The sequence below is a fragment of the Rhodovulum viride genome, from assembly GCF_003265965.1.
Taxonomy (GTDB): domain Bacteria; phylum Pseudomonadota; class Alphaproteobacteria; order Rhodobacterales; family Rhodobacteraceae; genus Rhodovulum; species Rhodovulum kholense.
This window is the reverse complement of record NZ_MUAV01000008.1, coordinates 1-54990: the sequence shown is the minus strand read 5'-3', so window position 1 is coordinate 54990 and position 54990 is coordinate 1. Positions and strand designations below refer to the sequence as shown.

59 protein-coding genes (1 of these 59 only partly in view) are annotated in these 54990 nt (G+C 66.6%); 35 read left to right on the top strand and 24 right to left on the bottom strand.

Going from position 1 to position 54990, the window contains the following annotated elements:
• Window positions 1-823, bottom strand: partial view of a LysR family transcriptional regulator gene (locus BYZ73_RS08625; RefSeq protein WP_220086815.1) — the 5' portion only. It extends 65 nt beyond the left edge of the window; 823 of the gene's 888 nt are visible here — the first part of the coding sequence; the start codon lies at window positions 821-823; its stop codon lies beyond the left edge, outside the window.
• A 108-nt stretch (window positions 824-931) separates the two neighbouring features.
• Between BYZ73_RS08625 and BYZ73_RS08620 the strand changes: the two genes are divergently transcribed.
• The 12 genes from BYZ73_RS08620 to BYZ73_RS22730 all read left to right on the top strand — a co-directional run bounded on the left by BYZ73_RS08620 (window position 932) and on the right by BYZ73_RS22730 (window position 11962).
• Window positions 932-1354 (top strand): CidA/LrgA family protein, encoded by a 423-nt coding sequence (locus BYZ73_RS08620; protein ID WP_220086814.1) that lies wholly within the window; start codon window positions 932-934, stop codon window positions 1352-1354.
• Complete coding sequence (locus BYZ73_RS08615) at window positions 1329-2051, top strand: LrgB family protein (RefSeq protein ID WP_108027560.1); 723 nt, start codon at window positions 1329-1331, stop codon at window positions 2049-2051. The genes BYZ73_RS08620 and BYZ73_RS08615 overlap by 26 nt, the downstream gene beginning before the upstream one ends.
• A gap of 478 nt (window positions 2052-2529) precedes the next feature.
• Window positions 2530-3654: an NAD(P)H-dependent glycerol-3-phosphate dehydrogenase gene (locus BYZ73_RS08610; RefSeq protein ID WP_112315653.1), complete on the top strand. Its 1125-nt coding sequence runs from the start codon at window positions 2530-2532 to the stop codon at window positions 3652-3654.
• Entirely contained in the window at window positions 3651-4433 is a 783-nt protein-coding gene (locus BYZ73_RS08605) for an HAD-IIB family hydrolase (protein WP_112315652.1), read from the top strand. The genes BYZ73_RS08610 and BYZ73_RS08605 overlap by 4 nt, the downstream gene beginning before the upstream one ends.
• Before the next feature lie 3 nt (window positions 4434-4436).
• Entirely contained in the window at window positions 4437-5939 is a 1503-nt protein-coding gene (gene ggpS, locus BYZ73_RS08600) for a glucosylglycerol-phosphate synthase (RefSeq protein WP_108027557.1), read from the top strand.
• 97 nt (window positions 5940-6036) lie between these two features.
• Window positions 6037-6642 (top strand): nicotinate (nicotinamide) nucleotide adenylyltransferase, encoded by a 606-nt coding sequence (gene nadD / locus BYZ73_RS08595; RefSeq protein ID WP_112315651.1) that lies wholly within the window; start codon window positions 6037-6039, stop codon window positions 6640-6642.
• Window positions 6635-7435, top strand: a complete 801-nt coding sequence (larE, locus tag BYZ73_RS08590; RefSeq protein ID WP_220086813.1) for an ATP-dependent sacrificial sulfur transferase LarE — start codon at window positions 6635-6637, stop codon at window positions 7433-7435. Before nadD ends, larE begins: the two co-directional genes overlap by 8 nt.
• Entirely contained in the window at window positions 7432-8067 is a 636-nt protein-coding gene (larB, locus tag BYZ73_RS08585) for a nickel pincer cofactor biosynthesis protein LarB (protein WP_112315649.1), read from the top strand. The genes larE and larB overlap by 4 nt, the downstream gene beginning before the upstream one ends.
• A complete protein-coding gene (gene larC, locus BYZ73_RS08580) occupies window positions 8064-8849 on the top strand; it encodes a nickel pincer cofactor biosynthesis protein LarC (protein WP_112315648.1) in 786 nt (261 codons plus the stop codon). Before larB ends, larC begins: the two co-directional genes overlap by 4 nt.
• A gap of 135 nt (window positions 8850-8984) precedes the next feature.
• Window positions 8985-10394 (top strand): radical SAM/SPASM domain-containing protein, encoded by a 1410-nt coding sequence (locus BYZ73_RS08575; RefSeq protein WP_146746276.1) that lies wholly within the window; start codon window positions 8985-8987, stop codon window positions 10392-10394.
• Between the two features lie 4 nt (window positions 10395-10398).
• Entirely contained in the window at window positions 10399-11556 is a 1158-nt protein-coding gene (locus tag BYZ73_RS08570) for an aldo/keto reductase (RefSeq protein ID WP_181498003.1), read from the top strand.
• Window positions 11549-11962 carry a hypothetical protein gene (locus BYZ73_RS22730; protein ID WP_075784544.1) on the top strand — a complete coding sequence of 138 codons (414 nt, stop codon included), beginning with the start codon at window positions 11549-11551 and terminating at the stop codon, window positions 11960-11962. The genes BYZ73_RS08570 and BYZ73_RS22730 overlap by 8 nt, the downstream gene beginning before the upstream one ends.
• A 9-nt stretch (window positions 11963-11971) precedes the next feature.
• Here the strand turns inward: BYZ73_RS22730 and BYZ73_RS08565 are convergent, their stop codons facing one another.
• The 11 genes from BYZ73_RS08565 to mutM form a co-directional block, all read right to left on the bottom strand.
• Window positions 11972-13234, bottom strand: coding sequence for a S41 family peptidase (locus BYZ73_RS08565; protein ID WP_112315645.1), 1263 nt, complete (start codon window positions 13232-13234; stop codon window positions 11972-11974).
• Between the two features lie 863 nt (window positions 13235-14097).
• On the bottom strand, window positions 14098-14313 hold the full coding sequence (locus BYZ73_RS22725; RefSeq protein WP_181498002.1) for a hypothetical protein: 216 nt from the start codon (window positions 14311-14313) through the stop codon (window positions 14098-14100).
• A 108-nt stretch (window positions 14314-14421) separates the two neighbouring features.
• On the bottom strand, window positions 14422-16839 hold the full coding sequence (gene gyrB / locus BYZ73_RS08560) for a DNA topoisomerase (ATP-hydrolyzing) subunit B (protein ID WP_112315644.1): 2418 nt from the start codon (window positions 16837-16839) through the stop codon (window positions 14422-14424).
• A gap of 78 nt (window positions 16840-16917) precedes the next feature.
• Complete coding sequence (locus tag BYZ73_RS08555) at window positions 16918-17538, bottom strand: LysE family translocator (protein ID WP_112315643.1); 621 nt, start codon at window positions 17536-17538, stop codon at window positions 16918-16920.
• Window positions 17535-17975: a VOC family protein gene (locus BYZ73_RS08550; RefSeq protein WP_112315642.1), complete on the bottom strand. Its 441-nt coding sequence runs from the start codon at window positions 17973-17975 to the stop codon at window positions 17535-17537. The genes BYZ73_RS08555 and BYZ73_RS08550 overlap by 4 nt, the downstream gene beginning before the upstream one ends.
• On the bottom strand, window positions 17972-19084 hold the full coding sequence (gene recF, locus BYZ73_RS08545; protein ID WP_112315641.1) for a DNA replication/repair protein RecF: 1113 nt from the start codon (window positions 19082-19084) through the stop codon (window positions 17972-17974). The genes BYZ73_RS08550 and recF overlap by 4 nt, the downstream gene beginning before the upstream one ends.
• Window positions 19085-19164: 80 nt before the next feature.
• Window positions 19165-20283, bottom strand: a complete 1119-nt coding sequence (gene dnaN, locus BYZ73_RS08540; protein WP_112315640.1) for a DNA polymerase III subunit beta — start codon at window positions 20281-20283, stop codon at window positions 19165-19167.
• 123 nt (window positions 20284-20406) lie between these two features.
• Complete coding sequence (gene dnaA / locus BYZ73_RS08535) at window positions 20407-21762, bottom strand: chromosomal replication initiator protein DnaA (RefSeq protein ID WP_112315639.1); 1356 nt, start codon at window positions 21760-21762, stop codon at window positions 20407-20409.
• Between the two features lie 589 nt (window positions 21763-22351).
• Window positions 22352-22618 (bottom strand): 30S ribosomal protein S20, encoded by a 267-nt coding sequence (rpsT, locus tag BYZ73_RS08530; protein ID WP_112315638.1) that lies wholly within the window; start codon window positions 22616-22618, stop codon window positions 22352-22354.
• 182 nt (window positions 22619-22800) lie between these two features.
• Window positions 22801-23577 carry an enoyl-CoA hydratase gene (locus BYZ73_RS08525; RefSeq protein ID WP_108027541.1) on the bottom strand — a complete coding sequence of 259 codons (777 nt, stop codon included), beginning with the start codon at window positions 23575-23577 and terminating at the stop codon, window positions 22801-22803.
• A gap of 62 nt (window positions 23578-23639) precedes the next feature.
• On the bottom strand, window positions 23640-24491 hold the full coding sequence (gene mutM, locus BYZ73_RS08520; RefSeq protein WP_108027540.1) for a bifunctional DNA-formamidopyrimidine glycosylase/DNA-(apurinic or apyrimidinic site) lyase: 852 nt from the start codon (window positions 24489-24491) through the stop codon (window positions 23640-23642).
• Between the two features lie 85 nt (window positions 24492-24576).
• Between mutM and ubiE the strand changes: the two genes are divergently transcribed.
• Window positions 24577-25329 (top strand): bifunctional demethylmenaquinone methyltransferase/2-methoxy-6-polyprenyl-1,4-benzoquinol methylase UbiE, encoded by a 753-nt coding sequence (gene ubiE / locus BYZ73_RS08515; protein ID WP_108027539.1) that lies wholly within the window; start codon window positions 24577-24579, stop codon window positions 25327-25329.
• On the top strand, window positions 25330-26862 hold the full coding sequence (ubiB, locus tag BYZ73_RS08510) for a 2-polyprenylphenol 6-hydroxylase (protein ID WP_112315637.1): 1533 nt from the start codon (window positions 25330-25332) through the stop codon (window positions 26860-26862).
• 39 nt (window positions 26863-26901) lie between these two features.
• Here ubiB and BYZ73_RS08505 read toward each other — a convergent pair whose 3' ends face one another.
• Both BYZ73_RS08505 and BYZ73_RS08500 read right to left on the bottom strand, forming a co-directional pair.
• Window positions 26902-27567 carry a flagellar hook capping FlgD N-terminal domain-containing protein gene (locus BYZ73_RS08505; RefSeq protein ID WP_112315636.1) on the bottom strand — a complete coding sequence of 222 codons (666 nt, stop codon included), beginning with the start codon at window positions 27565-27567 and terminating at the stop codon, window positions 26902-26904.
• Between the two features lie 12 nt (window positions 27568-27579).
• Window positions 27580-29307: a flagellar hook-length control protein FliK gene (locus BYZ73_RS08500; protein ID WP_146746275.1), complete on the bottom strand. Its 1728-nt coding sequence runs from the start codon at window positions 29305-29307 to the stop codon at window positions 27580-27582.
• A gap of 116 nt (window positions 29308-29423) precedes the next feature.
• Between BYZ73_RS08500 and BYZ73_RS08495 the strand changes: the two genes are divergently transcribed.
• The 6 genes from BYZ73_RS08495 to BYZ73_RS08470 all read left to right on the top strand — a co-directional run bounded on the left by BYZ73_RS08495 (window position 29424) and on the right by BYZ73_RS08470 (window position 33698).
• On the top strand, window positions 29424-29732 hold the full coding sequence (locus BYZ73_RS08495) for a rod-binding protein (protein ID WP_108027535.1): 309 nt from the start codon (window positions 29424-29426) through the stop codon (window positions 29730-29732).
• A complete protein-coding gene (locus BYZ73_RS08490; RefSeq protein ID WP_108027534.1) occupies window positions 29719-30057 on the top strand; it encodes a hypothetical protein in 339 nt (112 codons plus the stop codon). The genes BYZ73_RS08495 and BYZ73_RS08490 overlap by 14 nt, the downstream gene beginning before the upstream one ends.
• A gap of 209 nt (window positions 30058-30266) precedes the next feature.
• On the top strand, window positions 30267-31469 hold the full coding sequence (locus BYZ73_RS08485) for a flagellin (RefSeq protein WP_112315634.1): 1203 nt from the start codon (window positions 30267-30269) through the stop codon (window positions 31467-31469).
• 80 nt (window positions 31470-31549) lie between these two features.
• Complete coding sequence (gene flaF, locus BYZ73_RS08480) at window positions 31550-31930, top strand: flagellar biosynthesis regulator FlaF (RefSeq protein WP_075787473.1); 381 nt, start codon at window positions 31550-31552, stop codon at window positions 31928-31930.
• Window positions 31927-32337 carry a flagellar biosynthesis repressor FlbT gene (gene flbT / locus BYZ73_RS08475; protein ID WP_108027531.1) on the top strand — a complete coding sequence of 137 codons (411 nt, stop codon included), beginning with the start codon at window positions 31927-31929 and terminating at the stop codon, window positions 32335-32337. The genes flaF and flbT overlap by 4 nt, the downstream gene beginning before the upstream one ends.
• Window positions 32334-33698 carry a DUF1217 domain-containing protein gene (locus BYZ73_RS08470; protein WP_108027530.1) on the top strand — a complete coding sequence of 455 codons (1365 nt, stop codon included), beginning with the start codon at window positions 32334-32336 and terminating at the stop codon, window positions 33696-33698. Before flbT ends, BYZ73_RS08470 begins: the two co-directional genes overlap by 4 nt.
• Before the next feature lie 56 nt (window positions 33699-33754).
• Here the strand turns inward: BYZ73_RS08470 and BYZ73_RS08465 are convergent, their stop codons facing one another.
• Complete coding sequence (locus BYZ73_RS08465) at window positions 33755-35116, bottom strand: FliI/YscN family ATPase (RefSeq protein WP_112315633.1); 1362 nt, start codon at window positions 35114-35116, stop codon at window positions 33755-33757.
• Between the two features lie 84 nt (window positions 35117-35200).
• On the opposite strand from BYZ73_RS08465, the gene BYZ73_RS08460 reads away from it, so the two are divergent.
• From BYZ73_RS08460 to BYZ73_RS08420, 9 genes are read left to right on the top strand one after another with little or no spacing between them, the layout of a single operon-like run.
• Entirely contained in the window at window positions 35201-35590 is a 390-nt protein-coding gene (locus tag BYZ73_RS08460; protein ID WP_112315632.1) for a FlgB family protein, read from the top strand.
• A gap of 21 nt (window positions 35591-35611) precedes the next feature.
• Window positions 35612-36004: a flagellar basal body rod protein FlgC gene (gene flgC / locus BYZ73_RS08455; protein ID WP_075784565.1), complete on the top strand. Its 393-nt coding sequence runs from the start codon at window positions 35612-35614 to the stop codon at window positions 36002-36004.
• An 11-nt stretch (window positions 36005-36015) separates the two neighbouring features.
• A complete protein-coding gene (fliE, locus tag BYZ73_RS08450; RefSeq protein ID WP_108027527.1) occupies window positions 36016-36306 on the top strand; it encodes a flagellar hook-basal body complex protein FliE in 291 nt (96 codons plus the stop codon).
• A 4-nt stretch (window positions 36307-36310) separates the two neighbouring features.
• Window positions 36311-36577: a flagellar biosynthetic protein FliQ gene (locus tag BYZ73_RS08445; protein ID WP_112315631.1), complete on the top strand. Its 267-nt coding sequence runs from the start codon at window positions 36311-36313 to the stop codon at window positions 36575-36577.
• A gap of 3 nt (window positions 36578-36580) precedes the next feature.
• The gene (locus tag BYZ73_RS08440; protein ID WP_108027526.1) at window positions 36581-37303 is read left to right on the top strand and encodes a flagellar hook-basal body complex protein; all 723 of its coding nucleotides are present in this window, start codon (window positions 36581-36583) and stop codon (window positions 37301-37303) included.
• 19 nt (window positions 37304-37322) lie between these two features.
• Window positions 37323-38108, top strand: coding sequence for a flagellar basal-body rod protein FlgG (gene flgG, locus BYZ73_RS08435; protein WP_108027525.1), 786 nt, complete (start codon window positions 37323-37325; stop codon window positions 38106-38108).
• Window positions 38108-38545, top strand: coding sequence for a flagellar basal body P-ring formation chaperone FlgA (gene flgA, locus BYZ73_RS08430; RefSeq protein WP_112315630.1), 438 nt, complete (start codon window positions 38108-38110; stop codon window positions 38543-38545). Before flgG ends, flgA begins: the two co-directional genes overlap by 1 nt.
• Before the next feature lie 15 nt (window positions 38546-38560).
• Complete coding sequence (gene flgH, locus BYZ73_RS08425) at window positions 38561-39298, top strand: flagellar basal body L-ring protein FlgH (protein ID WP_108027523.1); 738 nt, start codon at window positions 38561-38563, stop codon at window positions 39296-39298.
• An 8-nt stretch (window positions 39299-39306) separates the two neighbouring features.
• Window positions 39307-39852, top strand: coding sequence for a flagellar basal body-associated FliL family protein (locus BYZ73_RS08420; protein WP_112315629.1), 546 nt, complete (start codon window positions 39307-39309; stop codon window positions 39850-39852).
• Window positions 39853-39872: 20 nt separating this feature from the next.
• Here BYZ73_RS08420 and BYZ73_RS08415 read toward each other — a convergent pair whose 3' ends face one another.
• The 9 genes from BYZ73_RS08415 to BYZ73_RS08375 form a co-directional block, all read right to left on the bottom strand.
• Window positions 39873-40220 (bottom strand): hypothetical protein, encoded by a 348-nt coding sequence (locus BYZ73_RS08415; RefSeq protein WP_108027521.1) that lies wholly within the window; start codon window positions 40218-40220, stop codon window positions 39873-39875.
• On the bottom strand, window positions 40220-41299 hold the full coding sequence (locus BYZ73_RS08410; RefSeq protein ID WP_108027520.1) for an EscU/YscU/HrcU family type III secretion system export apparatus switch protein: 1080 nt from the start codon (window positions 41297-41299) through the stop codon (window positions 40220-40222). The genes BYZ73_RS08415 and BYZ73_RS08410 overlap by 1 nt, the downstream gene beginning before the upstream one ends.
• Complete coding sequence (locus tag BYZ73_RS08405; RefSeq protein ID WP_112315628.1) at window positions 41296-42066, bottom strand: flagellar biosynthetic protein FliR; 771 nt, start codon at window positions 42064-42066, stop codon at window positions 41296-41298. The genes BYZ73_RS08410 and BYZ73_RS08405 overlap by 4 nt, the downstream gene beginning before the upstream one ends.
• A complete protein-coding gene (flhA, locus tag BYZ73_RS08400; protein WP_108027518.1) occupies window positions 42063-44150 on the bottom strand; it encodes a flagellar biosynthesis protein FlhA in 2088 nt (695 codons plus the stop codon). Before flhA ends, BYZ73_RS08405 begins: the two co-directional genes overlap by 4 nt.
• Before the next feature lie 491 nt (window positions 44151-44641).
• Window positions 44642-47059, bottom strand: coding sequence for a hypothetical protein (locus tag BYZ73_RS08395; RefSeq protein ID WP_112315627.1), 2418 nt, complete (start codon window positions 47057-47059; stop codon window positions 44642-44644).
• Entirely contained in the window at window positions 47056-47925 is an 870-nt protein-coding gene (gene motA, locus BYZ73_RS08390) for a flagellar motor stator protein MotA (protein WP_108027516.1), read from the bottom strand. The genes BYZ73_RS08395 and motA overlap by 4 nt, the downstream gene beginning before the upstream one ends.
• A 64-nt stretch (window positions 47926-47989) precedes the next feature.
• A complete protein-coding gene (locus BYZ73_RS08385; RefSeq protein WP_112315626.1) occupies window positions 47990-48607 on the bottom strand; it encodes a MotE family protein in 618 nt (205 codons plus the stop codon).
• Entirely contained in the window at window positions 48604-49065 is a 462-nt protein-coding gene (locus BYZ73_RS23770; RefSeq protein ID WP_245943094.1) for a hypothetical protein, read from the bottom strand. The genes BYZ73_RS08385 and BYZ73_RS23770 overlap by 4 nt, the downstream gene beginning before the upstream one ends.
• Before the next feature lie 10 nt (window positions 49066-49075).
• A complete protein-coding gene (locus BYZ73_RS08375) occupies window positions 49076-49585 on the bottom strand; it encodes a flagellar basal body-associated FliL family protein (protein WP_245943093.1) in 510 nt (169 codons plus the stop codon).
• 78 nt (window positions 49586-49663) lie between these two features.
• On the opposite strand from BYZ73_RS08375, the gene fliF reads away from it, so the two are divergent.
• From fliF to BYZ73_RS08345, 6 genes are all read left to right on the top strand, one after another.
• Entirely contained in the window at window positions 49664-51358 is a 1695-nt protein-coding gene (gene fliF, locus BYZ73_RS08370; protein ID WP_342768201.1) for a flagellar basal-body MS-ring/collar protein FliF, read from the top strand.
• Complete coding sequence (locus BYZ73_RS08365) at window positions 51358-51960, top strand: FliH/SctL family protein (protein ID WP_108027513.1); 603 nt, start codon at window positions 51358-51360, stop codon at window positions 51958-51960. The genes fliF and BYZ73_RS08365 overlap by 1 nt, the downstream gene beginning before the upstream one ends.
• A complete protein-coding gene (locus tag BYZ73_RS08360) occupies window positions 51953-52246 on the top strand; it encodes a FliM/FliN family flagellar motor switch protein (RefSeq protein ID WP_108027512.1) in 294 nt (97 codons plus the stop codon). The genes BYZ73_RS08365 and BYZ73_RS08360 overlap by 8 nt, the downstream gene beginning before the upstream one ends.
• Before the next feature lie 5 nt (window positions 52247-52251).
• Window positions 52252-52989, top strand: a complete 738-nt coding sequence (fliP, locus tag BYZ73_RS08355; RefSeq protein WP_108027511.1) for a flagellar type III secretion system pore protein FliP — start codon at window positions 52252-52254, stop codon at window positions 52987-52989.
• A gap of 309 nt (window positions 52990-53298) precedes the next feature.
• Window positions 53299-54039 (top strand): hypothetical protein, encoded by a 741-nt coding sequence (locus BYZ73_RS08350; protein ID WP_245943092.1) that lies wholly within the window; start codon window positions 53299-53301, stop codon window positions 54037-54039.
• 26 nt (window positions 54040-54065) lie between these two features.
• Window positions 54066-54990 (top strand): HAMP domain-containing protein (locus tag BYZ73_RS08345; protein WP_146746274.1); only part of this gene is annotated, 925 nt, incomplete at its 3' end.

Sequence of the window (54990 nt, the reverse complement as noted above, 5' to 3'; positions counted from 1 at the left end):
GCCGCCAGAGCGTGGCCATCACCCAGTCGGTCGAGGGTTCGTCCAGCGGCACCTGCGCCACCGGCACATGCACCCGCGCCCGGGCGATCAGCCGGGGCAGGAAGGCCACGCCCAGCCCGGCGGCCGCGAGCCGGATGATGAAGTCGATCTGGCTCGACCGCGCGGTCACCTCGGGCTCGAACCCATGCCGGGCGCAGGCGGCGCGGATGATCCGGTTCAACGCGAAGCCGCTGTCGAAGAGGATGAAGGGCATGGCGCGCAGATCGGAGAGCGTGATCGGCCCCGGGCTTTGCGCCAGCGGCGCGTCGGGGGCCATCAGCGCGACCAGCGGGTCGCGATGCACCGGGCGCCAGTCGAATTCGTCCGACACCGGCAGAAGCGAGGCGGCCAGGTCGATTTCGCTGGCCCGCAGCAGTTCTTCGAGCCGGTCGCTGCCGTGTTCGACCAGCGTGATGTCGACCCCGGGATAGCGCTGGCGGTAAAGCGTGAAGACCGGCGCGAAAAGTTCGCTCGACCCGATCGGCGGCAGCCCGATACGCAGCAGCCCACGCCTGAGCCCGGCCAGTTCCTGCAGCTCGGTCATCAGCGTGTCGCGGTCGGCCAGCAGGGCCTGGCCGCGCTGGAACACGATCCGGCCCGCGGCGGTGAGGGTGACGCCTGCCGGGCCGCGATTGAGCAGCGGCACCCCGATCTCGTCCTCAAGCTGGCGCACCGCCTTGCTGATCGTCGACTGGGTTGCATGCACGCGCCCGGCCGCGGCCGAGAACCCGCCTGCGCGCACGACCTCGACAAAGACCCTGAGCGTCCTGAACTCCATGCTCATTCCAATAACGACTGAGGGTCAGTCAAACAAGTCATTTGAAGAATGCGGCATCTTGCCCACATGAACCCCTTGCGGGACGTTTCCCGCGCGTCTTCAGGAGTAGAGATCGTGACCGCCCATGCCCATGCCCGACAGCTTCGCATCGCCCTGCGCCGGAGCCGCCTGGTGCAGACCGGCCTTCTGGTCGGCTTCTGGCTGGCCGGCGAGGCGGTGGTGCGGCTGACCGGGCTGCCGCTTCCGGGCGGGTTGGTCGGGATGGCGGCGGCGCTGGCGCTGCTGGGCTCGGGACTGGTGCGGGCGGGCACGCTGCGGCGGGGCGCGAACTGGTTCCTGGCCGAGATGCTGCTTTTCTTCGTGCCGGCCGTTCTGGCGGTGCTGAACCACCGCGAATTCCTGGGACTTCTGGGGCTTCAGATCCTGCTGATCATCGTTCTGGGTACGCTTGCGGTCATGGCGGTCACCGCATTGACGGTTGATCTGTGCTGCCGCTGGGGGATCGGGGGCCATGGACAGCCTTCTGCACTGGACTGAGCAGCTTCTGCCGGTCGCCGGCTGGACGGCGCTGACGGTGGGGTTCTATCTGCTGGCCAAGCGGGTCTACCGGCGCTGGTCGCGCTGGTGGCTGATGCCGCTGGCGGTGGCGCCCGCGCTGTTGATGATCGCGGTGCTGGCGCTGCATGAAAGCTATCGCGACTATATCCGCGGCGCGGGCTGGCTGATGCTGATGCTGGGCCCGGCGACCGTGGCTTTCGCGGTGCCGATCTACGAACAGCGCGCGCTGATCCGGCGCTATTGGCCGGTGCTGCTGGTCGGCATGGTCGCGGGCAGCGCGACGGCGGTGGCGGTCAGCTGGGGGCTGGCAAGCCTGTTCGGGCTGGACGAAAGCTTGCGGCTGAGCCTTCTGCCCCGGTCGATCAGCACGCCCTTCGCAATGGAGGTTTCGGCCGATATCGGCGGATTGCCCGACCTGACGGCCGTCTTCGTGGTGATGACCGGCGTTCTGGGCGCGGCGCTGGGCGATGTGGTGCTGGCCTGGCTGCCGGTGCGCTCGGCCCTGGCGCGGGGCGCGCTTCTGGGGGTTGCTGCCCACGGCGCGGGCACCGCCCGGGCGCATCAGATCGGCCCGGTCGAGGGCTCGGTCGCGGGACTCGTCATGGTGCTGGTCGGTCTGCTGAATGTCTGCCTCGCGCCGCTGCTGGTCTCGGCCGCCCGGTTGGCCGCCGGATGAAAGGGCCTGACGGGTCAAAAATGCTTAGCATTCGGAATGGTTCGTGGGGCGAATGAAGGTCCGCCGATGCTGGCCTTCGGCGGTCGCGCGGCGGGCGGAAGGGCGGCGAGGCCAAGGGACGGGCGGCTCGCCTCCCGCCGGAATCTGCGGATTTTGCCTTCCAGAACTGCAGACCCGACTGGACTGGCCGAAGGGCGCAAAAACCGGTCGCGGTGCATATTTCGTGAGCAGAACGAAGAAGGGCGCCCTCGATTTCGCTTCGCATTGATGCTGCGGTGCGGCGAATGCTTGATTTGACGAAGTAACGGCATAGCTTTGGCTGGCGCGTATCGCCGCGCTTGCGGCCCGTATCCTTCCCGTATCGCAACGGCATCGATAGGGCGGCCGCGCGCAGGCGTACCGCGGGCCGGCCCGGAGGCGGCTTTCAACGCTTTCCCGGACCCGTCCTTCCGACAGATGGCAGGGAGTCCGACCAGACATGAAAGACATCGCATCCGGGGACCGGCAATCCTCTCCCTTCGGGACGGTCGCCGTGCTGGGCGCCGGGTCCTGGGGCACGGCGCTGGCGCGCGTGCTGTCCCGCAACGGTCGTGCAGTGCGGCTTTGGGCGCGGCGCCCGGCGCTGGCGCAGGAGATCGCCGCCACCGGCCGGAATTCGCAATATCTGCCGGGCATCGAGCTGGGCGAGACGTTGCACGCGACCGCCTCGCTGGCCGAGGCGCTGGACGGGGCCGAGGCGGTGCTGATGGTCACGCCGTCGGCGACGCTGCGCGAGATGTGCCGGGCCGCGGCGCCGCATATGCCGCCGGGCATCCCGATTGCGCTTTGCGCCAAGGGGATCGAGCTTGGATCGGGGCTTCTTCTGTCCGAGGTCGCGGCGCAGGAATTGCCGGGCCATCCGATCGGCGCGATTTCGGGGCCGACCTTCGCGCGCGAGACCGCGCTGGGCCACCCGACCGCGGCGACCGTGGCCTTTCCCTTCACCTATGCCGACCGGCTGGCGCCCCAGTCCAGCGCGGCGGCGCGGATGGCGATGTCGGTCGGGGGCCACGGCTTCCGGCCCTATGTCTCGGACGATCTGGTGGGCGTCGAGGTCGGCGGCGCGGTCAAGAACGTGATCGCCATCGCCTGCGGGATGATGTCGGGCGCGGGCTTTGCCGAAAACACTCGTGCGGCCCTGATTGCCCGCGGCGTCGACGAGATGAAGGCACTGGCCGAGGCCCTGGGCGGGCAGCGCGAGACCGTGACCGGGCTGTCGGGGGCGGGCGATCTGACGCTGACCTGTTCCTCGACCACCTCGCGCAACATGGCGCTGGGCACCCAGCTCGGGCAGGGCATCGCGCGCGCCGATTGTTTCGGCGGACGCCCGGTCGTGGTCGAGGGCGAGGTCAATGCCCGCTCGGTCATCGATCTGGCACGGCAGATCGAGGTGCCGATGCCGATCTGCGAGACGGTCAATGCCGTGCTGCACGAGGGGGCCGATCTCGAGCGCAGCTTCTCGGCGCTCTGGACCCGGCCGATCGAGGCCGAGCCGCGCGCCCTGACGCTGTCGCTCGACCATCCCGCCCCGACCGTTCCCCTGCCTTTCGGAGTGTCCTCATGAACCTTGCCACCGCCCCCCATCCGCCGTTGTCGGACCGCCGCTTCGTGCTGGCAACCGATCTGGACGGCACCTTCCTTGGCGGGACCGAGGCCGAGCGGCAACGCCTTTACGACTGGATCGAGGCCAACCGCGCCAGCGTGGGACTGATCTTCGTCACCGGGCGCGACCCGGAATTCATCATGGAGATGTGCGCCGAGAACGGCCTGCCCTGGCCCGAATACGTGGTCGGCGATGTCGGTACCTCGATTGCCGAGGTTCATCCCGGCGAGGCGATCCGGCCGATCCCGGCGCTGGAAGAGGATATCTCGCGGCGCTGGGATGAAAGCGGCGCGCGTGTGCGCGCGGCGCTTGACGGCCATCCGGGGCTGACGCTGCAACCCACCGAGTTCCGCTACCGCGTCAGCTTCGACATGGACCCCGAGACCTACGACCCCTCGGCCGAGGCGAAGGTCGAGGCGATGGGGCTCGACTGGCTGATCTCGGCCGACTGCTATTTCGACGTGCTGCCCAAGGGCGTGTCTAAGGGGCCGTCCCTGCGCCGGCTGGTCGCGCATCTGGCCATCCCCGAGGGCCGGGTGCTGGCCGCGGGCGATACGCTGAACGACCTGTCGATGCTGGAATGCGGTCTCAACGCCGTTGCCGTCGGCAATTCCGAACCCGCCCTGGTCGAGCGGGTCCGCGACCTCGACCATCTGCACATCGCCCGGGCGCATGGCGCCGCAGGCATCATGGAGGCCATCGCCGCTTTCGATCTTCACACTTTGCCCAAAGGAGCCTGACCCATGCCATCGGATCTTGTCATCGTCTATCACCGCCAGCCCTACGAGGAGGTGGAGGAAGACGGAAAGATCGTCCTGCGAGAGAACAAGAGCCCGAACGGCATCGTGCCGACCCTGAAAAGCTTCTTCGGTCGGTTCGAGAAAGGCGCCTGGATCGCCTGGAAACAGGCCGAAGACCCGGCCAATCCCGATTTCGAGCGGGTGATCGAGGTCGACGACGCTTTCGGCAAGTACACGGTCTCGCGGCTGCCGCTGACGGCCGAGCAGGTCAGCAGCTTTTATCACGTCACCTCGAAAGAGGCCTTCTGGCCGATCCTGCATTCCTTCAAGGAGCGCTACAATTACGACCCCGTCGACTGGCCGACCTTTCGCGAGGTGAACTGGGCCTTCGCCGAGGCCGCCGCCGCCGAGGCCGCCGAGGGCGCGGTGGTCTGGGTGCATGACTACAATCTGTGGCTGGTGCCTGGCTATCTGCGGACCCTGCGCCCCGATGTGAAGATCAGCTTCTTCCACCACACGCCGTTTCCGGCGGCCGACACGTTCAACGTGCTGCCCTGGCGCAAGGAGATCCTGCAAAGCCTGCTGGCCTGCGACGTGGTGGGCTTTCACATCCCGCGCTATGTGGCGAATTTCGTCTCGGCCGCGCGCAGCCTTCTCGATGTCGAGGTGACGGCGCGCCAGAAGGTCGAGCCCGAATTCGCCGCCGAAGTGACCGCGCTTTCGGAGCGCAGCGTGCCGACCGAACTGGTCTATGAAGACCGGCGGGTGGCGGTGCAGGCCTCGCCCGTCGGGGTCGATGCCGATTACATCGACGCGGTCGCGCGGCGTGAGGAAACCGCCCGCCGCGCCGAAGAGATCCGCGCGGAAATGGGCGGCGCCAAGCTTCTGCTGTCGGTCGGGCGCACCGATTACACCAAGGGCGGGATCGACCAGCTGCTGAGCTATGAACGCCTGCTGGAGGCCCAGCCCGATCTGCGCGGTAAGATCCGGCTGATGCATGTCTCGGTGCCCGCGAACCGCAACATGACCGTCTACGAGAATATCCAGAACGAGCTGGAACAGATGGCGGGGCGGATCAACGGCCGTTTCGGCAGCCTTGACTGGCAACCCATCGTGCTGATTTCGCGCGCGATCCCGTTCGAGGATCTGGTGGCCTATTACCGCGCCGCCGATGTCGCCTGGATCACGCCGCTTGCCGACGGGATGAACCTGGTCTGCAAGGAATTCTGCGCCGCGCGGGTCGATGGCGACGGGGTGCTGGTCTTGTCGGAATTCGCGGGCGCCGCGGTCGAGATGGGGGCGGCGCTGCTGACCAACCCGTTCTCGCACCGCTCGATGGACAGCGCCATCGCCCAGGCGCTGGACATGCCGACGGCCGAACGCCGCGACCGCATGGCGGCGCTTCGCGATGTGGTGCATCGCCACGACGTCCGGTTCTGGGCCAACCATCAGATGGAGGCGCTGTCCGGTCCGACGCTGGGCGCGGCCGCCTTGCCCGCCGCGTGATCTTTTCCTGACGCAGCGGAACCTTGCGGGGCGACAGGACGCCCCGCCTCTGCTACCATGAGCCAGCGGAAGACGGGCTTTCGGTGGGGAGGGTGCGGTGCGCGTCGCTTTGTTCGGCGGAAGCTTCGATCCGGTTCACGAGGGGCATCTGGCGGCAGCGGTGCTGGCCCGGCAGGCACTTGACCTAGACCGCGTCATCCTGATCCCCGCAGGCTCGACCGCCACGCGGCCCGGCCCCAAGGCGCAGGCCGTCGCCTCGGCGGCGCATCGGCTTGCGATGCTGCGGCTGCTGTGCGAGGGCCGTCCGTGGCTTGAGGTCAGCGATGCCGAATGCCGCCCTGGCGCCTCGCCCTTTGCCGTCGATACCCTGGCGCTGTTTCACAGGACGCTTCCGGCGGGCACTGACATCGTTCTGCTGGTCGGCAGCGACAAGCTGGCGCTGTTGCCGCGCTGGCACGGGATCGACGCGATCCGGGCCTCTGCGCGCATCTTGGCGCTGGACCGGCCCGGTCATCCGCTCGACGCGGCGCCGCCCTGGGTCGAGCGGCTTGGCGGACCCTTGCCCGACCTCTCGTCGACCCAGATCCGTGCGCGTCTGGCGGCGGGCGGGCCGCTTGACGGGCTCTGCCCCTCGGCGGTGATCTCTTATCTGATGACAGAGCAGCCCTATGCCCGGCCCGGCCCCGCAGCCCGCCTTGCCTGAGCGGCTTAGCGCCGTGCTGGCAGGACTGCCATTGCGGGCGGTGGCCTGCAGCGGCGGCATCGACAGCCTGCTTCTGGCCACGCTTGCCCATCGGCAGGCGCCCAAAGCCACGCGTATCGTGCATGCCGTCAGCCCCGCCGTACCCGCCGCCGCCACCGCCCGGGTCCGCGCACAGGCCGGGGCCGAGGGCTGGGCGCTGGATCTGGTCGATGCGGGCGAGTTTTCCGATCCCGACTATCTGGCCAACCCGGTCGACCGCTGTTTCTTCTGCAAGCAGCGGCTTTATTCCACCTTGCGGCAGGTGACGGCCGCCGTCGACGGGCCGGTCGCGATCCTTTCGGGCACCAATGCCGACGATCTGGGCGAGTATCGCCCAGGCCTTCGCGCCGCCGAGGCGCTGGGGGTGCGGCACCCCTATGTCGAGGCGGGGATCGACAAGGCGGGCATCCGCGGCATGGCGCGTGCGCTGGGGCTTTCCTTCGCCGATCTGCCCGCCTCGCCCTGTCTTGCCAGCCGACTGTACACCGGGCTTGCGGTCACGCCCGAACGGCTGCGCGCGGTCGAGCGGGCCGAGGACCGGCTGCGGGCCGAAACGGGGCTTTCGGTGCTGCGCTGCCGCCGCCGGGGGGATCTGATGCTGATCGAGGTCGAGGCGGGCGAGGGCGCGCGGATCGGTCCCGGGCTGATCGCCTGTGTTGCCGCCGAGGCTCGCGCCATCGACCCGGGCATCCGTGAGCTGAGGCTCGATCCGCGGCCCTATGCGCCGGGCCGGGCGTTTCGTGGGGCGCGATGAGGGTGCGGCTCGATCACGACCGGCCGCGCCGGATCGGCCAGCCCGAGGCGATCCTCTGCGAGGGCAAGGCGCTGGCCGATCTCGACGCGATCCTCGGGGCGCTGCCGGGCCGGCCCACGCTTCTGACCCGGCTGGCGCCCGAGCGTCATGCCGCGCTGGCCGCCCCGCCCAAGGATTACGACCCGGCCTCGCGCACCGCCATCGTCAATGGCTGTCTGCCTGCGCGGACGGGCAGGGTGCGGGTGGTGACGGCGGGCACCGGCGATCTGCCGGTGGCGCTGGAGGCGCTGCGCACGCTCCGCTTCGGCGGGCTCTCGCCGGACCTGATCGCCGATATCGGCGTGGCCGGGCTCTGGCGGCTGGAGGAACAGATCGAGAGCATCCGCGACAGCGATGCGGTGATCGTGGTTGCGGGCATGGACGGGGCGCTGGTGTCGGTGATCGGCGGGCTGGTCGGCGTGCCGGTGATCGGGGTGCCCACGTCGGTCGGCTATGGCGCGGCAGAGGGCGGGCGCACGGCGCTGAACGCGATGCTGGCCAGCTGCGCCCAGGGGGTGCTGGTGTGCAATATCGACAACGGCTTCGGCGCGGCCTCGGCGGTGCTTCGGATCCTTGAGGCACGGGCGCGGTGAGCGGGGTTCTGGTGATCCGGACGCCTTCGGGGCTGAGCGGCGACATGCTGCTGGCGGGGCTGGCGGTGATGGCGGGTCAGGCGGCCGATATCGGCTCGGTTCTGGCCGCGACCGGCCTGCCGCTGCCGCAAGGCGCGGTCGAGATCCGGCCGCATGCCTTGCAGGGCATCTCGGGCTGGCAGGCGCGCGTCCGGCTGCCGCATGAACATGCCCATCGCCATCTGGGCGACATCCTGGCGCTGATCGAGGCGAGCCGTCTCGCGACCCCGGCGAAGGCGGTCGCGGCGCGGGCCTTCACGCTTCTGGCCGAGGCCGAGGGGGCGGTTCATGGCTGCCCGCCCGGGAAGATCGCGTTCCACGAGGTCGGCGCGCTCGATTCGATCCTCGACACCTGCCTCGCGGCCGAGCTTCTGGTCCGGATCGCGCCCGACCGGCTGGTCTGCAGCCCGCTGCCGCTGTGCGACGGGACGGTCCGCTGTGCCCATGGCCTGTTGCCGACGCCCGCGCCTGCGGTGCAGGAGCTTCTGCGCGGGGTGCCGGTCTGCGGCCTTGCCTCGACCGGCGAGACCGTGACCCCGACCGCCATCGCCTTCCTGCGCGCAGCCGGTTTCGTCTTCGGCGACTGGCCCGAAATGGTGATTCGACAGACCGCCCGGATCTATGGCGGGCGGGTGCTGCCGGGGGTGCCGAACGGCGCGCTTTTCGCGCTGGGCGATGCGGTCCCGGCCCCCGCGAAACACCGGCCGCACGATCCCGCCGGGCCCGACAGCGAGTCATCTTGACTTAGCGTCAAGTGCCACGCATAATAATGAAATTAAAGGCAATTTGTTTCTGTCCTCTGCGTTTGCCGAGCCTGGCAGTGCGTGCCGAGTGGCGTTTGTTCCCGAAAGTCATTGACCCCGAGGTGTGCGATGCCCGTGACCGTCACGACTGCGCCCGCGTCCGCAGGCGAAAGCCACAAGACCCCCTCTGCCGCGCCGCTTTCCCTGACAGACTACCTGATGCCGATCGAGGTGCATGTCTTTGCCCGCGACGGCCAGCACTATGCTTTCGACTGCCGGTCCTATGCGATCTTCAAGCTCGACCGGGGGGCGGCGCTGGTTCTGGATCGTGCGGCGCGCATGAGCCTTGCCGAAATCGTCGAGGATCTGGCGGGCGAGGTGCCCGAGGCTGAGATCCGCGCCCATTACCTGCGCTTCCTCGAGATGCTGGTGGCGGGCGAGTTGTCCTGCGAGCCGGTGCCGAGGCCCGGCCGGCCGCCCTTCAAGAACCTCGTCCTGATGCTGGCGGGGGGCTGCAACATGGGGTGCAGCTACTGCTTCGAGAAGGACGTGCCGATCTACCAGAAGCCCAATGTCATGACCCGCGAGCGGGCCGACGAGGTTCTGGACTGGTTCTTCCGCCATCAGGAAGGGCCGAAGGCGCATGTGCAGCTTTACGGCGGCGAGCCGCTGCTGAACTGGGAGGTGCTGACCCATGTCGTCGAGCGGATCGACGCCTGGGCCGCGCGCGAGGGCAAGGACCTGAGCAAGTACCTGATCACCAATGGCACGCTCCTGAACGAAGAGAGGGTGGGCTTTCTGGTCGATCATGGGGTGACGGTGCAGGTCAGCGTCGATGGCGACCGCCGCACCCATGACCGGTTCCGGACCTTCAAGAACGGTCGTCCGACCATGCCCGCGATCCTGCCCAATATCAAAAGGCTGGCCGAGAAGGGAGCCGATTTCAACCTGCGCGCGGTGCTGACCCGGGCCAACAAGGACCCCGATGCCGTGACCCGCGGGCTGAGCGCGCTGGGCGGCGAGAGGGTCTCGTTCGAGGTGGTGGCGACCGACGCCCGCGAGGCGCAGTTCGACGAGGCCGACTGGGAAGAATTCCTGGCCCATTACGACCGCTATCTTGGCCGCGCCTTCGAGACCTGGACCGGCCTGCCCGACGAAATGAAGGGCACGATCCTCAAGATCCTGCGCCAGCAGCGCGTGGTCTATGGCTGCGGCGCGGGCGTGTCCGAGGTGACGGTGGCGCCCGATGGCAACATCTACGAATGCCAGCGGATCTATCGCGATCCCTATTCCAACATCGCCGAGAACAGGGGGCCGACCGAGCTTGACAGCCGCTTCCTGACCATGGTCGACGACCGCCCGGTCTGTCGGGATTGCTGGGCGCGGTATCTTTGCGGCGGCGGCTGCCTGCATCAGTCGCAGACCGGGCACGGTTCGGACGACCCGCTGCCGCAATATTGCCGGATGAAACATGCGCTGGTCGAGGCGGCCATCGTGCGGATCGACGAGATCCGCAGCGTCGCGGCCCGGGCCGTCGAGGCCTGAGGCCATGGCGCTGGCTCTCGACAGACGCCCGCTGGGCAAGACCGGGATCGAGGTCTCGGCGATGGGGATCGGGTCGAGCCCGTTCCGCCATGGGGCCGCGGCCGACTGGGTCGGGCTTCTGGAAGAGGCCTATGACTGCGGCATCACCTATTACGACACCGCCCGCAGCTACGTGAACGGCGAGGCGGTGATCGCCCATCTGCCGCCCAGCGTGCGTGACGGGCTGATCATCGCCACCAAGACCGGCGCGCGGGGCGGGCCGCATTGCCTGCGCGATCTGCAGGCCTCGCTTCGGACCATGGGCCGGGACCATATCGACCTGTGGATGACGCACATGGTCGAGACCATGCGCGAGTATGAGCTTTGCACCGAACTGGGCGGGTTCTGCGATGTCGCGGTCGCGGCCCGGACGGCGGGTCTGGTGCGCGCCACCGGCGCCTCGTTCCATGCCCCGACCGAGGTCATCCTGCGCGCCATCGAGGAGCGCGCCTTCGATGTGGTGATGTTTCCCTTCAACGTGCTTGGCCGCGAGACGGTGTTCGGCGCGCCCATTTCCGACTATCGCGACCGGCTGTTGCCGGCGGCGCGCGCCAACGGCGTGGGCGTCGTGGTGATGAAGGTGCTGGCGGGCGGCGAGATGAAACATGGCGCTCCCCGGCTCGGGTTTCTGGCCGATCCCGCCACGGGGCAGGACACGCTGTCGGGGGCGATCCGCTATGCGCTGATGCAGCCCGGCATCGCGACCGCCGTGCTTGGCATCGCCAACCGGACCGAGCTGCGCCGGAACCTCGCCGCCGGGATCGGCGTCGGGCCGGACCCCGAGGCCTGCCGGACGCTCGAGGCCCGGGTGGCGGTGGCCTCTCCCGGCGAATGCACCCGTTGTGCCGCCTGTCTGGACGTCTGCCCCGAGGGGATCGAGATCCCCAAGGTGTTCCGCCTGCTCGATCAGGACCGCTTCTTCGGCATGACCGGGATCGCGCGGTTCAAATATGCCCGGATGCAGCCCGATGCCTCTGCCTGTGCGCGCTGCGGAAAATGCGCCGAGGTCTGCCCCGAGGATTTCGATATCGCCCGCCTGTTGCAGCTTGCGCATGTGCGGTTGACCCAAGCCACCCGTCCAGCCGGTTCCAGACAGACAGAGGAGGAAAATACGCATGGCTGACGAAGTCCAGGGCTTCAAGAAGGTGACTGCCGAGCAGTTGCCCGAGGAGCAGAAGAAGAAGCTCCGCAACGCGCTCCAGCAGGAGCTGGCGGAGGCGATGATCAAGACTATCCGCGCCGAGCCGCCCCAGGTGGATCTGAGCGAGATCGAAGTGATCCTCAAACCCGGGCAACGGATCGAGGAATGGGACGTGCTCGCCAGTTGCGGGACCTGCGGGACCTGCGGGACCTGTGGCACCTGCGGCACGTGCGGGACGGCGGCGCTGACCGACGACATTCCGATCAATATCGCCCGCGAGCTTGGAGTGCTGCTGCCCAAGCCGCAGGTCGATCTGTTGCGGCTCCATTCCGACATGGAGAAGATGAACTCGATGATCCTGACGCTGGCCAATCGCCGGCAGAAATAGCGGCGCGGATCAGTCGAATGAGGCGAGCGCCGCGTCCAGAACCGGATCGCGGCCCTCGCGCAGATCGAAGGCCCCGGGCGCGGTCTCGATGTCGGGGACCAGCCCCGCGCCCTCGATGGGCGCATCGGTGCCGGGCCGCGCATAGCGGGCCACGGGCACGAAGACCCCCAGAAGCGACCGCGGCAGGCGGAACTCGACCGGATCGCCCACGGCGCCGCCGCTTGGGCTGCCGACAAGAACCGTGCCGGGCAGGGCGGCAAGGGCTGCCACACAGATCTCGGCGGTCGAGGCGGTGCCCGCGTCGATCAGCAGCCGGAGCCGGGCGGGCTGGGGCGTGGCTGTGGGCGCGAGGATCAGATCCTCGAACCGCCCGAGCTGTCCGCCATAAGGGGCGGGATGGGCGTGACGCATCCAGACCAGCGGCGCGCCGGTCAGCTTTGCTGCCAGCATGCGGGCCTGTTCGTCGCGCCCGCCGCCATTGCCGCGCAGGTCGATCACCAGCCGGTCGCAGCCCGCAAGCCCGGCAAAGGCGGCGTCGAGCTGGCGCGCCATCTCGGCATCGCTGATCTGACCCGTCCGGTCGCGGCAGGCGAAGCTGCGCATCGCGATCAGCCCGGTCCGGTCGTCAATCCGCCGGGCGCGTACGGCAGGCGGCGGCGGGGCGGCGGGGTCCTGCACGCGCCAGTCGGGCGCAAACGTCAGATCGCGTCTGCGGGCATCGGTCAGGCTCAGGCGTCGGGGCAGGGGGGACTCGCCCGGCAGGCAGTCGCGGTGCGAGAGGCTTTGCAGGGCAAAAAGGTACCTCTGCCGGGGCGTCGAGCCGGGGCGCAGCCGGAGGGACGCCAGAACCTTTTCGGCCGGGACGCCGTCGATGGCGGTCAGGAGATCGCCGACAGAGGCCGCCCGATAGGCCGAAATCGCAGGATCGGCCCAGAGAAGCACCGGGCCCTCGGGGGTCGGGGCGAAAGCCAGACCCGACAGCCAGGCGGTCTCTGCCCCCATCACGCTGGGGGCCAGTCTCAGGTGACAATCGCCCAGCGCCCAAAGCCCGTCGCGAAGCGCCCGCGCCCCGGCCCAGAGATCGCCTGCGGGGTCGACTGTGCGCAGGGCCGAAAAGACGGCCGCCGGGTTGGCTCCGTCAGAATCGGCATGACGGTCGCGGCCGGCCCACCAAAGTGTGATCGTCTCTTCGAGAAAACCCAGATCGGCCAGCCAGTCGGATCGCAGATAGGACACTTCCGGCCCCTCCTGCCCGAACGGCGTTCTCCCCATGATGCGGCGCCGGGTCGGTCCGGTCCAGCCGAAATGCTGTCATGGTTCTTTCGGTGCCGCCGGGGGGGCGGCAATTGCGAAAGGGGCGGTATTGTTGACAGGGCGGGGTGGGCGCGCGCCACTTGATCCGACTGGCCGGCGGCATCGGGCCGGACAGACCGAGCGCTCCGGCGCTGCGTGCGAAGAACCGATGATGCTGCGTCGTGCGCTGTTCCTGGCCGCCGCCCTTGCGCCCCTCGCCCCGCCTGCCGCCGCGCTCGACCCCCGCGAGGCGCTGGGTCGTACCGAGGCCTCCCGGTCCCTTGCGGCGCGCGCGCTTTTCGGGGCGATGGCCAACCGGGGCAGCGACGCCGCCCGCGCCGAACTGGCCCAGATCGCGCTGATCTTCGACCCCGAAGGCGATGCCGACACCCTGTCCGAGGCGATTTCGGGCTTGGTCTCGTCGGTGCATGGGCCAGACAGTCCAGCGCCGGTTTTGGCGTTTTACGAGCCCTTTGCCGATACCGCGCTGCCGGTCCGCTGGTCGGCCGGGGCCGAGACCAGCGAGGCGGTCGAGATGGTGCCGGGCGCGGTGTTGCTCGGCAAGCCGTCGCCCTTTGGCGGGCGCGCCGGATGGGAGGCCATGGGGCTGGCGGTGCCGCTGGCCATCGGGCTGAACGCGGCGCGGACGCTGGCCGCCGTCGGCCGGGGGTGGCACCCGGGGCCGAGGCGCCGGGCTGGGGCTGGGACTGGGGCGGCTATGACGAGGACAGTTCGGCGCGCTGGCGATGGCGGCAGCGATGCTCTGGACCCGGTCGCGGGCCGGCCGCGCCGCCCCCGGGCGGGGCGTTTCGGGTCCAGAAGGTCACGGCGCGCTTTTTCGCTCAGGACTCCTGCGGGTCGACCAGGGCCGATGTCGAGTTCTGGAATATCGGCGCGCGGGCGTCGTCCGGCTGTGATGCGGTCACCGTCCGGTTCGAGATGCACACCACCTGGCCGAAGGCCGAAACCGAGCATGTCACCGCGACCGGCACCTTCTCGGGCGGGCCGGACGGGACGATGCGGTTGATGGTTCCCGACGAGGGGCGCGTCGCCCGCACCCTGTCGGGCGGGCGGACGTTGACCTGTCAGGGCGTGGCGGCGACGTCGCCAATCCCGACGCCTTCACCAACTGGCCTGGCGGGCCCCCGGGTCCGGTCGCAACGGCCTCAGAAATCGAGGTTGGCAACGCTCAGCGCGTTCTGCTGGATGAAGTCGCGGCGCGGCTCGACCACGTCGCCCATCAGCTTGGTGAAGATGTCGTCGGCCTCGGCCACATCCTCGACCCGCACCTGCAGCAGCGTCCGCGCCTCGGGGTCGAGCGTGGTTTCCCAGAGCTGTTCGGGGTTCATCTCGCCAAGACCCTTGTAGCGTTGCAGCGACAGGCCCTTTTCGCCCTCGCTGAGAATCGCCTGCAGCAATTCGGAAGGCGCATGGATCGGCTGGTCGCGGTCCTTTCGCACCAGCTTGGCGGGACGTTCGTAGACCTCCTGCAGCTTGGCGGTGAAAGTCCCGAGCCGCGCGGCCTCGGCCGAGCGCAGCACCGCACCGTCCAGCACCCGCACCTCTTCGACGCCGCGAACGACGCGCGAGAAGCGCATGCCCTTGTCCTGGGTCGGGCGCCCCTGCCAGCCGCGTTCGTATTCCAGCGCGATCAGGTCGAGCCGCCGGGCCACCGCCTCGGCCGTGCCCTGCAGGTCGGCGTCGATCTGGCCGGGCCGGAAGGCCCCGGCGATGGCGGCCTGTTCGAGGATATGCGCGGGGTAATGGGTCGGGAAGGCCTGCAGGATGCGCCGAACCTGGCGGGCCTCTTCGATGACCCGGGCCAGATCGTTGCCGATCAGGTGCTGCCCGTCGCCCAGCTGCAGCACGGCGCCGTCGATCCCCATCTCGACAAGGTAATCCTCCAGCGCGGCCTGGTCTTTCAGATAGACCTCGGACTTGCCGCGGGCGACCTTGTAAAGCGGCGGCTGCGCGATGTAGAGGAAGCCCCCCTCGATCACCTGCGGCATCTGCCGGAAGAAGAAGGTCAACAGAAGCGTCCGGATATGCGCGCCGTCGACATCGGCGTCGGTCATGATGACGATCTTGTGGTAGCGCAGCTTCGAGATGTCGAACTCGTCCCGCCCGATCCCGGTGCCAAGCGCGGTGATCAGCGTGCCGATCTCCTGGCTCGACAGCATCCGGTCGAAGCGGGCGCGTTCCACGTTGAGGATCTTGCCCCGAAGCGGCAGCACCGCCTGATTGGCCCGGGCCCGGCCCTGCTTGGCCGAGCCGCCGGCGCTGTCACCCTCGACGAGGAAGATCTCGGACTTGGAGGGATCGCGTTCCTGGCAATCGGCCAGCTTGCCCGGAAGCGAGGCCACATCCATCGCCGTCTTGCGCCGGGTCAGCTCGCGGGCCTTGCGCGCCGCCTCGCGGGCCAGTGCCGCCTCGACGATCTTGCCGACGATGTTGCGGGCCTCCTGCGGGTGTTCCTCGAACCACTCGGCGAGCTTTTCGTTCACCAGGCTCTCGACCGCAGGGCGGACCTCGGAACTGACCAGCTTGTCCTTGGTCTGGCTGGAAAATTTCGGGTCGGGCACCTTCACTGACAGCACGCAGGTCAGCCCCTCGCGGGCATCGTCGCCGGTAAAGTTGACCTTCTCGCGCTTGGCGATGCCGCTGGACATCGCGTAATTGTTGATGCTGCGGGTCAGCGCCCCGCGGAAGCCCGCCATGTGGGTGCCGCCGTCGCGCTGGGGGATGTTGTTGGTGAAGGGCAGGACGGTTTCGTGATAACCGTCGTTCCACCACATCGCGACCTCGACCGCGATCCCGTCGCGTTCGCCGGTCATGAAGATCGGATCGGGCACCAGCGCGGTCTTGTGGCGGTCCAGATAGCGGACGAATTCGCGCACGCCGCCTTCGTAGAACAGCTCGGACCGCAGCGGCTCGGCGCCGCGCTCGTCCTCCAGCAGGATGCGGACGCCGGAATTGAGGAAGGCCAGTTCGCGCAGCCGGTTTTCGAGCGTCTTGAACGAATAGTCGCGGTTCGAGAAGGTGTCGGTCGAGGCCAGAAACCGGACCTCGGTGCCGGTGCGCCCGTCCGAGGGACCGACGACGCGCAGATGCTCGGCGGTATCGCCATGCTCGAACCGCGCGTAATGTTCGTGGCCTTCGCGCCAGATCCGCAGTTCCAGCCAGTCCGACAGCGCGTTCACGACCGAGACGCCGACGCCATGCAGCCCGCCCGAGACCTTGTAGGAGTTCTGGTCGAATTTGCCCCCGGCATGCAGCTGGGTCATGATGACCTCGGCCGCCGAGACGCCCTCTTCCTCATGGATGCCGACCGGAATGCCGCGGCCGTTATCGCTGACCGAGACGCTGGAATCGGCGTGAATCTTCACGGTCACCGCGTCGGCATGGCCGGCCAGAGCCTCGTCGATGCCGTTATCGACGACCTCATAGACCATGTGATGCAGGCCCGACCCGTCATCGGTGTCGCCGATATACATCCCGGGCCGTTTGCGTACCGCTTCCAGGCCCTTGAGAACCTTGATGGAATCGGCGCCATATTCTTCGGCAACCCGTGCGTTTTCGGCCATGTGCAAGATCCTCTGTTCGTCGCCGATCTTATACGGGGTCGTGGTGGGATTGTCACGCAAGAGCCACAATATTTGGTATCAGGCGAAGGGAATGACCAGCCCCACCGCGATCAGCATGCCGCCCGCGATCCGGTTGACCCGCCGCAGCGTCCGGGGCTCTTCCAGTAGCCGCCGCGCGCGGTCGATGAAAAGCGCAAGCGTCAGGTTTCCGAGAAACGGCACCAGCACCGAGATCGCCACGATGGCGGCAATGTCGGGGCCCCGCAGGCGGTCGATATCGAAGAAACCCGGCAGCACGCCCATGTAGAACAGGATCGCCTTCGGATTGCCGAGGATCGCGGCCATCCCCGCCAGAAAGCCCGCGATCCGGCCGGGCCGGGTCAGGCGGCTGTCGGCGGCGATGCCGCGCCCGGCCTGAAGGATCAGCATGAGCCCCATGGTCAGGAACAGTGCCGAGGCCAGAAGCCGCAGGATCGCCAGTAACCCTCCGAAGGCTGACACCGCCCAGCCCAGCCCGAAGATGGCAAGCGGCGGCCAAAGTGCGTCGCCCACCATCACGCCCGCCGCCAGCGGCCAGGCGGCGGCGAAACCGCCCGACAGCGCCCGCGCGGTCAGCGCCAGCCAGACCGGCCCCGGCGTCAGGAAAAGGATCAGCACCGCGCCCGCGTAAAGCGCCAGGTCGGCGGCGCTGGCGGTCATGATGCGGGCGGGGAAGGAGGCACGGTCAGCCGCCCCTTGGCATCGAGCGGCCAGAACGGGTTGTGCGCCAGCTCCCAGACATGCCCGTCGGGGTCGGCGAAATAGCCCGAATAGCCGCCCCAGAAGACTTCCTGGGGCGGTTTCATCGGCCGGGCCCCGGCCGAAAGCGCGGCCTCCCAGGCAGCATTGACCCCGGCGCGGTCGGGAAAGTTCTGCGCCAGCGTCATCGCCCCGGTGCCCAGCTCCGCCTCGGGGCGCCGCTGATCGGCAGCCAGCGCCGCCCGCCCGAAGAGCCCCAGCGCCATCCCGTCGAGCTGAAAGACCACGATCCCCGCTTCGGCCTCGGCGGGCCGCCATCCGAGCGCCTCGTAGAACGCGCGGGCGCGGTCAAGATCGTCCACGCCCAGCGTGATCAGGGTGATGCGCTGCGGGGTCACGGGCTGTCCCTCCTGTCGATCCGGCTGGTGCCGCCGGTTTCGGCCACCTCAAGATACTGCGCCCGGTCTCCCAGTTCGGAAAACAGGTCGGCCCCGGTGCCGGTCATCCAGGCCTGAGCCCCCAGGGCGCAGATTTCGTCGAAAAGTGCGGCCCGCCGACCGGCATCCAGATGCGCCGCCACCTCGTCCAACAACAAGAGCGGCGGCGCCCCGAAATCCTGCGCCAGCGCCCGCGCATTGGCAAGGATCAGGGCGATCAGCAACGCTTTCTGCTCGCCTGTCGAACAGTGCCGCGCCGCGACCCCCTTGGCGGTGAAGATCGCCTCGAGATCGGCGCGGTGCGGCCCGGCCAGCGTCCGCCCCGCCGCCATGTCGCGGCCCCGACCCGCGGCCAGCGCCCCGGCCAGGGCTTCGGGGTCTTCTGGGTCGGCGCCTTCGGGACCCGCCAGTGCCAGCGCCGCGGCGGGAAAGGCGGTTTCGGCCTCGGCCTGCGCGGCGTCGAGCCGGGCCAGCGCCGCCCGCCGGTTTGCACCCAGCACGGCCCCGGCGTCGGCCATCTGCGCTTCGAGCGCGCCGAACCAGTGGGGGTCGCGCACCTCGTCCTTCAGCAGGCGGTTGCGTTCGCGCATCGCCTTTTCATAGGCAAGCGCCGCCTCGGCATGGCCAGGTTCGAAACTCAGCGCGATCCGGTCCAGAAACCGCCGCCGCCCCTCGGCCCCCTCGATCCAGAGCCGATCCATCGACGGCACCAGCCACAAGACCCGCGCGATGCGTGCCAAGGCCACCTGCGCCGCCGCCTTGCCGTCGAGCCGCACCTGTCGCGTGCCGCCCGGTTCGGCCCAGGTCTCGATCTCGTGGATCGAAACAGGTCCGGCCAGCACCGCCCCGACCTTCCAGCCCAGCTGTCCCGGTGCCCGTGCCAGATCCTCGGCCCCGGCCCGGCGCAGGCCCCGGCCGGGCGACATCAGCGATACCGCTTCCAGAAGGTTGGTCTTGCCCGCCCCGTTCGCGCCGAAGACGGCGACCGGCCGCCCGTCAAGCGCAAGTCGCGCCCGCTCATGCGAGCGGAACTGCGAAAGGGTCAGCTCTGTCAGCGAGAGCCCGGGCACGGCTGGCCCTTCTTCTTGGCGAAAATACCCGCGCCGCAGGCCGCCCGGCGTCCGCCGGGCCCCGCATCGCTCACCGGGTCTCAGACCCGCATCGGCATCACGACATAGACCGCCGAGGCATCGTCACCCTCGCGCATCAGGGTCGGATCGCCGGACGAGTTGAACAGGAAGACGGCATTCTCGCGATCGACCTGACCGGCAATTTCCAGCAGGTATTTCGCGTTGAACCCGATCTCGAGCCGTTCGTCGCCATAGGCCACGGCCAGTTCTTCCTCGGCGGCGCCGCTGTCGGGCGAGGTGACCGACAGCGTCAGCCGGTCTTCTTCCAGCGCCAGCTTGACCGCGCGCGAGCGTTCGGAACTGACCGTCGCCACCCGGTCGACCGCCTGGGCGAATTCGGCCGCGTCGACCTCGAGCCGCCGGGCATTGTTCATCGGGATCACCCGCGAATAATCCGGGAAGGTGCCGTCGATGACCTTCGAGGTCAGGGTGATCTCGGGCGTGGCGAAGCGCACCTTGGTTTCGCTGACCGAGACCGCGATGTCGATGTCGTCATCGTCCAGCAGCTTGCGCAACTCGCCCACGGTCTTGCGCGGCACGATCACGCCGGGCATGGTCTCGGCCCCGTCGGGCAGGGCCGCGTCGATCCGTGCCAGCCTGTGGCCGTCGGTCGCGACGCAGCGTAGCGCCTGTCCGTCCTCGCCGGTCGCCACATGCATGTAGACGCCGTTCAGATAATAGCGCGTCTCTTCGGTCGAGATCGCGAATTTCGACTTGTCGAACAGCCGCCGCAGCACGGGGGCCTTGGCGGTAAAGTTCGAACTGTATTCCGACGAGGCCATCACCGGGAAATCTTCGCGCGGCAGCGTCGCCAGATTGAAATGCGACTTGCCGGCATTGACCGTCAGCCGCCCCGAGGCGCCGTCATCCGACAACTCGACCAGCGCGCCGTCGGGCAGCTTGCGGACGATTTCGTGCAGCGTGACGGCTGGCACGGTGGTCGCGCCCGCGCGTTCGACCGTCGCCGGGGCCTTGTCCACGACCTCGATATCGAGATCGGTGGCGCGGAAGCTGACGCTTGCCCCCTCGGCTTCGATCAGGACGTTGGCGAGGATCGGAATGGTGTTGCGCCGCTCGACCACCGATTGCGCCTGGCCCACCGCCTTGAGAAGTGTGCCGCGTTCGATGCTGAATTTCATGCCCCTCGCTCCTCTTGCGCCCGGGAGGCGAACCCTAACGGTTTCGCCCCCCCGCTCAAGCGTTTTGTTGGACTGTCCGAGACTTTCACAAGGGCGTCAAGGGGCCCCCTGGGCCGGGGCCGATCAGGCCTCCAGCATGCGGCGCAAAAGCTCCAGATCCTCTTCGATCTGGCTGTCCTTTCCGCGCAACTCCTCGATCCGCTTGACCGCATGCATGACCGTGGTGTGGTCGCGCCCGCCGAAGCGGCGCCCGATTTCGGGCAGGCTGCGCTGGGTCAGCTGCTTGGACAGGTACATCGCGATCTGGCGCGGACGGGCGATGGTGCGGTGCCGCTTGGGGCCGACCATGTCGCTGAGCCGCATGTTGTAATGCTCGCTGACCTTGCGCTGGATCTCCTCGATGGTGACCTTGCGGTCCGAGGCGCGCAGGATGTCGGCCAGACAGTCCTGGGCAAGATCCAGCGTGATCTCCTTGCCGACCAGCGAAGCGAAGGCAAAGAGCCGGGTCAGGGCGCCTTCCAGCACACGGACGTTGGTGGTGATCCGGTGGGCGAGGAATTCCAGCACGCCGCCCGCGATGACCAGACCCGGATACTGCATCCGGTACAGCTCGACCTTCTGCTGCAGGATGCCGAGGCGCAGTTCGTAGTCGGTCGGGTGCAGGTCCACGACCAGCCCGCATTGCAGGCGGCTGCGGATCCGGTCTTCCAGATCCTTGATCTCGCCCGGCGCGCGGTCGGCCGAAATAACGATCTGCTTGTTCTGATCGACCAGCGCGTTGAAGGTGTGGAAGAACTCTTCCTGGGTGCTGTCCTTGCCGGCGATGAACTGGACGTCATCGACCATCAGCACGTCGACCGAGCGGAACAGCGACTTGAAGCCCATCATGTCGCGTTCGCGCAGCGCCTGCACGAAGCGGTACATGAACTGTTCGGCCGACAGGTAGACCACCTTCTTTTCCGGTGCCCTCTGCAGCAGATCCCAGGCGATGGCATGCATCAGGTGGGTCTTGCCGAGGCCCACGCCACCGTACAGGAAGAGCGGGTTGAACGCGACCGGGCCGCCCTCGGCCACGCGGCGCGCGGCGGCATGGGCCAGTTCGTTCGGCTTGCCGGTGACGAAGCTGTCGAAGGTGAAGCGCGAGTCGAGCGGCGCGCCGGGCATGTCGCCCTCGTCGCGCGGCTCGGCCGCGGCGGCGCGGCGCGGTTGCGCCGCAGGCGCGGGCTCTGCCGGTTTCTGGGCCGCGACCGCGAATTCCAGCCGGTCCACATCGACACCGCTGCGGGTGAGATGTTCGAGGATCTTGTCGCCGAAGTTGCGATTGACCCAGTCGCCGACAAAGCTGGTGGGCACACCGAACCGCGCCACCCCGTCTTCGAGGGCGCGGAATTCCAAAGGAGCGATCCAGGTTACGAAGTTGTTCTTGCCGATCGATTTCTCCAGATCATCTCGAATGCGTCCCCAGGTGTCGTCTGTCATCTTCTCTTGCCCGCTCTTAGCCGATCCCGCAAAACCGGACAGCCCGAGAGACGCTCCGTCATGGAGCGGCCGTCGGAACCCCGGTGCGCATCGAAACGGGAGAAGACCCTTTCGGCAAAAGCGACACTTCCCTTGCCGGACTCCGCCATCGCGGCGCCCGGGTGTCCCCAAGTCGCTTTGCCTATCACGGTCCTTTGGACATGACACAAAACCCTACGGACAGAGCCAGGCTCCGTCAGGCTCGCAGCAGCGTTCGGTCAGAGCGCATCCCCTGAATATACGCCCTGTCCGGCAAGCCCCCCTCGATCGTCTCTCCCGCCGGCTCTGGCCGGATAAAAAAGCAGATCGTGGCGCGGGTCTTTCCGCGTCATGCCCCCCCAAGTCGATGTGAATCGCCCAAAGACGGTAGACCGGGCGTCGTGAGGGGTGCAACAGAACTTCGGCCTTGACGGCGAGCATGCGCGGAACGAATCCGGAGCGTGTTGCCGCAGGCCCATAAGGGCCGGGGAGGGGGCCCAAATGACGAAGGGCGCAGCCTTGCGGCCGCGCCCTTCGGAGCCCTTGTTTTTATGATGGAATCAGCCCCGGATCAGGCGTTCAGCGCCTTCACCCGCGAGGCCAGCCGCGACATTTTCCGAGCCGCCGTGTTCTTGTGAACGACGCCCTTCGTGACGCCGCGCATCAGCTCGGGCTGGGCCTGGCGAAGGGCGACCGCAGCGGCCTCCTGATCGCCCGAGGCGATCGCCTCTTCGACCTTCCGCAGGTAGGTGCGGATGCGCGAGCGGCGCGCCTTGTTCACGGCATAGCGGCGCTCGTTCTGACGGGCGCGCTTCTTGGCTTGGGGCGAATTGGCCATGTGGTCCTTTTCCCTTTTCCGGGTCTCGTGGTCAAAATCTCTCGCGCAACGAGTCCCCGGCCGGGTTTTGATGCCACCGGCTGATTCCGGCCAAAGCGGGCCTCACGCGCATGTAAGGCGCGGCTTATAGTCGAGCTTGCCGCAAAAGGAAACCGGAAAATGCGCAGCCCCGGGGCGGCGCGTCACTTGTCGCGGAACTGGGGCTCGCGCTTTTCGACGAAGGCCTGCATGCCCTCGGCCCGGTCTTCGGTCGCGAACATCATGTGGAACATCCGCCGCTCGAACAGCAGCCCTTCGCGCAGGGTGGTCTCGAAGCTGCGGTTGACGCATTCCTTGACCGCCATCGTGGTCAGCGCCGATTTCTCGGCAATCTTCTGGGCCGCCGCCATCGCCTCTTCGATCAGCTTCTTGGCGGGCACGACGCGGCTGACGAGCCCCGCGCGCTCGGCCTCCTCGGCATCCATGAAGCGGCCCGTGAGGTGCATGTCCATCGCCTTCGACTTGCCGACGGCGCGGGTCAGGCGCTGGGTGCCGCCGATCCCGGCAACGACGCCGAGATTGATTTCCGGCTGGCCGAATTTCGCGGTGTCCGCGGCAATGATGAAGTCGCACATCATCGCCAGTTCGCAGCCGCCGCCCAGCGCATAGCCCGCCACGGCCGCGATGATCGGCTTGCGGCAGGCCAGCAGGCGTTCCGTCTCGGGGGTGAAGAGGTCGCCCGCGAAGACGTCGACGAAGCTCTTCTCGCTCATCTCCCGGACGTCGGCACCGGCGGCGAAGGCCTTCTCGGACCCGGTCAGGACGATGCAGCGGACCTTTTCATTGGCATTGGCCTCGCTTACCGCGTCGGCCAGCTCGCCCATCAGCTCGCCGTTCAGCGCGTTCAGCGCCTCGGGCCGGTTCAGGCGGACCAGCGCTACGTGGTCCTCGATCTCGACGATCAGCGTCTTGTAAGCCATGGACTGTCGGCCTCCGTTCGGTTCGAGCCCGAGTCCTTAACAGTCTCGGGCCTGCGATCAAGCTATCTTTGGCATTGCGGACAGTAGAATGTCGACCGCCCCGACTGGACGACTCGGCGAATGGTGCCGGGGCATCCGGGGGTGGGGCAGGGCTTGCCCTCGCGTCCATAGACGCGGAAATTGTGCTGGAAGTAGCCCAGTTCGCCATCGGCCTGACGATAGTCCCGAAGGCTCGACCCGCCGGCCTCGATGGCCTCCGTCAGCACCGTCCGGATCGCCGGAACCAGAGTTGCCAGCCGGGCTGCGGCAATCCGGCCCGCCTGGCGCAAGGGCGAGATCCCGGCCCGGTGCAGCGCCTCGCAGACATAGATATTGCCAAGCCCCGCGACCACGCGCTGATCGAGCAGCGCGGCCTTGATAGGGGTCTGCCGCCCGCCGAGCCGCCCGGTCAGGTAAAGCTCGTGAAAGCCGTTGCCCAGCGGTTCGGGGCCGAGGCCCGCCAGCAGCCGGTGACGGTCCAGCGCGTCGGTGGCGGTCAGGTCCATGGCGCCGAAGCGGCGGGGGTCGTTAAAGGTGATCCGCGCGCCGCCCTCGATCTCGAACACCACATGGTCGTGCTTTTGCGGCGCCGGATGGTCATGGACGAAATGGCCCAGCGCGACGCCCGACACCAGGATCCGGCCCGACATGCCCAGATGCACGATCAGAGTCTCGCCGGTCGAAAGCTCGGCCAGAAGGTATTTGGACCGCCGCCCGAGCCGCAGCACCCGCGCCCCTGTCAGCCGCTCGGCCATGCGCTCGGGCAGGGGCCAGCGCAGGTCGGGGCGGTTGAGGCGCGCGGCGAAGATGGTGCGACCTTCCAGCACGGGGGCCAGGCCGCGACGCACTGTCTCTACCTCTGGCAATTCCGGCATCGGACCTTCACTTCATGGCGGAACGGATTGTAGTCCCCGCAGAGCGCCCTATAAGAAGGGCCGGACAAATGAACGGCAAGGCCCCATGACCGAGAGTGCCCAGAAAACCACCCATTTCGGGTTCCAGACCGTCGCCGAGGAAGAGAAGGCAGGCCTTGTGCACGGGGTCTTCACCCGCGTTGCCTCGCGCTACGACCTGATGAACGACCTGATGTCGGGCGGCATCCACCGGGTCTGGAAGGACGCGATGATGGACTGGCTCGCGCCGCAGCCGCATCAGCGTCTGCTGGACGTGGCGGGCGGCACCGGCGACATCGCCTTCCGCTTTCTTGGCCGCGCGCCCGGCGCGACGGCGGTGGTCTGCGACATGACGGAATCGATGCTGGTCGAGGGCCGCAAGCGCGCCGAGGCCGACAACCTTGCTGCCAGTCTCGACTGGGTGGTGGGCGACGGCATGGCGCTGCCCTTCGCCGATAACAGCTTCGATGTCTTCACCAATTCCTTCGGTACCCGGAACATCACCCGTATTCAGGACGCTCTGAACGAGGCCTACCGGGTGCTGAAACCCGGCGGGCGGATGATGATCCTTGAATTCAGCCAGATGCCGAACCCGCTGCTGCAATGGGCCTATGACCGCTATTCCTTCAACGTGATCCCGCCGCTGGGCCAGTTCGTGGTCAATGACCGCGACAGCTATCAGTATCTGGTGGAATCGATCCGCAAGTTCCCCGATCAGGAAACCTTCGCCGGGATGATCCGCACCGCCGGGTTCGAGCAGGTGAAGTATCGCAACCTGTCGATGGGCATCGCGGCACTGCATTCGGGCTGGAAGATCTAGGTGCGCGGGCCTCACAATATCTGGCGGCTGGTGCAGACACTGGCCACCATGGAACGCACCGGCGCGAACCGCTTCGTGCTGGAGCAACTGGGCGCGCCCGCCAGCGTCCGCGCTGCGGCGCGGGTTATGGGCTGGCCGTTCAAGGTGCTGGGTGAGAAGGGCGATCCGGCTTTGCCGCCCGCGACCCGGGCGATCACTGCGCTGGGGCCGGCCTATATCAAGTTCGGCCAGATCCTCTCGACCCGGCCCGATGTGGTGGGCGACGAGCTGGCGGTGCAGCTGCGGGTTCTGCAGGACAAGCTGCCGCCCTTCCCGACCGAAATTGCCAAGGAAACCGTCGCCCAGGAGCTGGGCCAGCCCGCCGACGAGCTGTTCTCGGAATTCTCCGAGCCGATCGCCGCGGCCTCGATTGCCCAGGTCCATCGCGCGCGCGTCGCCCGGACCGGCGAGCTGGTGGCGGTCAAGGTGCTGCGGCCCGGGGTGGAACGGAATTTCCGCAAGGATATCGACGCTTTCTATTTCGCCGCCTCGACCATCGAACTGCTGGCGCCGTTCTCGCGTCGGCTGCGTCCGACCGATGTGATCGCCCATTTCGACGGGGTGGTGACGGGTGAGCTGGACCTGCGGATCGAGACCGCCCAGGCGGCCGAGTTCCTCGCCAATACCGAAAACGATGCGGGCTTCACCGTGCCGCGGGTGATCTGGCCTCTGTCCTCGAAGCGGGTCATGACCATGGCCTGGTGCGAGGGCGTGCCGATCGGCGACAACGCCGCGCTGGATGCCGCCGGGCACGACCGCCGCGCCATCGGCGAGCGGGTGCTGTCGATGTTCCTGCGCCATGCGCTGCGCGACGGCTATTTCCATGCCGACATGCACCAGGGCAACATGAAGGTCGGTGCGAACGGCGACATCCAGTGCTTCGATTTCGGCATCATGGGCCGGATCGACGAATATACGCGCCGGGTCTATGCCGAGATCCTGTACGGGTTCATCCGCCGCGATTACCGCCGGGTGGCCGAGGTGCATTTCGAGGCGGGCTACGTCCCTGCCGACCGCGAGATCGACGAATTCGCCCAGGCGCTGCGGTCGGTCGGCGAGCCGATTTTCGGCATGGACGCGACCCACATCTCGATGGCGAAGCTTCTGGCCTATCTCTTCGAAGTGACCGAGCGGTTCGGCATGGCGACTCGGACTGAACTGATTCTGCTGCAGCGGACCATGGTCGTGGTCGAGGGCGTGGCGCGTTCGCTCAACCCGTCGATCAACATCTGGGAAGTCGCGCGGCCGATCGTCGAGGAATACATCAAGGAAAATATCGGGCCGAAGGCGGTGGTTCGCGATCTCAGCCGCACCGTTCGGGTGCTGTCCCGTTTCGGGCCTCGGCTGCCGGAACTGGCCGAAGCCGCGCTGATCCGCCAGTCGCAGTCCGAGCCCGTGCGGCCGTTGCGTCCCTGGCTGCAGCCACTGCTATGGATGGGCGCCGGCGCCGCGCTGACCTGGATCGGCGCCGGATTGGCCCTGCTGCTGTCCTGAAACCCGTCAGGCGGCCCGTGAGGGCCGCCTTCGCGACGATCAGACCGGATCGCGCAGTGCCGAAACCTCCGATGCCTTGACGATGGTGCCGCTGTCGAAGACGATGCTGATCTCACCCTCGTCGGTGCGGACTTCCGCAATCTGGGCATAGATCCGGGCCTGGGCCTCCGAAAGTTTGCTGCCATCCTCGGCATAGCTTTCCACGATGAAATCGTAGAGCCCTGCCTCGTGGTCCTCGCCGCCGGACCAGAGTATGGTCTTGGTGTCGGGGGGGATGGGCTCGGACTGCACGATGGCGCCGGTGTCATCGCGCACCACAAGCGTGGCAGTCGAAGCGTCCTTGTCGATCTCCGGGAAAACCGTGACGGGCGTCACTCCGTCATAGTTCGCGGGAACAGCGGCCTGGCCTTCCATTCCGACCCAGGATCCGTATTGGGACAGGCCGCCGCCGCCCAGATTGGCCGAGAGGGCCTTGAGCAATTCGTTGGTCTGCACCTGCTGTTCGACCCCCGAAAAGGTCGCGATCTGCAGCGCATAATCCGACGATTCCATCGGGTTCAGGGGGTCCTGATTCTCGAGTTGCGTGGTCAGCATGCGCAGGAAGGTTTCGAAGTCGCTGCTGATCATCGTCTTCGAGTTGCCGCTGGTCGAGGCGGAGGACGAGTTCGTGGCGGCGCTGGCGGCGGAGGAGACGCTGTCAACCATGGAAAATTTCCTTCAAAGACGAAGATCTAGACCGCCGCCCGACGTGCGGGCAGAGGTACTGTTCGTGGCAAGGGGGCCGGTGTCGGCCCCGTCGTCGCCCGGAGTGAGCCCTGCGGCGGCAAAGCCGCGCGCCTGCCCCTGAGAGCCGCGCTGCTGCCCGGCGAAATCGAGGACGACCTCGCCATAGCCGAGATCCCGCATCGCGCTGGTCAGCATGTCGCCATGGCGCCGCATCAGGTCGAGCGTATCGCCACGATCGGCGAGAATGCTGACGGTGATGCCATGATCGCCCGGGGTCAGGGTCAGCCGCACACGGCCAAGCTCTTCCGGGCTGAGTGTCAGATGGACCGATCCGTCAGCCGCGCGGTGAAGCGATTCGGCCATCTGGCGCATCGCCGTGCGCGGTGCATCGGCCAGTTGGGGAGGGGTGGAGGCAGAGCGTGCGGCTTCGGAAGTCCGCGCCGGGTCGGACCCGGCGCGATCCGAAAAGCCGGCCTCGGTTGCAGCGGTGTGATCGGCGCGGGCGCCGTCGGCACCCGCCGACCCATCGGAGCCCGCGCCCGCCGATAGCGTCGCGGCCGCGCCATCCGGCTGTGACTGCGTGATCGGAGCGGTGGCCGTCTGCTGTCCCGTGGCGGGGGCAGCGGCCTCCTGTCGGAGCGAGTCGCGGCCTCGATGGTCGCCACGCCCGCCGGATCTGCCGTCGGAGGCCGAGGCCGCACTGGTCTGAACCGCAGCTGCCGCAGCCTGCCCCTGCAAGGTGTCGCGGGCCGTCTGGGTGGCGGGATCGGCGGCAGCCTGGGGCTGCTGCGGCGCTGGCGTTGCTTTCGCCTGAAGGGGCTCGGGGGAAGAGGCCGATGCGCTCTCGGTTCCTTTGCCCGTCCGAAGCTCGGATTTCGGGCTTTCGATTTGCGACGCGGCCGCCGAACCCGTTTCAGGTCGGACGCCTTCAGCCGCGACCGGCGGTGTGTTCTGGTCGGCCGGGGTCGGCTGCGGCCTGCCGGTTGCCCTGGCCGCCGATTGTGCGGCGGCCTCGTTGGCGGCGGTCTCGCCGACCTTCGGGTCTTTGCCGCCCGGGGCGACATCTTCCGGCACGGCGGGTGCTGTCGTGGCCTCTGTTGCCGCCCGGGGCAGGGGCGAGGCTGGCGTGGAGGGCTCGTTTACCGAAACGGCGCCACCCGGCGGGGGAACCGTCGCAGGCGCCGGTCCTGCAGGCTCGGAGGGAAGGACGGTTTCGGCCGCGGCAGCGCGCGTCGCCCCGACGGCTCCGATCGCGGCCGGCTCGGCCCCGGGGGCGGTCGCCGCGGCGACCGCCGTGGAGGCCGCCGGCGGTGGCGCGGCCAAGGGGACAGCGACTGCAGGATCCAGCGATTCATCCTTGGACGTGATCTCGGACGCAGCCGGGCCGTCGCTGTCGGTGTCTGTCTCCGCTTCGGATTTCGGCGCTTCTTTGCCCGTGATCCTGGCTTCGGGGGCTTCGGCGGTCTCTTGCGGGTCAGTCTTGGCTGAAGCGGTGTCCTCGGCGGCCGAGGTCGGGCCGTCGCGTCGCGCGGCAGCATCCGACGCCTTGTCCCTCGCCGGGGCCCGGGCGGGCGCCTCGGTCCGGTCCGGGGGCGTCGACTCGTCGAAGACCGACCGGAAATCCGCACCCTCCATGTCGGAAGGCCGGGAGGGGCCCGGGGTGTCGAATCGGGAAGGCCCGGAGGGGCCGAGCGTGTCGAAAGGGAAAGGAACCTGCATGCGTATCGCCAGACTTCTGTCGGAGTTGGCCGCAGATTGGACCGGGATCGGTTACCGGTCCTTTACCGGAATCCTCCAATAACGGAAAAAACGACTCGCAGTTTAGGAGTTCCGCCATGCTGCCTTCCGCCCTTCCTCCTCCCGGTGCGAGCGGCGCCACCGATCGCGAAACCCGTCTGGCCCAACTCCGTGCCGCGGCCGAGAAGCTCGAGGCCCAGTTCCTGTCCGAGATGCTCGAATCGGCCGGTCTGGGCGATCTTTCCGGCGAATTGTCCAGCGGTGCGTTCAGTGGCGGCATCGGCGAATCCCAGTTCAACTCTTTCCTCCGCGACGCTCAGGCCACGGAAATGGCGCGCGCGGGAGGTATCGGCCTTGCCGAAAGCATCTTCGAATCACTCAAGGAGCGGATGGATGACCTCGATTGACACGATCGCCGACCTTCTCGAGCGCGAGTACCAGGCGCTCCGGCAGAGCGACTTCACGGCCCTGCGCGCATTGACCGACGAGAAGGAGCAACTGGTCGCCCGGTTGCAGATGCCTTCCGAGGCCGACCGCGACGCGCTGGACAGGCTGCGCAGCAAGGCGCGGCGTAACGATCGCCTGCTGGCGGCGGTCGAAAAGGGGCTGGACTCGGCCCGTGCTTCGCTGAAGCGGCTGCGCGAACCGGCGGCGGCGCTGGATACCTATACGCAGCGCGGCGAGCGCACCCGTATCGGTGCCACGCCTTCGGCGCTCACGCGCCGCGCCTGAGCCCTATTTTAGCCAAATCCGACGATTACAACCTTCCCCAGTTAGTCGTCCCTTAACCCCGGACTGAAAGGTTCGGGGCGCGCCCTGAGACGGGTGGCACGGCACGGGGAAACTCCGCAGCCGTATGGGTCAGAACGCCTTCAATTGCCGCTTATCCGCGGCTTAACCCCTTGGGCGCAAAGCGCCTTGTACTTGGAAGGACCATACCCATGTCCAGCATTCTGACGAACTCCAGCGCGATGGTCGCGCTCCAGACCCTCCGCGGCATCAACTCCAACCTCGAAAAAACCCAGTCGGAAATCTCCACCGGCAAGTCCGTCGGCTCGGCCAAGGACAACTCGGCCGTCTGGGCCATCTCGAAGGTCATGGAAAGCGACGTGGCGGGCTTCGACGCCGTCTCGGATAGCCTCGCGACCGGCCAGGCGATGGTCGGCGTGGCGCGGACCGCGACCGAAACCATCACCGACCTGCTGAAGGACATCAAGACCAAGGTCATCGCGTCCCGCGACGCGACCGCCAGCACCACCAAGCTGCAGAACGAAACCGACGAACTGATCAGCCTGGTCGAATCCACGATCGGCGCCGCGCAATTCAACGGCGTCAACCTGATCAACTCGGGTACCGGCACTTCGGTGGTCGGCTCGATCGACCGCTCCGGCAGCAGTGTGACCGCGAACACGATCACGATCGATGCCCAGAACCTGAACACCGCGGCCGCCGCGACCGCCGCCGGCCAGCTGGCCGCCGGTACCACTTCCGGTACGAACCTCGTCGTCGTTGGCAACAACAACGACGGTGCCGTGTCCATCGCCTCCGGTGCCGGGGAGTCCTTCGGCCTGTCGGCCGTGGCCCAGGACGAAACCATCACAGTGACGCTGGGCGATCAGAATTTCAGCTACACCGTGACCGCCGATGACGTGGCTGCTGGCAACGATGCGAACGAGATCGCGCTGTCGAACCTGCGCGATCTGATCAACGCGGCCGGCATCACCGGTGTCACCGCACTTTACGACCCGGTGAACGCCGCCGGTGAATTGGTTGTCGACAACCAAGGTGCCGACGACATCAACATGACGGTTCGCGTGCGCGCCGACGGCGCTGGCGCCCTGGCCGGCCTGAACGGCTTCAGCATCACCGGCGGGACCGCGCTGGCCGATATCGAGACGATGATCAACGCCTCGATCGACGCTGCCGCGGCCTTCGGTGCGGCGGAATCCCGTCTGGAAACCCAGTCGGACTTCCTGTCGAACCTGACCGACGCCCTGAAAACCGGTATCGGCGCCCTCGTCGACGCCGACATGGAGGAAGCTTCGGCCCGCCTCCAGGCGCTGCAGGTGCAGCAGCAGCTGGGCACCCAGGCTCTGTCGATCGCCAACCAGGCGCCGCAGAACCTTCTGTCGCTCTTCCGTTAAGGACGGCAGGCCGGGGCCAAAGTGCCCCGGCCTTCTCCGCCTGAGAGCTGAAAGCTACGATAGGAATGGAAGGACAGAACGTGAACGCACTCCAGATGGCTCAATCGGCCTATTCCGCCCCGAACCAGAACAAGACCCGCAGTCCCCGCGCCACCGAATACGCTGCCTTCGTCAGGATCACCTCGCAGATCAAGCAGGCTCAAGACGCCGGACGGCGCGCCTTTCCCGCCCTTGCCGCCGCCCTGCACAGGAACCGCAAGCTTTGGCGGACCTTGGCGATCGACGTCGCCGACAAGGACAATGCGCTGCCCGCCGATCTCAGGGCCCGCATCTTCTACCTTTACGAATTCACCGATCGTCACACCGATGAGGTGCTTGCCGGCCGTGCCAAGCCGACGGCGCTGATCGAGATCAACACGGCCATCATGCGCGGACTCGCCGAACGGGAGCGTGTGTCATGAGTGGCGGTCTCGTCCTTAAACTCGGTCCCAAAGAACGCGTGCTGGTGAACGGCGCGGTGATCGAGAACGGCGACCGGCGCACCCGGCTGTCGATCAAGACCCCGAACGCCAACATCCTGCGTCTGCGCGACGCGATCCATCCCGAAGAGGTCAACACGCCGGTCCGCCGGGTGTGCTACGTGGCCCAACTCGTGCTTTCGGGCGACTCGACCCCGACCGAGGCGCGCCCGCAACTTATGCGCGGGATCGAACAACTGAGCCAGGCGTTGACCGATCCGGACAGTAGGGCGCAGCTTGCCGCGGCCACCGATGCTGTCCTGCAGGATCAGTACTACCAGGCGCTCAAGGCATTGCGCGGCCTTCTTCCGCGCGAAGAGCGTCTTCTTGCGGGGCTTCGGGACCAATGAGTTTCCAGCCGGTTCTCCCTCTGACGGGTTATGCCGGCTGGCGCTTCCTCGAACGCACGATGGAGCGCCAGCAGGAAGCTTTCAACAAGAGCCAGACGACACAGAAGGAACTCGACTACTTTGCCAAGAACATCGGCAAGGTGACGTCGGCGGACGATCTGGTGTCAGACTATCGGCTGCTTAAGGTGGCGCTTGGGGCTTTTGGGCTGCAGGATGACATCGGCAACAGGTACTTCATCAAGAAGGTCCTGACCGAGGGCATCGACGATGATAAGTCACTGGCCAACAAGCTGTCCGACAAGAGCTACTACAATTTCGCGAAGGCCTTCAGCTTCGTCTCTGCGGATGCTTCCGCTGTGGCGACCGAGAAGGACTTTGCCAATGATTTGAGCCTGAAGATCGAGGGCGCGGGATATCTCGCGGTCATGACGCCTTCCGGCGAAGTCGCCTATACCCGAAATGCCAGCCTGCAGCGCGACGCAGACGGCCGGATCGTCACCGCCGAGGGCTACACTGTCGCCTCCTCCCGCGACGTCGGCCTGTTGCCTGTCGCAGCCGCTGAGACCGAAACCGGTGAGGAGACCGACACCGATACCGACGAGGAAGAAACGGCCTTCTCTGGTATCACCATTCCTGACTTTGTCGAGACCGTCACTGTGAATGACAAGGGCGAGGTCTATGGCCACTTCGAAGGGGGTGGGCAGGGCCTTCTGCTCGGTCGTCTCATCCTGACCAATTTCTCCGATGAAAAGGCTGAAGAAGCCCTTGCCGTGCTTGGGGCCGAAGAAGCGGACGCGGTTGAAGATGTGGATGCCCCGCCCGTCGATCGTGAGACGGCCTACTTCGTTGTCACCGAAGGGTCGGGCTATCCGATCTCGGGGCCTGCGCTTGAGGACGGGTTCGGCAGTTTCAAGCGGGGCGAGGCCGTCGAGGCGCAGGAAGTCTTCGATACCGAAATGATCACTGCGGCCTTTCTGACCCGCAGCTTCGAGCTCGCGGTTGGCGAACAGGACGAGGGCATGCGCCTGGCGCTCAATATCGACCGGGAACTCGTCACGCTTGCCGCCGACGACATATCGGAGGACGCCAAGTGGTTCTCGATCATGGGGTCAGGGCCGATGCGGTCGGTCTTCGATACGGCTTTCGGCCTGCCCAACTCCTTCGCTTCGCTCGATCTTGACCGGCAGCTCGATGTCTACAAGGCCAAGGCCAAGGCGATGTTCGGCGATACCAGTGTCTCGCAATTCTCGGGCGACGAGATGCGCGAGAAGCTGATCAAGATGTACATGATCAGGTCCGACGCCGATACCGGTGCCGGGTTCAGTTCAGGGCAGATCGCGCTGAGGCTTCTGGGCGGCTGATTGCGTACTCCAATTTCCGGGGCGGGATCGGTCCCGCTCCGGCTCGGTGGGCGCGCTCAGCCCCGGATCGTGCGAAGCCCCGGTTTGACCGGCGCGGGCTTTGCGGTTTCGAGAGTTCCGGCAAGGCGCGCAAAGCTCTCGGCGACGCCGCTAGGAGCGTCTTCGGACAGGAACGCATCAAGCGCGGGCCAGACCGCGATGGCTGCGTCGATTTCCGGGTCGGATCCGGCGGCATAAAGCCCGGCCTGGATCATCATTTCGGCCCGATCATAGGCGCCCAGCATCCGGCGTGCCCGTGCGATCAGCGCGTTTTCTTCTCCGGTCGCCGCCCGCGGCAGACTGCGCGAGACAGACCGAAGCAGATCGATCGCCGGGAACCTTCCGCGCTCTGCGATGCGGCGGTCGAGGACGATATGCCCGTCCAGAACCCCGCGCAGAATGTCCGCCACGGGTTCTTCCATGTCCGACCCGGCAACGAGGACCGAGAACACCGCGGTGATGTCGCCGCTGCCCGCGACCCCGGGACCGGCGCGTTCGGCAAGGGACATGATCGCCTGGGCGGTGGAGGGCGGATAGCCGCGAAGCGCGGCCGGTTCGTGGGCCGCCAGTGCCAGCTCGCGATGGGCCTCGGCAAAGCGGGTCACCGAGTCTGCCAGAAAGAGAACGTGGTTGCCCTGATCGCGGAAATGCTCGGCGACCGCCATCGCCGCCCAGGCCGCGCGGCGGCGCACCATCGGCGACTGGTCCGAGGTCGCGGCCACGACCACGGCACGCGCCATGCCGTCTGGCCCCAAGACCTGGCTGACGAACTCGCCCACCTCGCGCCCGCGTTCGCCCACAAGGGCGATGACGGCCATGTCGGCCTCGACCCCGCGCGCGAATTTCGACAGGAGCGACGACTTGCCTACGCCCGATCCCGCGAACAGCCCGATCCGCTGTCCGCGCACGATCGGCAGCAGGGTATCGAATGCGGCAAGCCCGGTCCCGAGGCGTCCGCCAAGCGGACGGCGTTCGGTCGCGGGCGGCGGAGCGGCGCGCAGCGGGCGCGGCGTGGGACCGGGCATCAGCGGCCGACCGTCAAGCGGCTGGCCGAACGGATCCACGACCCGGCCCAGCCAGGAGCTGTGCGGCGCGATTTCGCCCGGTCCCAGAAGCACCGCCCGGTCGCCGACCGACAGACCCTCGGGCGTGCCGTCGGGCAGCACCGTGACGGTGCCTTCGGCCAGCGCCAGAACCTCGCCGCGTCGCCGGGGGCCGCGGCCATGCCGGATCTCGACCAGATCGCCAAGCCCCGCGCTGTCGGAGAGGCCCGCCACCGTGACGGTCCCGCTGCCCGCGGCCACGACTCGCCCCACCGTCCGCACCGGAGTCAGGGCGGAAATGCGGGCGATCAGCGATGAGAACGGGTTCTGCGGCATGAAGATTCTCCCGAAGCGATCATGACTTACGGTTTCTAAAGGAATCAAGCTTAAGCATCGTTTGAGACCGAGGGAGAAACCCCGATGTTCGAGAAGCTTGAAATCTTCCGGATGGCGTCCGGGCTGGCTGAACATGCCGGAACGCGCCAGACCGTCATAGCGCGAAATATCGCGAACTCCGACACGCCCGGCTATCGGGCGCAGGATGTCGCGGATTTTGCCAAGACCTATCGCAGGTCCGACACGGGCGCGCGCATGCGCGCCACGCGCCCCGGCCATCTGGCCGGGAGCGCGACCGCCTATGCCCCACAGCGCGCTGACGCGTCCGATCCGGAAGAGCCGAACGGCAACTCCGTCTCGGTCGAGGATCAGATGCTGAAGGCGGTCGAGACAAAGCGCCAGCACGAACTCGCGCTGGCCGTGTACCGAAGCTCGCTCGGGATCCTGAGAACCAGTCTCGGGCGGCAACGATGACCAGAATGGTAGGAGCCTGAGATGAACGATCTTAGCCAGAGTTTCGGCCTTTCGGCCAGCGGGCTGAAAGCCCAGGCGACGCGGCTTCGGCTGGTGTCCGAGAACATCGCCAACGCCGACACGCCCGGCTATCGCCGCAAACTGACAACCTTCGAGACCCAGCTGACTTCGGACGGTCCCACCGGCGAGGTGCAGACCGGCCGGGTGACGCTGGATCAGTCAGATCTGAGCATGATCCATGACCCGTCGCATCCTTTGGCCGATGCCGAGGGCAACTATAGCGGGTCCAATGTGGATCTGGTTGTCGAGATCGCCGACGCGCGCGAGGCGCAGCGCAGTTACGAGGCGAACCTGAAAATGTTCGACCAGGCGCGGCAGATGTCCCGCGGCCTGCTCGACCTGTTGCGCCGATAGGAGAGACGGAGATGGACATGAAATCCAGCGCCGCCGCCCTTGGTTACGCCACGGCGCGCCCGGCCACCCAACCCCAGCATGCCGAAGACAGCGCCGAGAATACCTTCGCATCGGCGGCCCAGGGGCTTTCGGACACGATCCGGAACGCCGAACAGACCGCGATGTCGTCGATGACCGGCGGCGCCGATCCGCATGCTCTCGTGCAGGCGCTGGCGCAGACCGAACTGGCGATCGAGACCGCGGTCACGATCCGCGACAAGGTCGTCGAGGCCTATCAGGAAATCCTGAGGATGCCGGTCTAGCGCCATGAATGAGCTCATCTTCTACGACACCCTGCGTCAGGGCCTCTGGATCTCTGTGGTGATCTCGATGCCGATTCTGACGGCCGCGCTGGTGACCGGCGTGGTGATCGGCCTGTTTCAGGCCCTGACCTCGGTACAGGAGATGACGCTCACCTTCGTACCCAAACTTGCGGCGATCCTGATCGTGTTCTGGGTCTCGATGGCGTTCATGACCGAAACGCTGATCGGGTTCTTCACCGACCGGATCGTCCCCATGATCGCGGGGATCTGACCGATGGACAGCACCGGCTACGTCACGCTCACCCGGCAATCGGGCCTGATGCGCGAGATGCAGAGCATCGCCAACAACATCGCCAACAGCTCGACGATCGGCTATCGCCGCGAGGGGCTGATCTTCTCGGAATACATCGCCGATGTCGACGGGCCGGGCGGGTCCCTGTCGATGGCCGAGGCCAATGTGCGCGTCACCGATCTGGGACAGGCGCCGCTGACGCAGACCGGAGGCACCTTCGATTTCGCCATCGAGGGCGAAGGGTTTTTCCTGCTCAACACGCCCCAGGGCCAGCGCCTGACGCGCGCCGGAAGTTTCACGCCCGATGCGGCCGGCAACCTGGTGTCGCCCGACGGCTACGCGCTGCTCGATGCTGGCGGCACCCCGGTCTTCGCGCCGCCGGATGCGGCCTCGTTCGCGGTTTCCGCCGATGGAACAGTCAGTGCAGACGGCACCCCCCTGACCCAGATCGGCATCTATCTTCCCGCCGATCCGAACGCGATGACCCATGTCGCTGGGACGCTTTTCGATCCGGGCGGGGCGCCCCAGCCGGTGGAAGATACCAGCATCCTGCAGGGCTATGTCGAACAGTCGAACGTTCAGCCGGTGACCGAGATTACCCGGATGATCGAGGTCCAGCACGCCTATGAGCTTGGCCAGAAATTCCTTGAACGCGAGGACGAGCGCGTCCGCGACGTCATTCGGACTCTCGGGTCCAGCAGCTGATTCAGAAAGGACGAATCCCATGCGCGCCCTCCAGATCGCCGCCACCGGTATGTCGGCCCAGCAGATGCGGGTCGAGGTCATCTCGAACAACCTCGCGAACATGAGCACAACGGGGTACAACGCTCGCCGCGCCGATTTCGCCGATCTTCACTACCAGCAGGCGACCCGTCCCGGGACCATCAATGCCAACGACGGCACGGTGTTGCCGACCGGCGTGCAGCTGGGGCTTGGCGTGCGTCCGGCGTCAGTGTCGGTGATTCTGTCGCAGGGGTCGCTGTCGCAGACCAATGGCGACCTCGATCTGGCCGTCGACGGCCGCGGCTATCTTGAGGTGACGTTGCCGTCGGGCCAGTCCGCCTATACCCGGGACGGTGCGCTCAAGCGCACCGGCGACGGGCTGATCGTCACCTCGGACGGCTATACGGTGGTTCCGGGCATCACCATTCCCGACGATGCCCGCAGCCTGTCGATCAACTCCGAAGGCGAGGTCTACGCGTATTTCGACGGCCAGGTCGCGGCGCAGCTTCTGGGCCAGTTCAACCTGACCATGTTCTCCAACGACAAGGGGCTCGAGGCCATCGGGTCGAACCTCTTCGTCGAGACCGAGGCCTCGGGCGCGCCGATCGTGGGCACCGCCGGCGTGGACGGTTTTGGCACCCTGCGCCAGGGATACCTCGAGGACAGTTCGGTCGATGCGGTGCGCGAGATCACCGAACTGATCGAAGCCCAGCGCGGCTACGAGTTGAACGCCAAGGTCATCACCGCCGCCGACCAGATGATGAGCGCGACGACACAGGTGCGCTGATGCGAACGCTTGCCCTCCTTGCTGCCCTGGCCGCCGGGTTGCCGGTGCCCGCAGGTGCCGACATCCTGGTTGCGACCCGGTCGGTGCGGGGGCAGACGATCCTCGGCCCGGGCGATGTCGCCGTCATCGAAGGCGATGTCGCGGGGACGCTGATCGCACCCGAAGAAGCCATCGGTCAGGAAGCGCGCGTCAATCTTTATGCGGGACGCCCGATCCGTGTCACCGATGTCGGTCCGCCGGCGATCATCGAGCGCAACCAGATCGTGACCCTGCGCTTCCAGAGCGGGGGACTTGTCATCGCCGCTGACGCCCGGGCGCTCGACCGCGCCGGGGTGGGCGATGCGCTGCGGGTGATGAACCTCGCCTCGCGCAATACCGTCACCGGATTTGTCGCGCCCGACGGCAGTGTGGTCGTTGGCGCCAGCATGAAACCCTGAGGAGCCTTTCCGTCCATGAGACCCCTTGTCATTGCCCTTTGCGCCACGGCGCTGCTTGTTCCGGCCGCGTGCGACCGGCTGAAGGAGGTGGGGCGTCCCCCGTCCTTCAAGCCGGTCGAGGGCTCCAACGCCTATTATGCGATGACCGATGGCGAGACGCTGCCGATGCAGGTCGAGCGGCGCAGCCCGCTGGAGAGCTCGTCGCTCTGGTCCCATGGCCGTCAGTCGCTTCTGGGCGATCACCGGGCCGGGCGCCGCGGCGACATCCTGACCGTGGTGATCGAGATCGACGAAAAGGCCGAAATCTCGAACAGCACCTCACGCAGCCGCAGCGGTGCAACCTCGATGGGCATCCCGCAGATGCTGGGCATTCCGCAGCGGATCAACAAGGCGCTGCCTGATGGGGTGACCATGGACAACGCCGTCGAGGCGGATTCCAGTTCAAGCCACAGCGGCGACGGGTCGGTCAAGCGCAAGGAAAAGCTGACGCTCAGGATCGCGGCCACTGTCACAGACGTGCTGAATAACGGCGTCATGAAGATCGAGGGCTCGCAGGAGGTCCGGGTCAACTTCGAGATGCGCGAGCTTCTGGTCAGCGGCTATGTCCGGCCCGAGGACATCTCGCGCCAGAACGAGATCACCTATGACAAGATTGCGGCGGCCCGGATCTCTTATGGCGGCCGCGGTCAGATCATGGACGTGCAACAGCCCCGTATCGGCCATCAGATTGCCGATATCGTGCTGCCATTCTGAGACCTGAAATGGGCAAGCTTCTACCAGTCATCATCGCGGTCGTCGGTCTCGCAGTCGGAGGCGGGGCAGGGTTCCTGTTGAAACCTGCGCCCCCCCCTCCGGCTGAAATCGATCACACCGCGGCCGAAGGTGCTCCGGGGGACGGCGCGCATGCGTCGGCCGCCGAAGCTCATGGCGATGCCGCATCCTCGACCGCCGGACATGGCGCGTCGGGCGACGACGAGGCGGCAGGACCCGAATATGCCAAGCTGAGCAACCAGTTCGTCGTTCCGGTCATCCGGTCGGGTAAGGTGGCGGCGCTGGTCGTGATGTCGATCAGCCTCGAAGTTCCTTCGGGAAGCAGCGAATTCGTCTTCGAGCGAGAGCCCCGGCTGCGCGATGCCTTTCTGCAGGTCCTGTTCGATCACGCCAATGCCGGCGGTTTCGATGGCGCCTTCACCGAAAGTGGCAATCTCACTCTGCTGCGCCGGGCGCTTCTGGAAGCGTCGCAAAGCGTGCTCGGCCGGATCGTCTCCGATATCCTGATTACAGACCTGGTGCGCCAGGACGCCTGAGCGCGCATGACGGACGCGCCTCAGCGGCGGCGCGTCCGGTCGAAAAGACCGCGCAGCGCCTCGTCGCGCCCGAAGGTCCGTGCCGCCTCTTTCATCAATATCGCTTCCTGCGCCCGCGCCCGGGCCAACTGGGCATTCAGCGCGGTCCGTCGTTGCTGATGTCGAAGCATCCGGCTGCCGTCCATGACGGCTCGTACGGCGATGTCGTCATCGGCCGCCGCGCGCCGGGCCTCGTCGTCCAGCGTTTCGATGGCGGCCTCGATCCGGCGGCGGTCCTGGGCGGCCATCCGCAGCCGGCCCAGCGCCGCATCCTTCAGAATCGATCCGATCTGCATCAGGCGTTCGGGTCGGTCGTCGCGCTCTGCCATCACAGCCCCTTCGCCCTGGTCCGCATCTCTTCCGCAAAGCGGATCGCCGCGGCCACGGCCTTGTAATGTTCAGGTTTGATCTCGTCGCCGATCTCGACGCTGCCATAAAGGGCGCGCGCCGTCGGCGGGTCGCGCCGCATCGGAACCCCGGCCTCGGCCGCAACCTCGCGGATCTTCGCGGCGATTTCGTCCACTCCCTTGGCGACACAGACCGGGGCGCCACGGCTTTTTCGGTCCCATTTCAGCGCAACCGCATAATGGGTCGGGTTGACGATCACGACATCGGCATCGGCCACGTCGCGCAGCATCCGGTTGGTCGCGATGTCGACCGCGCGCTGGCGCCTTTGCTGCTTGATATGGGGGTCGCCTTCGGATTGCTTGAGCTCTTCCTTCAATTCCTCAAGCGACATGCGGTGGCGCCGGCGATGCTCGGCGACCTGCCAAAGGTAATCGATGGCGCCGATCGCGGCGGCGATGGCGACCACCACGGTCAGGAACTCCAGCGACATCCGTACGAGCTTGGCCGCAGCCATCGCCGGGGACAGGTACATCGTCCCCAGCATCTCTTCGAAGTGCTTACCGAGATAGAGCGCCAGAAGCACGGTATAAAGCGCCAGCTTGACCGTGCTTTTGGTAAACTCGAAAAGCCCGGACCGGCCGAACTTGTTCTTGGCGGTCTCGATCGGATCGATCCGCGAAAGCTTGGGCATCAGCTTGTCGGGCGCGACGACGAAGCTGCGCTGCGCAAGGATGGCCGCGAGTGCCGCAATGGCCGGGATCCCGAGCCAGGGCAAGGCGGCGAGTCCGAACTCGGCCATCAGTCCACCCGTGGGGGCAGTGCCGTGACCTCCAAGCAGCATTGGGGCCAGGCGGTCGGCCTGGCCGATCATGCCCGCGCCGAGTTCTCCCATGCGGATTAGGCTGGCGCCGCCCAAAGCCATCGCAGTAATGGCGAAACCGGCATAGACTGCGGCGGTATTGATATCGACCGACCGCGCGATCTCGCCCTTGCGGCGTGCGTCGTCGAGCTTTTTCTGTGTCGGCTCGAACTGCTTGTCGCCGGGGTCCTCGTCGCTCATCCACCCGCTCCGAATGGGGCGGCAAAGACCGTCAACAGCCGATCCTGCCAGAAAGTCAGCATCGGCGGCAGCGCGAGCAGCAAGATGATCAACCCGCCGGCCGTGATAGCCGGGGCGCCGACGAAGGCGACCATCAGCTGGGGCATGGCCTTGTTGATGACGCCAAGCGCCAGATTATAGATCAGCGAGGCAATGACGAAGGGCATGGCCAGCGTCGCGGCCAGGGCGAAGCCCCTGGCGATGCTGCCGGTGCCCCAATCCGCCAGGGTGCCCGCGTCGGGAAACCGGCCCGCGGGCAGCAGGTCATAGGACAGGATCATCGCCTCGGCCGCGCGGACGTGAAGCCCCGACATCACCGCAAGCGTCAGCCCTGCCATCAGCATCAGCCGCCCCATGGCCGGTTGCGGGTCCATCGATGCGGCGCCAAGGATCTGGGACAGCGACGTGGCTTGCGCGGCGATCTCACCCGCCATCTGCAGCGCGAGGATCATCATCCTCAGCACCAGCCCCAGCGCCAGGCCGATCACGGTTTCGGTCGCGAAGGATATCGCCAGCGAGGGCGGCGCCTCGATGAGCCGCGGTGCGACCGCCGGGGCCACGACCGCGGTAAAGGCAAGCGCAAGGCCAAGTCGCACCCGGGTGGGCACGGCACGCTCGCCGAAGGCGGGCAGCATGGCCATGATCGCGCCGACCCTCAGGAAGACAAGGAAGGCCGCGATTGTCAGAGGCCGCCAGATCTCGAGCGCCGGGGCCAGTTCGAGGCTCATGCCGCGACCATGCCGACCAGCGCCGGGCGCGAATTGGTGCCGATTTCCTCGAAGGACAGGACCGGTGCCGCGATGCCCTTGGCCGACAGCGCCATCTGCAGGAAACGACGGCGGCGGCCCGAGGTGGCGATCACCGGGAAGATGCCGTTCTCGCCCGCCTTGGCCAGTTTTTCCGAAACCGCGCTGGCCAGGCGGTTGAAATCTTCGGGGGGCAGGGCGACGTCGGGCACCCCGGTCTCGCCGCCCACCTGATAGGTCGAAAAGCGTGACTCCCATTCCGGCGAAAGTTGCAGAAGCGGCAGGGTTCCATCCTCGCGGCGATGTTCGGCCACCAGTTGGAAACCGAGGCGGCGGCGCACATGTTCGCAGATCGATTCGGCACCGACATGGCTCGGACGGGCCTCGGCGATGGCTTCGAGGATCAGCGGCATGTTGCGGATCGAGACCCGCTCGTCCAGCAGCAGCCTGAGCACTGCCAGCAGCAGGTCGGGCGGAACCTTGTCGGGCACCAGATCGTCGATCATCCGGCGGTTGGCCTGTGCCCGGGTCTGATCGGACAGGTTCTTCAACTCGTCGAAGATCTGGCGCAGGGCCTTGTTGGTCAGGAGCCGGGCGAAGTTGTTCTTGATGACTTCCAGCAGATGGGTGGCCAGCACTTCGGAGGCGTTGACGACCGTCACGCCCTGCAGGGCCAGTTCTTCGCGCCGGTCCGCCGACACCCAGCGCGCCGGCGCGCCATAGACTGGTTCCCGCACGTCTTCGCCCCGCGGCAGAAGCGCGATATCGCCCGCCTGCAATGCCAGAACCTGATCGGGCCGCAGTCGGTCCCGGGCCTGCTCAACCCCCTGGATCCGCACGACATATGTGCCCGGAGGCAAGGCGCCGTTGTCGGTCAGGCGCATCTCGGGCAGGATCAATCCGTAGCTTTCGGCCACGTGCCGCCGCATCGAGACGATCCGGGCCTCGATCCCGGTCGACGGATCGAGCACCATGCCGACCAGGTCGGGGGCGAATTCCAGGTGGATGTCGTCAAGGTCGAGCAGGTCACCCATGCGGTTTGCCGGTTCCATCTTTTCGGCGACCTCGGGTTTGGCGGCCTTCGCGGCCTCGCGCTGAATCGCGCGCCAACGGGTGAAGGACGCGATCCCCAGCACGAGGCTGCCGGCGATGAAGGGCACGAAGGGCAGGCCGGGCACCAGCGCAAAGAGCCCCAGCAGCACCGAGACCGTGCCGAGCGCCGCCGGATGCTTGCCGAGCTGGTTGAAGACTGCGAAATCGGCGGTACCGGTGGTGCCGCCCCGCGACAGCAGAAGGGCCGCAGCGATCGAGATGATCACCGCCGGAATCTGGCTGACGAGGCCGTCGCCGACGGTGAGGATGGCGTAGGTCTCGAAGGCACGACCAATCGGCATGCCATGCATGATCACGCCGATTGCGAGTCCCATCAACAGGTTGAGGAGGGTGATCAGCAGGCCGGCCACCGCGTCGCCCTTGACGAATTTCGACGCACCGTCAAGCGAGCCGAAGAACGTTGTCTCGGCCTGTTCGCGTTCGCGGCGCGCCTTGGCTTCGGCATGGTCGATGGCGCCGGCGGCCATGTCGCTGTCAATGGCAAGCTGTTTGCCAGGCATCCCGTCAAGGGCGAAGCGGGCTCCGACCTCGGCCATCCGCCCCGCGCCCTTGGTGATGACGATGAAGTTCACGATCATGAGCACCCCGAACACCACGAGCCCGAGGAAGACGTTGCCGCCCATGACAAACATGGCGAACCCCTCGATCACGTCGCCCGCCGCGCCGGTGCCGGTGTGGCCCTGGCCGATGATGAGCTTGGTCGAGGACACGTTCAACGACAGCCGCAGCATCAGCGATGCCAGCAGGATCGTCGGGAAGGACGAGAAATCGAGCGGGCGTTCGATGAAAAGCGTAACCGTGAAGATCAGGATCGCGATCGAGAACGAGGCGGCGAGGCCTATGTCGAGAACCCAGGCGGGCATCGGAAGGACCATCATGACGATGATCGCCATAAGGGCGAGGGCCATCAGGATGGTCGGACGGAACATCTCGGAAATCGAAAAGCCGGGCATGGGTCAGATCCCTTTCGGGCGGAAAAGCGGCAGATCGCCGGGCTTTCGGAAGCCATACGTCATGGGCTTGGAGCGGTGCCGATCCGTTTGCGACGACGTGATGGGGCTTGCGATCTCAAAGCTGGAAACGGGTCGGCACGGTCTTGTGCCGGTCCCTGGTCCACTCGCTGGACCTTTCGTCTTGGACCGGCCAGAAAGATGCGGGGCAAATTGCGCTGGCATTGGGCCGGGGTGTCCGTCAGGGACAGCTCCGGTCAGTTGCAGGAAAATTGCCCGTCGAGGCGGCTGTCGGCGCGCTTGTGACGGTCCGGTGCAGGTCATTGTTTCGCGGCCATCTGGCACGCGCAGCCAAGGAACATGTGCCATTCTGGCCCACTCAATTCGTTCTAACTTTTAGCCAGCCTATGGGGTAGGAATTGACAAAGGCTGAATGTCTGCGCTCCAGTTCCGGTCAGTTCCGGTCAGTTCCGGTCAGTTCCGGTCAGTTCCGGTCAGTTCCGAGCGGCCGGGCGGTCCAGAAGAGCCTTCAGCCGATCGCGCATTGTTTCGCTTGCGCCAAGTGCATCGCGGGCGACCGCGAGGCTCGGTTCGTCGGAGATCGGCGCAGGTTCCTGTTCGCGCCGGGTCTGGACGAAAGCGCGTTCTTCCGGCCCCCCCAAGGTTTCGACACCGGTCCAGTCGCGCGCGCGCCAGGCCATTGCCGATTGCGCTTCGGAATCACCCGCTGCGCCAAGAAAGTCGGCCGCCGACTGAAGATTGCCCTGCCGTTGAGCGATCTGGGCGCGCAGTTCGTCGGCTTCTGCCGTTTCGATGCCCGCAAGGTACTGCTGGGCTTCTCCTGCGCGCGCCTGTGCAAGGGCAAGACGGGCGCGGACCAGGCGTTCGCGTGTGGTTCCTCTGGGCGTCACTGGCTGAAGGATCGTGGACGCGCGGTCCGGGAAACCCGTCTTGGTCAGCCGATCCGCTACGGACAAACGGGCTTCGGAGTCGGCGGAAAGATCGGGAAGCGTCATCGCGCCGGCATAGACTTCGCGCATGAAGGCTTCGTCCGAACCTCGCTGTGTGAGTTCTTCGAGCAGTTCTGAAGCCAGTTCCGTCTGGGCCTCAAGGCCGTGATGGGCCAGCATGGCGAAAGCTGTTTCAAAATCGCCCCGAGCGCCGTAGCCCCGGATCGCGAGCGTCAGCAGTCGTGTACCGCTCGCCGTCCCGCGGCGCTCGAAGGCGAGCGATTCAGCGAGCTTTAACGAATCGACCGAGGGAACCTGGCCGCGGCCAAGTCCGGTTTCGATCTGGAGGGCGAGAGCGTCTGCCGTGCCCTGGCCTCCGGAGGAAACGACTTCCTCGATCTTGCGGTCGGCCTTGTCGTCGGCGCCGCGGGCAAGTTCGATCTGCGCCTCGACGATGGTGAGATCTTCGGTGCGCCCTCTCTCGCCGGTACGCGCCACTGCATTCCGGATCTGCAGGGCGGTCGCCTGATCGCCGGCGGCCAGAAACCGTTCAGCCAGCGTCGGACCGAGATGGCGGCGGATATGGATCGGAAGTTCGGAGAAGCTTTCCAGCAAGGCGGTGCGATCGAGATCCGACAGATCGCCCAGTACGGGCCTTGCCAGCGCCGCCCAGAGCGCCGCACGAGTTGGGCAGGACATCTGCCCGTCGAACAACTCGGGGTTATCCGCCTGGCCGTTATCCACAATTGCAGCCAGTTCGCGCAGCAAGGGCACGTCGGGCGCGTCGGTCCCGGCCACGCTCAGGACCGCGCGGGCTTCTGCTCCGAACCCGAAGGCGATATAGGCTTGGGCAAGGCCAACGGCACCCGCCGGATCGGTCGCATCCCGCATGTCAAGAAGCGCCGCGCGCTTTTCGGCAATGACCTCGCCCGGCGTGCGATCCCCGCCCCATCCATTCAGATCGAATTTGCTGTCGGACAGACACCGCGTGCCGTCGGCTGCGATAGGGTCTTCGCCCGAGGGAAAGTCGAGCCCGAGATCCATGCTGGTTTCGACCCGCATGTTGCGCCAATCGGAGGGCGCATGATGTTCGGTCTCGGGCGTTTCCGCCTGTCCATGCTCCGCGGCGCCATGGTCGGGCGCGGTTGTATCGCCATGGGGTTCATTGGACGCGTGCGACTCCTCCACCGAGGGGATGTCGACCGCGGGTTCAAGAAGACCCTGTGCCGTGGCACGCCCGATCTGCTTCATCAGTTCCGACTGCATCATCGCGACGCGGGGATCGGTTTCGGCGGGCGGGATTTCCGGCTCTAGCAATTTCTCGACCATCGCCGCCGGAGGCTTGATTCCGGTCGAAGACGAAAGCGGCGACCTGAGTTCCAGATCGATCGGAAGGCGCAGAGCCGCGCTATCGGTGCGTTCGGCCGGTGGCGGCGCAGGGGTGGCAGCGGTCGCGGGGTCGTCGTCTTGAGGCTCAGTGTCGGGGGGCGCCGCGGGCTCGGGGAGGGCCGCCGATTGGGGCGGTTCCGGCGCCTGGGACGGGGGAGAGGCCGGCTCTGAAACGGGAGGCAGAAGTGCGGCCTCGAACGGAGAGCCGTCCGGGGCCGGCCCGGTCCGGAAATCGAGCACGAGAACCCCCGGGCGCAGTTCGAAGGCCTCGACGTGAGCATCTGCACCCACGCGGAGCGAGACGAGACCGGGCGCGACCAGTGCCGCGTCGGCGAGACGCTGGCGCGGCATTCGGTCGAAGACGCCGCCCAGGTCGAACCGCAGGCCGGGATTGTCGAATTTCAGCAGATAACCGTCCGGTCCGCGTCCAAGCGCCCAGGCCTGGGGCGCGTCGGTTTCGAACACGAGGCGCGAATAGTCGGGATGCTCGCCAGACCGGATCTCGACCTGCTGGGCGAACGCCGGTGGCCCTGCAAGCAGGGCCAGGGCAAGTACGACGTGCCGGGCCTTCATGCCGCCTCCTGTTTCGAGGCCTTGAGGGCCTCTTCCAGTTCGGAGAAGCTGGGACGGCTGCCGCCTGGGGTGTTCTGTCTGCCGACCTCGATGCAGATCGCGGGGGGGTGGTTGTGCAGGTTGGCGACAAGAACCTCGCGGATCAGCAGATAGAAATGCGCGTCTTCCTCGACCACGACCTTCAGCTTGGACGCGAACGGCCCCATGAAACCGTAGGCGAGGAACACGCCCAGAAACGTTCCGACCAGCGCGCCGCCGATCATCTTGCCAAGCACTTCCGGCGGTTGGTCGATCGAGCCCATGGTCTTGATCACGCCCAGCACGGCGGCGACGATGCCGAGAGCGGGCAGGGCGTCGGCAACGGACTGCAGGGCATGGCTTGAGTGCATCGAGTGGTGAAGATGCGCCTCAAGGCGTTTTTCAAGGACTTCCTCCACCTGATGGGGATCGTCGTAGTTCATCCCTGCGGCACGGAGCGTATCGCAGATCAGATCGACGGCCTCGTGGTCGGCCACGATCTTGGGATAGCGCCCGAAGATCGCCGAGTCGGCAGGCGCCTCGATATGGGTTTCCAGTTCCAGCGGGTTCTGACGGGCGACGCGAATCAGTTCGAACAGCAGGCACAACAGATCGCGATAGTCGTCGGGCTTCCAGTGGGGACCCTTGAACACCTTGCCGATATCCTTGATCGTGTGCTTGATGGCGGCCATGTCGTTGCTGATCACGAAAGCACCTGCTGCGGCTCCGCCGATCATCGCGAATTCGAAGGGCAGCGAATGCAAGATGATACCCATCTTGCCGCCTGCCATTACGTAGCCGCCGAACACCATCACGAAGATGAGAATGATCCCGACGATACCAATCATGGATGGTGCTCCGCTACTCTGACCTTGTTGGGGACAGTCTCAGACCCGGGTTAACAAGGTGTGGTTACTCTTTGGGGGCGCGGGCGTTCCGTCCCGCCAGGATCACACTGATCGAATAGGCGACGTTCGGATCGAGGCCGGACATCACCGCGGCAGCAAGATCGGGACGCATTCGCCCGAGGAATCCTGCCGCGAATTCCGGGTCCATCTGCGCGAAAAGCGCCGATGCCTCCTCGGGCTTCATGCTTTCGTAGACGGCGGTCAGGCGCGCAACGTCGTTCTCGGCCGCCTGATCGGCCAGTGCGAGGGTCGATTTCAACGAATCCTCGGCGGCCTGAAGCGATGCCATCTGCCTTGATATTTCTTCCCCTGCGATATCCAGCGTTGCGGCCCGGTCGTCGAGCTCGGCTTCGCGCGCGTCCAGTTCGGCCGCGCGGGTCTTCAGAGCGTTCAGCAGATCCGCAATGTCCGCGGGGGGCGGGCAGGGATCGGCCGCGGACCCATGGTCTGCGGCCCCGCCGTGGTCGGAGGCTGCGGCATGTTCGGCCATGCCCCGCAATTCCTGCGCCAGGGCCTGCGCGGTGCCGTCGCCGAAGCGGATCAGACTGGAGGCCAGAAACAGTCCGGCGACAACCGGCAGAACGGCGCCACTGGCCCGTTTCGATCGCGAGGACTTCGTCATTCAGCGGCCTCCCGTGCGTTGCGGCGGAACAGGACCGTGGGTTCGGTGTCGCCGGTCTCGGCCGAAGCCGGTGCGGCGGGCTTCGGGGCGGCCGTCTGGGGGGCGGCCGGTCTCGGCGCTTCTGCGGCGGGCGCGGGCTGCGAGGCTTTCCGGGTGGCGTCGGAGACAGCGTCGTCGGGCAGGTCATGCATTGCCGCGACAAGAAGCTCGAGCCTTCGTGCGACATCTTCGGCGCGGCCGGTCAGGCCTTCGAGACTGTCGGTCGAACTTTTCGCCGAGAACTGGGCGCCCTTGAGGACCTTGGTCATGTCGTCGACCTGTGCCGACAGGACGGCAATCGCACCGCCCATGCCCTTTTCCAGGTCATTGAAACGCCGCAGTCGTCTCGCCAGGACATAGCAATAGAGCGTCGCTCCGAGTGCCCCGGCAATGAGCAGGATGTCCGAGATCAGCGCCATGGGATTCTCCTCAGTTCAGCACGAATTCGGTGATAAGCAGATCGCGCACCCGGTTGTCGCCGGTGACGAGCTGCACCCGGCGCAGCATTTGCGCGCGGAGGGTAATGAGCATGGTCGGATCTTCGAGCTCCGCCATGTCGACCGCCCTCAGGTAGCTGTTCAACACGTCGAGGACGCGGGGCATCAGCAACGTCACTTCCTGCTGATAGGCGGGCACGACTTCCAGCTGGGCTTCGAAGCGAAGGTGACGGCTCTGGGCGTCGGGCCCGAGCGAGATGATCATCTGCTCGATCGGGACGAAGGCCACGTCGAGCGGCGCCGATTCGGCCCCATGGGCGCCCTCTTTTCCGCCACCGCCATGTCCCGCATCGGCCCCGGCATCGCCCCCGAGAATCATGCCCGAATACAACGCAAAGAAAGCCCCGCCTCCCAGGATGAGAGCAAGCGCGACCCCGATGATAAGGGGCTTCTTTGAGGATTTTGCGGGTTCTTCCGCTTCGGCCATATCGGTCGCAGCCATGTCCTGGGCTCCTTCTGTGTCCCTCCCTCTATAGCCGGATGAGGGCTAACCGATTGTTAAGCCGGGCCTGCGAAGGATGTGCGGCAGAAACGGGGCAGAAGCCCCCCCCGGAATGGGAGAACTCAGTTGCAGCAGCTGTTGTCCGTTTGGACCGGGCTGAGCCCACGCAAAAGGCTGGTCGTGGTCATCGCCACCGTCGCCATGTTTGCGGCCGTACTGGCGCTGTCGCGCGTCGCCACGTCGCCTCGCATGGCCTTGCTATATTCCGGGCTCGATACTTCGGCCGCAGGGGACGTGATCCGCGCGCTCGACCAGACGGGGGTCGCCTACGAGGTGCGGGGGCCGGCCATCTATGTCGACAGCAGCCAGCGCGACTCGCTGCGGATGACACTGGCCAGCGACGGGCTGCCGGCCAACGGATCGGCGGGCTATGAACTGCTTGACGGGCTGTCGGGCTTTGGCACGACATCGCAGATGTTCGATGCGGCATACTGGCGCGCCAAGGAAGGCGAACTCGCGCGTACCATCGCCGGCAATTCTCAGTTCCGGACGGCGCGCGTGCATATCGCCACCCCAAGCGCGCGCCCCTTCGCCCGCGACGTGCAGCCCTCGGCCGCGGTCACCGTGACCCCGTCCGGCGGGTCGATTTCCGCGGCCCAGGCGAAGGCGATCCGTTACCTAGTGGCCTCCAGCGTCTCGGGCATGAGGCCCGAGGACGTGTCGGTGATCGACGGGACCACCGGGACTGTTGTCGCTGACGAATCGAGTATTGCCGCCGCGGGCGACGACCGTGCCGAGATCCTCAAGGGGCGGCTGGAGCGTCTGCTTTCCGCGAGGCTCGGACCCGGTCGCTCCATCGTCGAGGTCAGTGTCGATACCGAAACCCAGCGCGAGTCGATCCGCGAACGGATCATCGATCCCGAGGGCCGTGTCGCGATCAGCCAGAACAACCAGCAGCGGCAATCCACCTCCAGCGATACCAATGGCGGCTCGGTCACCGTGGCCAGCAACCTGCCGAACGGTGCGGGGAACTCGGACCGGTCGTCCCAGCACAAGGAAACCGAGACCCAGGAAGTGGTCAATTACGAAGTCTCCGAAACCGAACGCGAGATCCTGCGCGCGCCGGGCGCGATCCGGCGCCTGAGCATCGCTGTTCTGGTCGAGGGCGTGACTTCGACTGCTGCGGACGGCACCGAGACCTGGCAGCCGCTGCCCGATGCCGACCTCGAGTCGCTGCGCGAACTGATCGCCTCGGCGGCGGGGTTCGACGAACAGCGCGGCGACGCGCTGACCATCAAGTCGATGCCCTTCCAGCCGCTCGCTGAAGAGGGCACCGGCCCGCAAAGCAGTCTCTTTGGCGAGTTCACGCTCGATCCGCTGACGCTGATCCAGCTGGCGGTGCTGTCCGTGGTCGCACTGATCCTCGGTCTCTTCGTCGTCCGTCCCATCCTGGCCAGCAACGGCAGGGCCGGAGTTGCCGGATTGCCCGCGCCGGTCGGAGGCGCCGACCAGACCTGGCTCAATGGCGAGATCGATCCGGCCGACGGTCCGCAGGACGATCTTGGCGGATTGCCTGGCGATCTCGGGCTACCTGCGATGACCATGGCCTCGATCGATCCGTCGGACTTCTCGGACGAACCTCTGGGCATGGACGGCTTCGGCGGCGGCAGCGATAGCCCGGTCGACCGTCTGCGCGATCTGATCGAAAGCCGCCGCGACGAGTCCATTGCGATCCTGCGCGGCTGGATGGAAGAGCGGCAGGAGAAGGCGTGATGTCACGGTTGCTGCTGGAGGATTTCTCTAATCACGGCGCCAGGCCCAAGGTCGAGCGCGAGCCCGACCTGCCGGTCGAGGACACCCAGCAGGTCCGGCTCGATGCCTATGAAGAAGGTTACCGGGCGGGTTGGGACGATGCCACTGCCGCCGAGGCGGAATCGCGCGCGCGGATCGGCGCGGATTTCGAGAAGACTCTGCAGGACCTGTCGTTCAGCTATCATGAGGCGCGCACCCATGTGATGGAGGCGCTGGAGCCGCTTCTGACCGCGATGGTCGAGCGTGTCCTGCCCGAGCTCGCGCGACACGGGTTCGCCCGCAAGGTCGTCGAGATTGCACTTGAACTGGCCGAGGCCGAGGCCAACGCGCCGCTTCAGCTTCGGGTCTGTCCGGAAAATCGCGACGCGCTCGAAGAGCTTGCGGGGGCCGATCCCGGCCTGCCGTTGCAGATCGTCGACGATGCGACCCTTGGGCCCGGGCAGGCGCTGCTTCGCGGCGGGGCCGGGGAACGCGAGATCGACATTGATGGCATGCTGGCGGCAATCCGCAGCGCGCTGAACGACTTCATGACCACCGAAGAGGAGGCACGCCGCCATGGCTGACACATCTTCCGACGCGCCGGGCGAAGGCCTCGGTGCAAAGTTCCTCGATCAGGTTCCGATCGAGATCACCGTTTCGGTCGGCAAGGCCCGCCCGCTGCTGCGCGATCTGCTGCAGATCGACCGCGGCGGGGTGCTGCCGCTCGACCGCCGGATCGACGATCCGGTCGAGCTCTATATCGGCGACCGGCTGATTGCCCGCGGCGAGCTCCAGGAGGTCGAAGGCGCCCAGGCGGGGCAGATTGCCGTGCGCCTGACGGAAATCATCGACACCGTCTCGGGGGCCTGACCGCTATGCTCAAGCGCCTGCTGCCGGCCGTTCTGATCCTGCTTGCCCTGGCCGTACCGGCCCAGGCGCAGGAAATCTCGATCTCGCTGGGCGAGGGCGGGTCGCTGGCCGGGCGCGGGGTCCAGATGATCCTGCTGGTGACCGTGCTCAGCCTGGCGCCCGGCCTGGCGATCATGCTCACCTGCTTTCCCTTCATCGTGACGGTCCTGTCTCTGTTGCGGCAGGCCATCGGGCTGCAACAGTCGCCGCCCAACATGCTGATTGTCAGCCTGGCGATGTTCCTGACCTATTTCGTGATGGAGCCGACCTTCACCCAGGCCTGGCAGGCCGGTGTGGTGCCGATGATGAACGAGACGCTGCCGATCGACGATGCGATCCCGCGGATCCTCGATCCGTTCCGAACCTTCATGGCGGGCCGCGCGGATGCCGACACCTACGAGCGGCTTCTGTCGCTTCGGCCGCAGGCAGATCCCACCGCGGCGATCTCGGATGCGCCGCTGTCGCTTCTGGTGCCGTCCTTCATGCTCAGCGAGATCCAGAGGGCGTTCGAGATCGGGTTCCTGATCTTTCTCCCGTTCCTGATCATCGACCTCGTGGTGGCCGCGATCCTGATGTCGATGGGGATGATGATGGTGCCGCCCGCGGTGGTGGCGATGCCGTTCAAGCTGGCCTTCTTCGTCGTGGCCGATGGCTGGAGCCTGATTTCGGAGGCCCTGGTGCGGGGGTACTTCCCGGGCGGCTGAGCCGCGCCGTTGTCCCGGTTGCAAGCGTTTCATTTCTGCCCTGGCCCGTTTCCTCGGAAACGGGCCTTTCGGTTTCTGGGCGACCCAGGGGCTCCGATCATCCTTTGCATTCCTTCTGAAAAGGACCGCCGATCTGGGCGAAGCCCGGGCTCCGAATCAGTCCCGAATTCGTTTTCCTTTTTGCCATATGGCCGACGCCAGGTCGGCGGACAAACGAGTCCCGGCATTCGCCCGTGGCTCGGGAATGCCTTCGGCGTTGGTCGCTCACCCTGCGACGTTCTTGCCTGTTGGGGGTTCCAGAACAATGGCTTGAAGGCCGCCTGGGCGTCATTGGGCCAGTCCGGCCGGTCACGTGAAAAACGCAATTGTGGGATGTGTCGACATGTCGCGATTAAGCTGCCGTTGGGTCTTTTCTCGTATTTCTTAAGCAACCGGGACGGTCCCGGCCGCTGCCGAAGCGAAAGGAATACCATGATCCGCACAGCCTTCTCTTTCCCGCTCCTTGCCGGCCTCCTGTTCGCGGCCCCTGCCCCCGCCGCCGATGGCGACGCTGCGATGGCGGCCTTTCTGGAAAATGCGATCCGGCCATGGGCCGCGGCGCCGGTCGTGATCGAGGCGGTCGAGGCTCAGAATGCCGTCACCGGCGGCTATTCGCAGGAAAAGATCGACGAACTCGATGCGGCTTGGCGGGCTCAACTCGACAGCGGCTCTTCGGATCTGATCTCGGCGGTCACCGACAATGCGGCGGCCGAGTTCCTGCGCAGCCAGGTGGATGCCTCGAATGGCAAGGTGACAGAAGTGATCGTGATGGATGCGCGCGGCCTCAACGTCGCGACATCGGGTGTCACCTCGGATTACTGGCAGGGCGACGAGGACAAGTACTCCATGACCTATTCGGTCGGCCCCGACGCCGTCCATTTCGGCGAGATCGAGCTGGATGAGTCAACCCAACGCTATCAGGCACAGATTTCCTTCACCCTCGTCGACCCGGACAGTGGGGCGCCCATCGGCGCGATGACCGTCGCGGTCGACGGCGCGGCCCTGTTCTGATCAACCCGGAAAAAGGAGTGGCGCCAATGCCGAACGGAGCTTCCGCCGCCCTGGCGTCCCTTCCAAGACGCTCGATTTTAATCAGAATCTCGGGATTGATCGCGGCGACGACCTTCGTCGTTGCGATCCTCCTGGCCACTTTCGCCACGCGAAGCGCGCTGGATATTGTCGGCGATGCGCTTGGCGAAGAGTTACAGTCGATTCTTGTTGGCAGCGCCGCGAATCTGGGTCCGCATCTGCGTTTCAAGAACATTGAAGCCATCGAAGAGGACCTGAACGGTCAGCTTCAGCGCGCGGGCGACAAGGCGGTGGCGCTCGGCGTCTGGAACGCCGATGCAGAAAGCATCGCCCAAGCCGGCCCCGGGGATACAGAAGCCGCCGCCAAGTTGCAGGAAATGGCTCTCCAGGCGATTTCCTCAGGGGAAGCCGTCTTCCAAAGGGGAAGGCTTGTCCAGGTCGTGCCGGTTAAATTCGGACCCAATCAGGCAACTGTCGGAGCGGTGGGGGCTGTCTGGACTGCGCAAGGTGCAGTAACAGCCGTTTTTCGGAATGCGGCGCCAGGCATGGTCGTGACCATGGGTCTGTTCCTGGGATTGCTTTTTGCGGCCACGGCACTTTTGCGCCGCATGCTCGGCCGTCCTCTCGGCACACTCTGCGCTGCCATGGGGGACGTGGCGCGCGGGGATCTCGACAATGCAATTCCCATGACCGACCGTGCCGACGAAATCGGCGAACTCGCCCGCAGCCTCGAAAGCCTGCGTGGCGATTTGGGTCAGATGAGAGCTGCCGAAATGCGGCGCGAAGCGGCCCGGGCGGACCAGACGAGAGCGATCGAAGGTCTTGCCAGCGCGCTCCAGGCGCTGTCTGGCGGCGATCTGACGAGCCGGATCGACGAGCGGTTCGCGGAGGATTACGAGCGGCTGCGGAGCGATTTCAACGCGACGGTCGATA

Excerpts from the sequence above, each read along its gene's own strand:
- BYZ73_RS08365 (WP_108027513.1), top strand. The coding sequence starts at position 51,358 with ATGTCACGGTTGCTGCTGGAGGATTTCTCTAATCACGGCGCCAGGCCC.
- BYZ73_RS08555 (WP_112315643.1), bottom strand. The coding sequence starts at position 17,538 with ATGACCGCCAGCGCCGCCGACCTGGCGCTTTACGCGGGCGCGGTGCTG.
- BYZ73_RS22730 (WP_075784544.1), top strand. The coding sequence starts at position 11,549 with ATGGCTGACGAAGTCCAGGGCTTCAAGAAGGTGACTGCCGAGCAGTTG.
- fliE (WP_108027527.1), top strand. The coding sequence starts at position 36,016 with ATGGACATGAAATCCAGCGCCGCCGCCCTTGGTTACGCCACGGCGCGC.
- BYZ73_RS08460 (WP_112315632.1), top strand. The coding sequence starts at position 35,201 with ATGTTCGAGAAGCTTGAAATCTTCCGGATGGCGTCCGGGCTGGCTGAA.
- BYZ73_RS08385 (WP_112315626.1), bottom strand. The coding sequence starts at position 48,607 with ATGACGAAGTCCTCGCGATCGAAACGGGCCAGTGGCGCCGTTCTGCCG.
- fliP (WP_108027511.1), top strand. The coding sequence starts at position 52,252 with ATGCTCAAGCGCCTGCTGCCGGCCGTTCTGATCCTGCTTGCCCTGGCC.
- BYZ73_RS08395 (WP_112315627.1), bottom strand. The coding sequence starts at position 47,059 with ATGAAGGCCCGGCACGTCGTACTTGCCCTGGCCCTGCTTGCAGGGCCA.
- larB (WP_112315649.1), top strand. The coding sequence starts at position 7,432 with ATGAGGGTGCGGCTCGATCACGACCGGCCGCGCCGGATCGGCCAGCCC.
- BYZ73_RS08495 (WP_108027535.1), top strand. The coding sequence starts at position 29,424 with ATGCTGCCTTCCGCCCTTCCTCCTCCCGGTGCGAGCGGCGCCACCGAT.
- dnaA (WP_112315639.1), bottom strand. The coding sequence starts at position 21,762 with ATGACAGACGACACCTGGGGACGCATTCGAGATGATCTGGAGAAATCG.
- gyrB (WP_112315644.1), bottom strand. The coding sequence starts at position 16,839 with ATGGCCGAAAACGCACGGGTTGCCGAAGAATATGGCGCCGATTCCATC.
- BYZ73_RS08440 (WP_108027526.1), top strand. The coding sequence starts at position 36,581 with ATGGACAGCACCGGCTACGTCACGCTCACCCGGCAATCGGGCCTGATG.
- BYZ73_RS08505 (WP_112315636.1), bottom strand. The coding sequence starts at position 27,567 with ATGGTTGACAGCGTCTCCTCCGCCGCCAGCGCCGCCACGAACTCGTCC.
- BYZ73_RS08490 (WP_108027534.1), top strand. The coding sequence starts at position 29,719 with ATGACCTCGATTGACACGATCGCCGACCTTCTCGAGCGCGAGTACCAG.
- BYZ73_RS08445 (WP_112315631.1), top strand. The coding sequence starts at position 36,311 with ATGAATGAGCTCATCTTCTACGACACCCTGCGTCAGGGCCTCTGGATC.
- ubiE (WP_108027539.1), top strand. The coding sequence starts at position 24,577 with ATGACCGAGAGTGCCCAGAAAACCACCCATTTCGGGTTCCAGACCGTC.
- motA (WP_108027516.1), bottom strand. The coding sequence starts at position 47,925 with ATGATTGGTATCGTCGGGATCATTCTCATCTTCGTGATGGTGTTCGGC.
- mutM (WP_108027540.1), bottom strand. The coding sequence starts at position 24,491 with ATGCCGGAATTGCCAGAGGTAGAGACAGTGCGTCGCGGCCTGGCCCCC.
- BYZ73_RS08615 (WP_108027560.1), top strand. The coding sequence starts at position 1,329 with ATGGACAGCCTTCTGCACTGGACTGAGCAGCTTCTGCCGGTCGCCGGC.
- BYZ73_RS08415 (WP_108027521.1), bottom strand. The coding sequence starts at position 40,220 with ATGGCAGAGCGCGACGACCGACCCGAACGCCTGATGCAGATCGGATCG.
- flbT (WP_108027531.1), top strand. The coding sequence starts at position 31,927 with ATGAGTGGCGGTCTCGTCCTTAAACTCGGTCCCAAAGAACGCGTGCTG.
- BYZ73_RS08565 (WP_112315645.1), bottom strand. The coding sequence starts at position 13,234 with ATGGGGAGAACGCCGTTCGGGCAGGAGGGGCCGGAAGTGTCCTATCTG.
- BYZ73_RS08470 (WP_108027530.1), top strand. The coding sequence starts at position 32,334 with ATGAGTTTCCAGCCGGTTCTCCCTCTGACGGGTTATGCCGGCTGGCGC.
- BYZ73_RS08525 (WP_108027541.1), bottom strand. The coding sequence starts at position 23,577 with ATGGCTTACAAGACGCTGATCGTCGAGATCGAGGACCACGTAGCGCTG.
- BYZ73_RS08410 (WP_108027520.1), bottom strand. The coding sequence starts at position 41,299 with ATGAGCGACGAGGACCCCGGCGACAAGCAGTTCGAGCCGACACAGAAA.
- BYZ73_RS08570 (WP_181498003.1), top strand. The coding sequence starts at position 10,399 with ATGGCGCTGGCTCTCGACAGACGCCCGCTGGGCAAGACCGGGATCGAG.
- BYZ73_RS08420 (WP_112315629.1), top strand. The coding sequence starts at position 39,307 with ATGGGCAAGCTTCTACCAGTCATCATCGCGGTCGTCGGTCTCGCAGTC.
- flgA (WP_112315630.1), top strand. The coding sequence starts at position 38,108 with ATGCGAACGCTTGCCCTCCTTGCTGCCCTGGCCGCCGGGTTGCCGGTG.
- BYZ73_RS08500 (WP_146746275.1), bottom strand. The coding sequence starts at position 29,307 with ATGCAGGTTCCTTTCCCTTTCGACACGCTCGGCCCCTCCGGGCCTTCC.
- flhA (WP_108027518.1), bottom strand. The coding sequence starts at position 44,150 with ATGCCCGGCTTTTCGATTTCCGAGATGTTCCGTCCGACCATCCTGATG.
- flgH (WP_108027523.1), top strand. The coding sequence starts at position 38,561 with ATGAGACCCCTTGTCATTGCCCTTTGCGCCACGGCGCTGCTTGTTCCG.
- BYZ73_RS08485 (WP_112315634.1), top strand. The coding sequence starts at position 30,267 with ATGTCCAGCATTCTGACGAACTCCAGCGCGATGGTCGCGCTCCAGACC.
- BYZ73_RS23770 (WP_245943094.1), bottom strand. The coding sequence starts at position 49,065 with ATGGCGCTGATCTCGGACATCCTGCTCATTGCCGGGGCACTCGGAGCG.
- rpsT (WP_112315638.1), bottom strand. The coding sequence starts at position 22,618 with ATGGCCAATTCGCCCCAAGCCAAGAAGCGCGCCCGTCAGAACGAGCGC.
- flgG (WP_108027525.1), top strand. The coding sequence starts at position 37,323 with ATGCGCGCCCTCCAGATCGCCGCCACCGGTATGTCGGCCCAGCAGATG.
- BYZ73_RS08405 (WP_112315628.1), bottom strand. The coding sequence starts at position 42,066 with ATGAGCCTCGAACTGGCCCCGGCGCTCGAGATCTGGCGGCCTCTGACA.
- ggpS (WP_108027557.1), top strand. The coding sequence starts at position 4,437 with ATGCCATCGGATCTTGTCATCGTCTATCACCGCCAGCCCTACGAGGAG.
- BYZ73_RS08465 (WP_112315633.1), bottom strand. The coding sequence starts at position 35,116 with ATGCCGCAGAACCCGTTCTCATCGCTGATCGCCCGCATTTCCGCCCTG.
- BYZ73_RS08610 (WP_112315653.1), top strand. The coding sequence starts at position 2,530 with ATGAAAGACATCGCATCCGGGGACCGGCAATCCTCTCCCTTCGGGACG.
- dnaN (WP_112315640.1), bottom strand. The coding sequence starts at position 20,283 with ATGAAATTCAGCATCGAACGCGGCACACTTCTCAAGGCGGTGGGCCAG.
- flgC (WP_075784565.1), top strand. The coding sequence starts at position 35,612 with ATGAACGATCTTAGCCAGAGTTTCGGCCTTTCGGCCAGCGGGCTGAAA.
- BYZ73_RS08360 (WP_108027512.1), top strand. The coding sequence starts at position 51,953 with ATGGCTGACACATCTTCCGACGCGCCGGGCGAAGGCCTCGGTGCAAAG.
- BYZ73_RS08375 (WP_245943093.1), bottom strand. The coding sequence starts at position 49,585 with ATGGCTGCGACCGATATGGCCGAAGCGGAAGAACCCGCAAAATCCTCA.
- BYZ73_RS08605 (WP_112315652.1), top strand. The coding sequence starts at position 3,651 with ATGAACCTTGCCACCGCCCCCCATCCGCCGTTGTCGGACCGCCGCTTC.